The sequence below is a fragment of the Pseudozobellia sp. WGM2 genome (assembly GCF_017810075.1).
GTDB lineage: Bacteria > Bacteroidota > Bacteroidia > Flavobacteriales > Flavobacteriaceae > JADNYK01.
This window is the reverse complement of the sequence record NZ_JADNYK010000005.1, coordinates 1-57,671: the sequence shown is the minus strand read 5'-3', so window position 1 is coordinate 57,671 and position 57,671 is coordinate 1. Positions and strand designations below refer to the sequence as shown.

At 40.5% G+C, this 57,671-nt stretch carries 42 protein-coding genes, 2 tRNA genes and 1 pseudogene (1 of these 45 running past the window's edge); 15 read left to right on the top strand and 30 right to left on the bottom strand.

Annotation, left to right across the window (positions count from 1 at the left end; translation table 11 throughout):
- On the bottom strand, positions 1–351 hold the 5' end (the start) of the coding sequence (locus IV512_RS12915; protein ID WP_209404005.1) for an aminotransferase class V-fold PLP-dependent enzyme. It extends 738 nt beyond the left edge of the window; the window shows 351 of its 1,089 coding nt (coding positions 1–351); it begins with the start codon at positions 349–351; the stop codon falls past the left edge of the window.
- 68 nt (positions 352–419) lie between these two features.
- Between IV512_RS12915 and IV512_RS12910 the strand changes: the two genes are divergently transcribed.
- Positions 420–812, top strand: coding sequence for a 2TM domain-containing protein (locus tag IV512_RS12910; RefSeq protein WP_209404003.1), 393 nt, complete (start codon positions 420–422; stop codon positions 810–812).
- Positions 813–890: 78 nt separating this feature from the next.
- A complete protein-coding gene (locus IV512_RS12905; RefSeq protein WP_209404001.1) occupies positions 891–1,373 on the top strand; it encodes a dihydrofolate reductase in 483 nt (160 codons plus the stop codon).
- A gap of 4 nt (positions 1,374–1,377) precedes the next feature.
- On the opposite strand, the gene murI is transcribed toward IV512_RS12905, so the two are convergent.
- Both murI and pafA read right to left on the bottom strand, forming a co-directional pair.
- On the bottom strand, positions 1,378–2,166 hold the full coding sequence (murI, locus tag IV512_RS12900; RefSeq protein ID WP_209403999.1) for a glutamate racemase: 789 nt from the start codon (positions 2,164–2,166) through the stop codon (positions 1,378–1,380).
- Positions 2,167–2,175: 9 nt separating this feature from the next.
- Positions 2,176–3,834 (bottom strand): alkaline phosphatase PafA, encoded by a 1,659-nt coding sequence (gene pafA / locus IV512_RS12895; RefSeq protein WP_209403997.1) that lies wholly within the window; start codon positions 3,832–3,834, stop codon positions 2,176–2,178.
- Between the two features lie 110 nt (positions 3,835–3,944).
- Between pafA and IV512_RS12890 the strand changes: the two genes are divergently transcribed.
- Both IV512_RS12890 and IV512_RS12885 read left to right on the top strand, forming a co-directional pair.
- Positions 3,945–4,685 (top strand): ABC transporter permease, encoded by a 741-nt coding sequence (locus IV512_RS12890; protein ID WP_100869471.1) that lies wholly within the window; start codon positions 3,945–3,947, stop codon positions 4,683–4,685.
- Positions 4,682–5,449 (top strand): ABC transporter ATP-binding protein, encoded by a 768-nt coding sequence (locus tag IV512_RS12885; RefSeq protein ID WP_100869472.1) that lies wholly within the window; start codon positions 4,682–4,684, stop codon positions 5,447–5,449. Before IV512_RS12890 ends, IV512_RS12885 begins: the two co-directional genes overlap by 4 nt.
- A gap of 22 nt (positions 5,450–5,471) precedes the next feature.
- On the opposite strand, the gene IV512_RS12880 is transcribed toward IV512_RS12885, so the two are convergent.
- From IV512_RS12880 to IV512_RS12870, 3 genes are all read right to left on the bottom strand, one after another.
- Complete coding sequence (locus tag IV512_RS12880) at positions 5,472–6,935, bottom strand: DUF389 domain-containing protein (RefSeq protein WP_209403995.1); 1,464 nt, start codon at positions 6,933–6,935, stop codon at positions 5,472–5,474.
- Position 6,936: 1 nt separating this feature from the next.
- Entirely contained in the window at positions 6,937–8,016 is a 1,080-nt protein-coding gene (locus IV512_RS12875) for a mannose-1-phosphate guanylyltransferase (protein ID WP_209403993.1), read from the bottom strand.
- A gap of 117 nt (positions 8,017–8,133) precedes the next feature.
- Positions 8,134–8,736, bottom strand: a complete 603-nt coding sequence (locus IV512_RS12870; protein ID WP_209403992.1) for a SprT-like domain-containing protein — start codon at positions 8,734–8,736, stop codon at positions 8,134–8,136.
- A 119-nt stretch (positions 8,737–8,855) separates the two neighbouring features.
- Here IV512_RS12870 and eutB point away from each other — a divergent pair, with 119 nt between their 5' ends.
- Entirely contained in the window at positions 8,856–11,174 is a 2,319-nt protein-coding gene (eutB, locus tag IV512_RS12865; protein WP_209403990.1) for an ethanolamine ammonia-lyase subunit EutB, read from the top strand.
- 7 nt (positions 11,175–11,181) lie between these two features.
- Here eutB and IV512_RS12860 read toward each other — a convergent pair whose 3' ends face one another.
- The 6 genes from IV512_RS12860 to porV all read right to left on the bottom strand — a co-directional run bounded on the left by IV512_RS12860 (position 11,182) and on the right by porV (position 17,631).
- Positions 11,182–11,862 (bottom strand): SDR family oxidoreductase, encoded by a 681-nt coding sequence (locus IV512_RS12860; RefSeq protein ID WP_209403988.1) that lies wholly within the window; start codon positions 11,860–11,862, stop codon positions 11,182–11,184.
- The gene (locus IV512_RS12855) at positions 11,862–12,911 is read right to left on the bottom strand and encodes a M28 family peptidase (protein ID WP_209403986.1); all 1,050 of its coding nucleotides are present in this window, start codon (positions 12,909–12,911) and stop codon (positions 11,862–11,864) included. The genes IV512_RS12860 and IV512_RS12855 overlap by 1 nt, the downstream gene beginning before the upstream one ends.
- Before the next feature lie 90 nt (positions 12,912–13,001).
- A complete protein-coding gene (locus tag IV512_RS12850) occupies positions 13,002–14,651 on the bottom strand; it encodes a pyruvate dehydrogenase complex dihydrolipoamide acetyltransferase (protein WP_209403983.1) in 1,650 nt (549 codons plus the stop codon).
- An 8-nt stretch (positions 14,652–14,659) separates the two neighbouring features.
- The gene (gene pdhA, locus IV512_RS12845; protein WP_100869480.1) at positions 14,660–15,655 is read right to left on the bottom strand and encodes a pyruvate dehydrogenase (acetyl-transferring) E1 component subunit alpha; all 996 of its coding nucleotides are present in this window, start codon (positions 15,653–15,655) and stop codon (positions 14,660–14,662) included.
- A gap of 269 nt (positions 15,656–15,924) precedes the next feature.
- Complete coding sequence (gene cdd / locus IV512_RS12840; RefSeq protein ID WP_209403981.1) at positions 15,925–16,407, bottom strand: cytidine deaminase; 483 nt, start codon at positions 16,405–16,407, stop codon at positions 15,925–15,927.
- A gap of 72 nt (positions 16,408–16,479) precedes the next feature.
- Positions 16,480–17,631: a type IX secretion system outer membrane channel protein PorV gene (gene porV, locus IV512_RS12835; protein ID WP_209403979.1), complete on the bottom strand. Its 1,152-nt coding sequence runs from the start codon at positions 17,629–17,631 to the stop codon at positions 16,480–16,482.
- 459 nt (positions 17,632–18,090) lie between these two features.
- On the opposite strand from porV, the pseudogene gldJ reads away from it, so the two are divergent.
- Positions 18,091–19,757 (top strand): annotated as a pseudogene (gene gldJ / locus IV512_RS12830) (gliding motility lipoprotein GldJ).
- A 70-nt stretch (positions 19,758–19,827) separates the two neighbouring features.
- Positions 19,828–21,105, top strand: coding sequence for a UDP-N-acetylmuramoyl-tripeptide--D-alanyl-D-alanine ligase (murF, locus tag IV512_RS12825; protein ID WP_209403977.1), 1,278 nt, complete (start codon positions 19,828–19,830; stop codon positions 21,103–21,105).
- Between the two features lie 9 nt (positions 21,106–21,114).
- Here murF and IV512_RS12820 read toward each other — a convergent pair.
- Positions 21,115–21,189 (bottom strand) — tRNA-Val (locus IV512_RS12820).
- 252 nt (positions 21,190–21,441) lie between these two features.
- On the opposite strand from IV512_RS12820, the gene IV512_RS12815 reads away from it, so the two are divergent.
- On the top strand, positions 21,442–22,497 hold the full coding sequence (locus IV512_RS12815; RefSeq protein ID WP_209403975.1) for a 6-bladed beta-propeller: 1,056 nt from the start codon (positions 21,442–21,444) through the stop codon (positions 22,495–22,497).
- Positions 22,498–22,562: 65 nt separating this feature from the next.
- Here the strand turns inward: IV512_RS12815 and IV512_RS12810 are convergent.
- The 7 genes from IV512_RS12810 to IV512_RS12780 form a co-directional block, all read right to left on the bottom strand.
- A tRNA-Val gene (locus IV512_RS12810) sits at positions 22,563–22,637 on the bottom strand.
- Between the two features lie 60 nt (positions 22,638–22,697).
- The gene (locus tag IV512_RS12805) at positions 22,698–23,909 is read right to left on the bottom strand and encodes a folylpolyglutamate synthase/dihydrofolate synthase family protein (protein ID WP_209403973.1); all 1,212 of its coding nucleotides are present in this window, start codon (positions 23,907–23,909) and stop codon (positions 22,698–22,700) included.
- Positions 23,906–24,853 (bottom strand): energy transducer TonB, encoded by a 948-nt coding sequence (locus tag IV512_RS12800; protein ID WP_209403971.1) that lies wholly within the window; start codon positions 24,851–24,853, stop codon positions 23,906–23,908. Before IV512_RS12800 ends, IV512_RS12805 begins: the two co-directional genes overlap by 4 nt.
- Positions 24,853–25,239 (bottom strand): biopolymer transporter ExbD, encoded by a 387-nt coding sequence (locus tag IV512_RS12795; protein ID WP_100869501.1) that lies wholly within the window; start codon positions 25,237–25,239, stop codon positions 24,853–24,855. Before IV512_RS12795 ends, IV512_RS12800 begins: the two co-directional genes overlap by 1 nt.
- A 9-nt stretch (positions 25,240–25,248) precedes the next feature.
- Positions 25,249–25,941, bottom strand: coding sequence for a MotA/TolQ/ExbB proton channel family protein (locus IV512_RS12790; protein ID WP_209403969.1), 693 nt, complete (start codon positions 25,939–25,941; stop codon positions 25,249–25,251).
- A gap of 52 nt (positions 25,942–25,993) precedes the next feature.
- The gene (gene nhaD, locus IV512_RS12785) at positions 25,994–27,361 is read right to left on the bottom strand and encodes a sodium:proton antiporter NhaD (protein WP_209403967.1); all 1,368 of its coding nucleotides are present in this window, start codon (positions 27,359–27,361) and stop codon (positions 25,994–25,996) included.
- 13 nt (positions 27,362–27,374) lie between these two features.
- The gene (locus IV512_RS12780) at positions 27,375–28,607 is read right to left on the bottom strand and encodes a Glu/Leu/Phe/Val dehydrogenase (RefSeq protein ID WP_209403965.1); all 1,233 of its coding nucleotides are present in this window, start codon (positions 28,605–28,607) and stop codon (positions 27,375–27,377) included.
- A gap of 270 nt (positions 28,608–28,877) precedes the next feature.
- Here IV512_RS12780 and IV512_RS12775 point away from each other — a divergent pair, with 270 nt between their 5' ends.
- From IV512_RS12775 to IV512_RS12760, 4 genes are all read left to right on the top strand, one after another.
- Entirely contained in the window at positions 28,878–30,020 is a 1,143-nt protein-coding gene (locus IV512_RS12775; protein ID WP_209403963.1) for an acyl-CoA dehydrogenase family protein, read from the top strand.
- Positions 30,021–30,343: 323 nt separating this feature from the next.
- Entirely contained in the window at positions 30,344–34,852 is a 4,509-nt protein-coding gene (gene gltB, locus IV512_RS12770; protein ID WP_209403961.1) for a glutamate synthase large subunit, read from the top strand.
- A gap of 9 nt (positions 34,853–34,861) precedes the next feature.
- The gene (locus IV512_RS12765) at positions 34,862–36,328 is read left to right on the top strand and encodes a glutamate synthase subunit beta (protein ID WP_209403959.1); all 1,467 of its coding nucleotides are present in this window, start codon (positions 34,862–34,864) and stop codon (positions 36,326–36,328) included.
- A gap of 107 nt (positions 36,329–36,435) precedes the next feature.
- Positions 36,436–37,278 (top strand): DMT family transporter, encoded by an 843-nt coding sequence (locus IV512_RS12760; RefSeq protein ID WP_209403957.1) that lies wholly within the window; start codon positions 36,436–36,438, stop codon positions 37,276–37,278.
- Between the two features lie 57 nt (positions 37,279–37,335).
- Here the strand turns inward: IV512_RS12760 and IV512_RS12755 are convergent, their stop codons facing one another.
- From IV512_RS12755 to IV512_RS12735, 5 genes are all read right to left on the bottom strand, one after another.
- Complete coding sequence (locus IV512_RS12755; RefSeq protein ID WP_209403955.1) at positions 37,336–38,868, bottom strand: sulfatase-like hydrolase/transferase; 1,533 nt, start codon at positions 38,866–38,868, stop codon at positions 37,336–37,338.
- A 53-nt stretch (positions 38,869–38,921) separates the two neighbouring features.
- The gene (locus IV512_RS12750; RefSeq protein WP_209403953.1) at positions 38,922–40,517 is read right to left on the bottom strand and encodes a sulfatase; all 1,596 of its coding nucleotides are present in this window, start codon (positions 40,515–40,517) and stop codon (positions 38,922–38,924) included.
- Between the two features lie 27 nt (positions 40,518–40,544).
- Complete coding sequence (locus IV512_RS12745; RefSeq protein WP_209403951.1) at positions 40,545–41,663, bottom strand: hypothetical protein; 1,119 nt, start codon at positions 41,661–41,663, stop codon at positions 40,545–40,547.
- Positions 41,664–41,678: 15 nt separating this feature from the next.
- The gene (locus tag IV512_RS12740) at positions 41,679–42,524 is read right to left on the bottom strand and encodes a sugar phosphate isomerase/epimerase (RefSeq protein ID WP_209403949.1); all 846 of its coding nucleotides are present in this window, start codon (positions 42,522–42,524) and stop codon (positions 41,679–41,681) included.
- 179 nt (positions 42,525–42,703) lie between these two features.
- Positions 42,704–43,588: an AraC family transcriptional regulator gene (locus IV512_RS12735; RefSeq protein WP_209403946.1), complete on the bottom strand. Its 885-nt coding sequence runs from the start codon at positions 43,586–43,588 to the stop codon at positions 42,704–42,706.
- 314 nt (positions 43,589–43,902) lie between these two features.
- Between IV512_RS12735 and IV512_RS12730 the strand changes: the two genes are divergently transcribed.
- The 3 genes from IV512_RS12730 to IV512_RS12720 all read left to right on the top strand — a co-directional run bounded on the left by IV512_RS12730 (position 43,903) and on the right by IV512_RS12720 (position 51,943).
- Positions 43,903–47,076, top strand: coding sequence for a PVC-type heme-binding CxxCH protein (locus IV512_RS12730; RefSeq protein WP_209403944.1), 3,174 nt, complete (start codon positions 43,903–43,905; stop codon positions 47,074–47,076).
- A 195-nt stretch (positions 47,077–47,271) separates the two neighbouring features.
- Entirely contained in the window at positions 47,272–50,415 is a 3,144-nt protein-coding gene (locus IV512_RS12725) for a TonB-dependent receptor (protein WP_209403943.1), read from the top strand.
- Positions 50,416–50,434: 19 nt separating this feature from the next.
- Positions 50,435–51,943, top strand: a complete 1,509-nt coding sequence (locus IV512_RS12720; RefSeq protein ID WP_209403942.1) for a RagB/SusD family nutrient uptake outer membrane protein — start codon at positions 50,435–50,437, stop codon at positions 51,941–51,943.
- 264 nt (positions 51,944–52,207) lie between these two features.
- Here IV512_RS12720 and IV512_RS12715 read toward each other — a convergent pair whose 3' ends face one another.
- The 5 genes from IV512_RS12715 to IV512_RS12695 are packed head-to-tail and all read right to left on the bottom strand — an operon-like array spanning position 52,208 to position 57,440.
- Positions 52,208–53,623 (bottom strand): sodium:solute symporter, encoded by a 1,416-nt coding sequence (locus IV512_RS12715; protein ID WP_209403941.1) that lies wholly within the window; start codon positions 53,621–53,623, stop codon positions 52,208–52,210.
- Complete coding sequence (locus IV512_RS12710; protein WP_209403940.1) at positions 53,613–53,834, bottom strand: hypothetical protein; 222 nt, start codon at positions 53,832–53,834, stop codon at positions 53,613–53,615. Before IV512_RS12710 ends, IV512_RS12715 begins: the two co-directional genes overlap by 11 nt.
- Before the next feature lie 11 nt (positions 53,835–53,845).
- Positions 53,846–54,616 carry a 3-ketoacyl-ACP reductase gene (locus IV512_RS12705; protein WP_209403939.1) on the bottom strand — a complete coding sequence of 257 codons (771 nt, stop codon included), beginning with the start codon at positions 54,614–54,616 and terminating at the stop codon, positions 53,846–53,848.
- Positions 54,613–56,055, bottom strand: a complete 1,443-nt coding sequence (locus tag IV512_RS12700) for a hypothetical protein (protein ID WP_209403938.1) — start codon at positions 56,053–56,055, stop codon at positions 54,613–54,615. Before IV512_RS12700 ends, IV512_RS12705 begins: the two co-directional genes overlap by 4 nt.
- Complete coding sequence (locus IV512_RS12695) at positions 56,055–57,440, bottom strand: glycoside hydrolase family 88 protein (protein WP_209403937.1); 1,386 nt, start codon at positions 57,438–57,440, stop codon at positions 56,055–56,057. Before IV512_RS12695 ends, IV512_RS12700 begins: the two co-directional genes overlap by 1 nt.
- Positions 57,441–57,671 lie beyond the last annotated feature (231 nt).

Sequence of the window (57,671 nt, the reverse complement as noted above, 5' to 3'; positions counted from 1 at the left end):
ATGGTGTTTACGACATTCAAAAGGCCAATTGACCGATGGGTAATCATTCTCGACCAAAAGAACATTTTGATTTTCTTCAAGTCCTTCTAACATCATATTCAAGCCCAAGCTGAAATTCTGCACCAATGCGGTATTGTCTTCGGCACACTTGAAGAATTTAGCAACGGTAGCTCTAACCTGGGGTAACAATTCTTGCACAGACTTAATTTTCATTAGGCTGCCCCCAATTAAGTAATCTAGGTCATGCTCTTGACGCCATGTCATCAACTGTTCACTCAAAAGACCAGTAGAGGCCGTATTGGCATAAAGGTATTGGCTCAGTACGGGAAAATGTTTTCGTGTGTTTTCCATAGTTCTATTCGGTAAATGGCAATTGACGTATCTTTGTTACAAGCACCTTTTCAAAGATAGCCATTCACATGTTTGCAAAGAATAAAAATAAATCGGAGGTCGAACTGGAACAGCATGTTCTGCTCGAGAATGCACAAACTAGAATTAAACAGAAAAAACGGCTTTACGCTCACTTTGTGATCTTTCTTATAGGTAGTGTTTTTTTGATTTTCATCAATAAAATACTCAACTATTGGGCAACTTACGATTGGTTCATTTGGGCCATTACTTTTTGGGGGTTTCTTTTTGCCATTCATGTATTCAATGTCTTTATAACCCAAAAGTTCATGGGCGCCCAATGGGAACGCAGTCAGCGTGAGAAACTAGTGGCCAAACAGAAGAGGCGTATCGCAGAACTGCAAAAAGAAATAGAAACGGATTTCCCATTATCTAAGGTGAACAAAAAAGAGATCGAACCTTAATCGTTACAAAAAATTGGTCTATTTTTTGTTCTCAGATATATCAACTTAAAAACAGTATTAGTAGTGAATACCATTTGTATGATAGCTGCCGCAGCCGAAGATAATGCATTAGGCAAAGACAACGACTTGCTTTGGCACCTACCCGACGATTTTAAACGTTTTAAAAAGCTGACAACGGGCCATCCGATGATTATGGGAAGAAAAACCTATGAAAGCTTCCCCAAACCGTTGCCGAACCGGAAGCATATTGTAATCACAAGAGATACATCATACACTATTGCCCATGAAAATTGTGTAGTGGTTCATTCGATGGAAGAGGCCTTAGGGCTAACTCAAGACCATTCGTTAACTTATATTATCGGCGGAGGTGAAATTTATAATATCGGAGAATCTTTTTCCAACAAAATAGAGCTTACCCGGATTCATGGAACCTTTGAGGAAGCCGATACTTTTTTTCCTGAGTTGAATACTGCGGATTGGGAATTGGTACAAGAGGAATTTCACCCTGAGGATGAGCGACATAAATATGCCTTCACTTACTTAACTTACCAGAGAAAATAAGTGGTCAGAAACTTTTCGTTTCTACTGAAAAATCAACTCCGACATCTTTTAGGAAACTTTTCATGATTTGCGAATCACCATTGGTGTAAAATTGATGCTTACCTGGCAAATTCGAGGTATTAAGCATATCATTTTTTTGCAGTATGGCTTTGGTCTGACGTGCAACCGCCTGCCCTGAATCAATTATTTGTACCGTATCGGGTAGCATTTTTTTTAATACTGGAATCAAGTACGGATAATGCGTACAGCCTAAAACCAAATAATCGATACCTTGATCCAGCATGGGCCTTAGATATTGTCGCAAAAGAACCTCAACCTCCTCAGAACCTGTTTTACCCTGTTCGATCAGAGGCACAAGACCGGTACCTTCTCGTTCAATAATTGTAATACCCCGAGCGTGATTTTCAGATGTGCTATGAAACAACTTACTGGTCAACGTACCTTTGGTAGCCAATACCCCCACAGTTTTTGAACGTGATTGTAACGCCGCAGGTTTAATGGCCGGCTCTATGCCAATAAAAGGAACTTCAAAATTTGCCCTTAAAAAATCAATAGCATTGGTAGTCGCAGTATTACAGGCTACCACGATAATTTTACACCCCTTTTCTAGAAGCACTTGGGTATTCTTAATACTTAATTGAAGTATTTCCTTTTCGGATTTCTCACCGTAGGGAGCATTCTTGCTATCGGCCAGGTATATTGTATTCTCGTTAGGCATAAGTTGATGAATTTCCTTCCAAATTGAAGTTCCTCCAACGCCTGAATCAAAAATACCTACCGGACTGCCTTTCATATTTATAAGTTAATCAATAGCCTGCGAAACTGGAGTTCCAGTAGCGCCGTTCGGAAAAGATATACCCAACAAAACGGCCAAAGTCGGTGCGATATCGGCGATTTCAGTTCTTTCAACAGTACTACCCTTTTTCACCCCTTTACCGTACAATAGAAAAGGTACATGTGTGTCATAAATTTGTGGCGATCCGTGGGTAGAGCCCGTTTTAGAATAGCTAATGGTACCGGGCTTCAAAACAACCAGAACATCACCGGAGCGTTTTTGATTATACCCGTTCTGTAAAATATAGGGAATGCCATGTGTATAATTGTTCTGCCACATTTGATAGGCGGTATAGGTACGATCTACACCCGTATAATTCATTAATTCTTTGGCTATGGTTTCTTGAACTTCTTGCGTATTCAGCTCAAGGTTTTTTATGACATCGTGATTTAGAAAGTATTGATAATTAGAAAATTCTTTAATAATCTCTGTTGTACCAAATGTAAACTCCAAGAACTGATTGAACTCGGTATCCATTTCATTCCACTCAAGATACTCCGCTGGTATCTTCTGGTCTTTTAAGTACGCTGGCACTTCAATCGCTGCATGGTCTGCAGTCAAAAAGACGGTGTACTCATTTTTTCCTACTTTATTATCCAGCTCTTTGAACAATCGGGCCAAATCTTCATCTAACCGTAAATATGTATCTTGAACTTCCTTAGAGTTTACTCCGTATTTATGACCTACATAATCGGTGCTTGAATAACTCACCGCCAAGAAATCGGTAATTGCATCGGCCCCCAGGTTTTCATTATCTACTGCTTCGATTGCAAAATCGGTAGTTAGACTGTTACCGAAAGGTGTCGCTTTTAAAAGATTATATCCTCCATTTTCGTCCCAGAGTTTAGGCAGGTCATGTGGAAATACCGGAGAAGTTTCGCCTTCAAAAAGTCCTTCATAATTATTATTGTCTGTGCCACTCTCTACATAGTCTTTCATCTTTTTGAGCGTATCCCATGGCTTTTTATATTTCGCCAATTTATTCGACGAGTTTAAATCTTGCACCCATTTTGGTAGCTGATCCATATAATACGAACTTGTAATCCATTTTCCGGCATCGAACCAATATGCTGCATTAGCTGTATGCCCGCCCGGCAAAACCGCCCCTCTATCTTTTAAGGCGATTGCGATGGTCTTGCCCCGCATCTGTGTATGCAAACGTAATTCATCTGTAATTGTGGTAACGGTCATTCGGTGCGGCGACATTTGCCCGGCATCGGTTGACGTGCCTACAGAAGTGTATGAATCATCAGAAGCACAGTAAACACTTGCGTCAGATACTTTATCATACCAATTGTTACCGATAATTCCGTGAGTTGCAGGTGTTGTGCCCGTATAGACCGAAGCATGACCGGGCCCTGTACTCGTGGGTGCATAATTGTAATGATTGTTTTTGCAATTAAAACCTTCTTCGACCAATCGCTTAAAACCATCATTGCCATAATGATTCCAAAAACGGGTAAGGTAGTCATAACGCATTTGGTCTACCACAATACCTACCACTAACTTCGGGGCCGTTTTTAAAGGTGCGGTCTCCATTTTATCCTTACGTTGAGCGGAACTCTCAAAAGTTGAAAAAATAAAACAAAATGCTAATGAAAATAGGGTGAAATAGGTCTTGGTCATAGTTTGATTTTAATAGGGGCAAAAGTAAATAAATTCCTCCTTTAAACTTTAAATAGAAGTTAAATCAATTCCTTATTGTTATTTTTACCTTCAGAAACGATTTTGTGTCTATGAACTACGTTGCATCGATTGGCAGCTATGCCATAATGATAAAAGAGGTCTTCAAAAAGCCCACAAAATGGCGTATCATGAAATCGCTGATTCTGAAAGAGATAGATGAGTTGATTTTCGGCTCTTTAGGTATCATCATATTTATCTCTTTTTTTATTGGAGCTGTTGTTGCCATTCAGACCGCGGTGAACCTTACCAGTGAAATTATTCCCAAGAATTTGGTGGGTTTTGCCACAAGACAATCGATTATTCTAGAATTTGCACCCACATTCTGCTCGATTATAATGGCCGGCAAAGTAGGTTCTTACATTACATCGAGTATCGGCACTATGCGAGTTACCGAACAAATCGATGCCCTTGAAGTTATGGGGGTCAATGCTCTTAATTATCTTGTTTTTCCAAAAATTGTGGCGTTGTTGCTTTACCCTTTCATTATCGTAGTTTCTATGTTCGTAGGTATATTTGGCGGTTGGTTGGCAGCCACTTATGGTGGCCATACCACAAGTGCCGATTTTGTAGAGGGTATTACGCTTGATTTTATACCGTTTCATGTTACATATGCATTTATAAAAACTCTTGTATTTTCGTTTATTCTAGCCACCATACCTTCTTTTCATGGGTTTTACATGAAAGGTGGCGCATTAGATGTGGGTAAGGCCAGCACTACATCTTTCGTGTGGACCAGTATTGTAATCGTTCTTATTAACGGTCTATTGACACAACTCTTATTAGTAACATGATAGAAGTAAACGATATACATAAATCATTTGGAGAAGCCCACGTGCTAAAGGGTCTTTCAACTACTTTTAGCAAGGGAAAGACCAACTTGATTATCGGGCAGAGCGGATCCGGGAAAACAGTATTCTTAAAATGCCTGTTGGGACTCTTTACCCCTGAGGAAGGCACGATCAGTTACGACGGAAAGGCCTATTCAAACTTATCGCCCGACGAAAGGCGTAATTTACGGCAAGAAATGGGTATGGTGTTTCAAGGAAGCGCCCTGTTCGATTCTATGACCGTTGAGGGAAACGTTAGGTTTCCTCTAGAAATGTTTACCAAACAAGCTAAATCTGAAATGCAAGATCGCGTTGATTTTGTTTTAAAAAGGGTGAATTTGGTAGAAGCCCATCATAAATTTCCATCAGAGATTTCCGGGGGTATGCAAAAGCGGGTCGCTATAGCAAGGGCTATAGTTATGAACCCCAAATACCTTTTCTGCGACGAGCCCAACTCTGGCCTCGATCCAAAAACAGCGATTCTCATCGACAACCTTATTCAAGAGATTACTGAAGAGTATGACATTACCACGGTCATCAATACCCACGATATGAACTCGGTAATGGAAATCGGGAAAAAAATAATTTTCTTGAAAGATGGTCTAAAAGCTTGGGAAGGCACCAATAAAGAAATCTTTAAGACCGATAACGAAGCTGTTACCGACTTTGTCTATTCTTCAGATTTATTTAAAAAGGTGCGACAGATGTATATCGAAGAGCGTAATTAAATCGATTTCTTTATCTTACCGTTTACCTTAATCGAACAGTAGTATCTTTTAGCCTCACTTTTAACCACTGTAAAATCTTTTTATTTTCCTCGGCTCTTTTCGCTGAAGAAATATCATTTTTCCATGTAGGCTCGAAGATAGAAAGTGTATCGATTTTATTGAAATCGGTCCGCACTGCTTTACTGTATTCAAGTGAAACCAGATTCTCGTAACTAGCTCTGGCCTCTGCACTAATATCTAAAAAAGGTATCTGCTTGATTTCAGAACGTTTTAATCGACCAACTTCTGCTTCAAGCAAAGCAATGCGCTCATCTTTGCTAGAAATTTGGTTCTTCTGAGATTCGTACAATTCGTTGATATAGCGTAGTTGATCAACTTGTTCATTTTGCCCGCCTTGAATAATATGCAGTTCTGTATTGCTCAGTCGACCATAATCATCATCTTCTTTTAACATGATGTTCCATGAATTTATCACATTATCCGGTATGACTTCGTTACCCATACAGACAATCTCGATCAATGGTTTATTACCCTCATCATACTCGATATTCGTGAAATTATCTAAAAAACGGCCACCACTTGAGAACTGATATTTACCGATTGTAGCATTTACAAATTCATTCGCCTGTTTTTTGAACATTGACTCTTGAAAAACATTATAAAAAGTATATCCTGCGGGAATCATTACCAAGAGTGCCACTATTGATGCTATTCGAGCAATACGTCTTCTTTTAGCGGAATTGGCATAACGCACCATTGGAAACTTCAGCAACTTAATGGTCAAAAATGTTGCCAAGGCAATAAATATCGTATTGATAATAAAAAGGTACATGGCCCCGAACGCATAACCGAAATTACCTATAGCAATACCAAAACCCACGGTACATAGAGGTGGCATTAATGCTGTCGCTATCGCCACACCAAATATAACACTGGCTATCGTTCCCTTTTTTGCCCGAGCGATAACCAATGCCAAACCACCAAAAAATGCAATTAAAACGTCTCGAATATCCGGTGCTGTTCGCGCCAAAAGCTCGGAAGACTCATCTTGAATGGGAAAAAACTCAAAAAACAAATAGGCGGTTAGTACACTCAAAACCACCATCACCCCAAAATTCTTTATCGAACGTCGAAGCGTATCGATATCATTTATGGCCAACGACATACCCAAACCAAGAATCGGCCCCATTAATGGTGATATTAACATCGCACCGATAACCACCGCCGTCGAATTGGCATTGAGACCAATCGAGGCAATGAAAATCGAGCAAATCAAAATCCATGAGGTGTGGCCCTTAAAAGGAATATCGGCGATAATAGCTTCTTTAGTCGCTTCTTGATCGGTGTTGGTACGTATATCCAACAACTCACGGGTAAATTTCCGCAAGCTTTCCCAAAGTCCTTTAGCATCTTTTCTAACCGCTTCCTTACTCTCCTTAGGTTCCTCAGTAGGCGTTATGTTATCTTGATTCAGATTTTCCTTCATATTACGCGTATGTATCGCCGAACTTATCTTTTACCTTTCCTAAAACCTTTTTGATATCTTGTTCTTTTGACTTTGGATAAATGAGCAGCACCTCCTCTTTATCAACAATGATATAATCTTTCAATCCATCGACCACCACCACTTTATCTTTGGGTGAGCGAATCATATTACCGGACGCATCTTCCGATAAGACCTGACTATTGACAATTGCATTGTTCGAATCGTCTTTATCTAGTTTATCGTATAGCGACCCCCATGTACCCAAATCGTTCCAATCGAAAGTAGCGGGCAGAACGTAAATCGATTTTGAATTTTCCAAAATGGCATAATCTATGGAAATATTTTCCGCTTTCGGATAGTTCTCTCTTATAAACTCAGTTTCTTCGCCCGTGTTGTAACAAGACATACCCGACTCAAAAAGGGAATGTTGTTCGGGCTGGTAATTTTTAAAGGCATTTACGATAGTTTTTACACTCCACATAAATATACCGGCATTCCAAAGAAAGTTGCCTTGGGCCAAAAACTCTTTGGCGGTTTCATAATCAGGCTTCTCCCTAAACTGATCCACTTTTTTCAATCCCTCTCCACTATTCTTATCAAATTCTATATATCCGAATCCGGTGTTGGGGAATGAGGGTTTAATACCTAAAGTACAAAGCACTTCTTCTTGCTCACACTTTCTAAAACATTGGGTCACATCTTCGGCAAAAGCGTCTTCATCTTCAATCCAATGATCGCTTGGTGCCACGATCATCACGCCATCAGGATTCATTTTTTGAATTTTCATGGCAGCATACAAAATACATGGTGCAGTATTGCGCATAGCAGGCTCTAAAACCACTTGACTCTGCTCGACCATAGGCAACTGCTCTAACACCAAATCATTATACCGTTCATTGGTAAGAATTAAAATATTCTCTGTCGGTACGAACTTATTCAGTCGCTTAAAAGTCTTTTGGATCAAGGTATCGCCTGTACCCAACATATCATGAAATTGCTTAGGGTATGAAGAAGTACTTATTGGCCAGAACCGAGATCCAACACCACCGGCCATTAAAACCGCATAATAATTTTTGTTCATTTTAATTTAATTTTGGGTCACATTCGAATCACTTGCGCACCCTGTTATAATTTACACTCAACTTTAATAATTTGTTACACCACGGCTCACCTATTTCTATTTTATTAAAGCAATTATTCAAGACTCTACCAACTCTACCTCAGCATTAGGCTGAAACAGATACATTCTTCCTGTGGCAACTTCGATGCACTCGTAACGCTTGACACGTCTATTGCCTTTTTTGAACAACTTCCCGTTATACAGTCTAAAAACACTTCCTAAAGGTAATTCAAAAACGTAGGATTTATCTGATTGTTGCACATCAAATTGTTGCAAAGCTATCGACAGCCTTGCGTCGGTACTACTACTAGCCTTCGGGTTTTTAAAGTGTTTGGCCAGTAAGGGCAAAAGCTGCGATGGAAATATTTCAGGCCTAATGAACGGCAGCATCAGATATTGAAAGGTTCGTTTCCATTCAACCCCATGTGGTTTTATAGAACGACCATACTTTTCAAATGCCACTAAATGTGCAATTTCATGTACCAATGTTATCAAAAAACGGTACTTGTTCAAAGAGGCATTTACCGTGATTTGATGTCGCCCATCGGGCATTCTTCGATAGTCTCCGTGACGGGTTACCCGTTCGTTTACAATCTTAAGATGCACACTCGTTTTCTCAATCAAGTCGAAACAAGAATCTACAGCCCGTTCTGGCAAGTATTTGTTTAATATTTCACGCACTATAACAAAAATACAGGAAGTACATTAATTAATGGTTATGCAAATAAAAGGCTTACCAAAAAATCTTTAACTTGTAGGTGCAAGGCATTACATCAAAAGTTTAATTTTAGTTATGACCTATGGACAATATCAGTAGAAAAGATTTTCTTAATACCATGGGGCTGCTCGGGGCCTCTGCAGTACTCTGGCCACAAACAAGCTTAGCAAATAAATCGCATAAAACACCTTTTGGCAATGGAATCACCATCGGAGAAATCAACGATAATGATACTGTTTTCTCATACATCAAACGCATCAAAGGTAAACACGACACCAGTCTTTACAGACAAATAATTGGTGCTGCAAACGATTTTAAAGAAGGTGACCTTAGCTTGGGTGTAGCCGCAAATGATGAAACTTCACGCTTACGGGCACGACAACTTTTAACTAACACAAAAGCAGCCGATATTAATAAAAACTCAATCTATAGTGATGCTATTTATAAGCTAATTCAAGAAACTACTGCTGAAAATAGTAAAACTAACGATTGGTCTATGGGTCAATTGAAAAACTTCATATTGAACCGACCCGAAAAATCGATTAAAGAAATTATGCCTTCTTTGACCAGTGATTGTATTGGCTGTCTCGTTAAACTGATGAGTAACGAAGAACTTATTCAAGTCGGCCAAAAAGTTTTTAACCCTTTGGCCAATAGTAAAATAGGCAGCAAAGGGTACATGAGTGCTAGGGTTCAACCGAACTCCCCTACCGACAACATCGAAGATATTATCTGGCAAGTCTTTGATGCTTGGTCATATGGTGTAGGTGATTTAGTTTTGGGCACCAATCCCGTTTCAAGTGAGGTCGAGTCGGTAGCAAAAATAGAAAAAGTACTTTTCGAGATACTTACCGTTTTTAATTTACAGAACATTATGCCCAACTGTGTTCTTTCACATATAGATGTTCAAGCTGAAGTAGAAAAAATACAACCCGGCACTACGGGTATTTGGTTTCAGAGTTTAGCAGGTACTGTGGAGGCCAATCATACCTTTGACCTGAGCATTGAAAAGATGAAAAAACATATAAGTAACCGCACAGGCATGTATGGTCTTTATGCAGAAACTGGCCAAGGAGCAGATTTCACGAACGGTCACGGGGCGGGTTTTGATATGGTGCTGCACGAATCTAGAAAGTATGGTTTTCTAAGAGCTTTGAACTTCGAGATTGCAGAAAAAAAGTCTACCAAAAATATACCTTGGGTTCATGTTAATGACGTTGCAGGTTTTATAGGGCCTGAAGTATTCAAGACCAAAGAACAACTTGTTCGCTGTTGTCTAGAAGACACCGTAATGGGCAAATTACACGGTCTAACCATCGGTCTCGATATTTGTTCGACGCTTCATATGGATGTTAGCCTAGACGACCTCAATTGGTGCATTGACCAAATTATGCCAGCCAACCCAGCCTATCTAATGGCACTACCTACCAAAAATGACCCGATGTTAAGTTATTTGACCACTTCTTTCAGTGACCACGTTCGTATTCGCGAAAAATTCGGATACAAAGTCAATGATGAGATGTGGAATTTTTTCAAAAAATTGGAAGTCATTGATCCTAACGGTAGACCTACAGAACATTTTGGAGACCCGCTTTGGGTGTATTATAAATACCGTCAGGCTCAGGGCGACAAAAGAAGCAGAGGTGTTATTTATAAAGAAGGAAAGGCAGCAATGAACAACATTCGCAAAAGGGGAGTTCCACTTGCCGAAGGCCACGGAGAAAAAATTTACGATCTAGAACCACAACTTGAAAAGGAGGTCAAATGGCTGTATGAAGATGCAAAGATCAGTTTATGGACAGAGATGAGCGACGATTTTGTAAAAACAATACCTACTGCATTACCCATAATCACCAATTCAACCGATAGAAAAGATTACGTCTACCATCCAGAATCAGGAGAGTCGTTAGCCAATGATGCCAAAATACGATTACAAAAACTTCGTGAAAGTTGGTCTCAGAACATACCTGATATTCAGTTTATTATTTCTGATGGATTGAACCCTCGGGCACTGATGGACGAAGGACACCTCTTACCTTATTTGACCGAATTGAAAATGACTTTAACCAATAAGGGATATGCAGTGAATCACGAAAATATCGTAATTAAACACGGGCGGGTTCGAGCGGGTTATGCCTGCGGTGAATTATTGTTCGGTAATAACCAAAAGAGTTCAGAGAACAAGGCTATAGTGCACATTATTGGGGAACGACCAGGTTCGGGCCATCACAATTTCTCAGCCTATATTACGGCCGCTACCATGCAACGCTGGTCTCAAAATAGTTATGTAGACCACAATATTACCAAAGTGGTTTCTGGTATTTCCGATACGGCGCTAACCCCTAAGTTGGCCGCTATACAAACCATGACCATTCTTGATCGAATGTTTACCGTAATCTAAGCAATTGTCATGGGGTACTGTTACTAACCTGTAACATTTTGCCATTGTAGAGTTTATGCCCCTTCAAGGCAAAATCTTTAATATAATTTGCCATCTCAAGAGCAGTGGTCGGAGCTTTATACCCTGGAAACGCTTCTTCAAGCATTTCGGTCTGAACAGCACCCAAAGCCAACACATTGAACGAAGGACCTGTCTCCTTAAATTCTTCGGCCAAAAGCTCTGTCAATGTTATTACCGCCCCCTTACTTGAACTGTAAGCCGAAAGACCAGGAAATTTCATACTGCCCTGCACACCTCCCATAGAACTAACAGTTACCACATGACCCTCTTTAGGCATATATGGCAATACTGTTTTAGTCATCTCGGCGACACCAAAAACATTCACTTTGTAAACATCTTCGAACTCTTTACTCGAAGTTTCAAGAAAGGGTTTATTAAGTAGACTCCCTGCGTTGTTAATTAGAATATCGACACTTTTCCAATTGTTACTCAAAAAATTGTCAAGCTTTTGAAAATCATTCGAACTAGACAAATCAAAGGGAAAGCTTTTAATATTTTCATGCCCTAGCTTCTCAATAGGCGCATTATTTCTAGAAAGGGCTAAAACCTTGCAATCATTATCAGCGAACAGTTGAGCCAACTCATAGCCAATACCTCTGCTCGACCCCGTTATTATAACATTTGCCATTAATTGTATTTTATCTCTTTAGTTGCCGCATTGGTGATACCCATAATAACAGGAATACTTTTATTAATCAGGCTGGCCATGTGTTCAAAATTCATCTCTGAAACTTCATCACCTACTTTGTGATAGTGATTGAAATTGGTGAAATCAAAAGTGCAAAAAGTCTGGGAAGGCACGCCGAAAGCCTCATGAAAAGGATAATTATCGGAGCGCTTGAACAAATTAAACTCCTTAGCTTTTGGTAAAAAACCCGCAAACTTTTCTGATGAGTAACTATTGGCTATCTCGGCCAAATTCGATTCTTCATATCCGGTCAAATAGGTTAAATGGTCTTTACCTTGTAACGGTACACCGACCATTTCGAAATTCAACATTGCGTATAGGTTTAAATTTTCATTCTTAAGTTTTTGTGCTAAATGCTTAGATCCGAGCAAACCTTTTTCTTCCGCACTGAACAATGCAAAAATAAGGCTGCGCTTATTGGTCTTAGCCCCACCAAAATATCTGGCCAATTCAAGAACTGTGGTCGTGCCCGTAGCGTTATCATTAGCACCATTAGCTATTTTGTCTCCATTTTCTTCTTCTATTAAACCGATATGATCATAATGCGCCCCTATGATGATAAACTCATTTTTCAAGTTTGGGTCATTACCTTCAATAAACCCCACCATATTATAAGCGGGCTGGTCAAAATTAGAGAGCATATCTCGATAATCTTCGAAATATGGAGCGACTCCATTTTCTTTGAAAACATTCTCGATAAAATCAGCGGCCTTGGCTATACCTTCACTACCTGTATCACGCCCCTGTAACTCGTCTGAAGCCAAAAAATTCATGATAGCCTCAACTTTAGCGACACTCGTAAATTGAGTTTGCGGTGAAGCCATAGACATTTCTATACCCTCTAAATCGCTCGGCTTTTGGGGTACAACCATTAAGCTACGGTCAAATTTCACAGCACTTTCACTTTCTAAAGTTACCGACTCGTCAATTTTAGTGGTACCACAGGCCATTGCCAAAAGACCGACAGTAATAATTATGCTATTTCTCATGGGGTATTATTTAGTTTGGGTACAATTTAGAAATAAAAAAAGGCATCCCGAAATAATCGGAATGCCTTGATATAATATAATCAGAGATACTTAAGCCAACATCGTGACCGGGTTCTCTAGATATGCTCTTAAAGTAAGTAAAAATTGAGCACCTGTAGCACCGTCTACTGTTCTGTGGTCGCAGGCCAATGTTACTTTCATGGTATTACCAACTACAATCTGACCGTCTTTCACTACTGGTTTTTGCACAATGGCGCCAACTGATAAAATTGCTGAATTCGGTTGGTTAATAATAGAGGTGAACTCAACAATACCGAACATACCTAAATTCGAAACCGTAAAAGTACTACCTTCCATTTCGGCAGGAGTCAACTTTTTGTTTCGTGCCCTACCTGCCAAGTCTTTGACCGATGCGCCAATTTGGGTCAGGTTCATTTGGTCGGTAAATTTTAATACAGGAACTACGAGACCTTCATCAACGGCAACTGCCACACCTACATGAACATGCTGATTGTATCGAGTGGTATCACCGTTCCAGGTAGTGTTCACTTGCGGATGTTTTTTCAAAGCCATCGCGCATGCTTTTACTACCATATCGTTAAACGAGACCTTGGTATCGGGCAATTCATTAATTTGTTTTCTAGAGGCCATGGCATTGCCCATATCGACCTCAATGGTCAAATAATAATGAGGTGCCGTAAACTTAGATTCTGAAAGGCGCTTGGCTATAACCTTGCGCATTTGAGAATTCTTCACCTCTTCACTGCCCTCTTCACCAACAGGCAGAATTACCGGAGCTGCAGCCTTGGCCGGTGCAGCACTATCGGCACTTTTTGGTGCTTCCCTCTTTTCTGAAGGCGTATAATTCTCGATATCTTTTTTGACAATTCTACCATTATCACCTGTACCGGAAACCGAGGATAAATCTATACCCTTGTCAGCCGCAATTTTCTTGGCCAATGGAGATGCAAATATCCGCTTGCCGTCATTTGCCGCAGGCGAACTTTCATCAACCTTCTCCTTCTTATCGTCTGGGGCTTCTTTTTTAGGCTCTTCTGATGAAGTTTTCTTCTTGCCGGAAGAAGACTTACTATTCAAAACAGCATCGACATCGGTTCCTTTCGGGCCGATTACAGCAAGAACCGCATCAACAGGTGATGACTCCCCTTCTTTTATACCGATGTGTAATAAAGTTCCGGAATAGAACGATTCAAACTCCATCGTAGCCTTATCGGTTTCGATTTCGGCAAGAATATCTCCTTCTTCGACCTCGTCACCAACGCTTTTCAACCAAGCAGCTACCGTACCCTCTTCCATGGTATCGCTCAATCGGGGCATCTTAATGATTTCAACTCCCTCAGGAACTTCAGCTTCCCCAGAATCATCTGAAGATTCACCTTCGGCTTCGCTCGATGTTTCCTCTTCTTTTTCTTCAGAATCAGAATCATCTTCTTCCGTTGATGATTTACTTTCGCCGTTCAGCAAGCTTGATATGTCTTCACCCTCTTCACCAATAATAGCTAAAAGGGAGTCTACGGGAGCACCATCACCTTCCTCAATACCGATATGAAGTAAAGTACCTTCGTAAAAAGATTCAAACTCCATCGTAGCCTTATCGGTTTCGATTTCTGCTAATATATCTCCTTCTTCAACTTTATCGCCAACACTCTTTAGCCATTTTGCCACGGTACCTTCTTCCATGGTATCGCTCAATCGGGGCATGCTTATTATCTCTGCCATTTACCTAATTATTTATGTTGTACAAACGGAAAATCCTCTTGCTCATAGACCATATCGTACAATTGCTGTACAGGTGGGTACTCTGACTCATCTGCAAATTTTTCGCACTCGGCCACGCGCTTTTTCACATCGTCATCAATCTTCTTGATTTCCTCGTCGGTCGCGTAGTTATTTTCTTTTATGACGTCAAGAACTTGGGTAATCGGGTCTATCTTTTGATATTCCTTTACTTCTTCCTTGGTTCTATAATGTTGTGCATCAGACATTGAATGCCCTCTATAACGGTAAGTCTTCATCTCTAAAAATGTTGGCCCACCACCACTTCGAGCTCTTTCGATCGCTTTACTCATTTCTTGAGCTACAGTCTCGGGGTTCATTCCATCAACAGGTCCGCAAGGCATTTCGTAGCCTAAACCTAATTTCCAGATTTCAGTAGAGTGTGATGTTCTAGCCACAGAAGTACCCATCGCATAGCCATTATTCTCACAAATAAATACCACCGGAAGTTGCCACAGCATAGCCAAGTTCATAGCCTCATGAAAAGAACCTTGTCTTACGGCACCGTCACCCATATAACAAAGGGTTACGTTATCCCTTCCAAAGTACTTATCTCCGAAAGCCATACCGGCTCCTAGAGGAATCTGGCCACCAACTATACCGTGCCCGCCATGAAAACGATGTTCTTTTGAAAATATGTGCATAGAGCCTCCCATACCTTTAGAGGTACCGGTTACTTTGCCGTAAAGCTCAGCCATAACCGCTTTGGGATCTACGCCCATACCTATTGGCTGTACGTGGTTTCTATATGCGGTTATCATACGGTCTTTGGTGAGATCCATGGCATGCAAAGCACCTGCCAACACAGCCTCTTGACCATTATATAAGTGCAAAAAACCTCTAACCTTTTGTTGAATGTATACTTGGGCCAGTTTGTCTTCGAACTTGCGCCAAAACAACATATCTTCATACCACTTGAGATATACTTCTTTGGTAATTTTTTTCATTGATGCTATTTAATTAGGATTCCTATACATCTTGAAGGTTCGACTGAGAACCGGACCAAACAAGAAGAGCAAAAATACATATTAAATTATTAGCTGAAAAAAATTGAGGTAAAAGGTTACATAGATTTTAAATACAAAGTAAAAACTTCCATTCTTCTGTCTTTCGTAAATGGAAATTTAAAATTCAAACAGTGACTAACTACATGTAATGATAGTCTATATAAACATCATTGCAACGGTGAAAAAACTATCTTGAAAGATTGTTCAGGCTACAAATAAGAGCTATCGAAACCCAATGGCAGTATATCTGAAATGGAGTTACATTCATATACAGGTCCGCTCTCCCCCATTAAAAGAACCTTAATAGGTGATTTTTGCTTCACCTCATATTCTGACATCGCTTGCCGACAATTTCCGCATGGTGCAGCGGGAGTTTGAACTTGATAGTTTTTGGAAGTTGCGGTAATCGCCACAGACTTGATGGCCACCCCAGGATATTTGGCTCCAGCATAAAATATGGCCACCCTTTCGGCACATAAACCCGAAGGGTAAGATGCATTCTCTTGATTGTTCCCGATTATAACTTCATCATTCTCTAACAATACGGCAGCACCTACTTGAAATTTAGAATAAGGCGCATAAGCATTTCTACGAGCTTCCACAGCCTGTTGCATGAGAGACTTACTATCGTCCGAGAGTTCATCAAAACCATCAAAAATAGTTAACTCAAACTCGATTTTCTCCTTTTTCATAAATGAATCACAAGGGTTTAAAATACAAAAACCTGCGCAATGCAGGTCTTTGCTTATATTTTAAAATATAGTTTAGTCGTTATAGTACTCATCCCCTAAATTGAAAGTCAGAGAGAAACGCAAGGTATTCTCTACAGGGTTCACAATTTGTGAAGTAGAGAACAAATATGACAAGTCTATTTGCGCCGATTTGAACTTAAAGCCGGCACCAAGCGTGAAATACTTTCTAAAACCTTTTACATCGCTCTCATTAAAATACCCTGTACGAAACATGAATGAATCTTGATATACATATTCGGCACCTAAGGCCCAAGTCATTTCTTTTAGTTCTTCACTAAAACCATCGGGAGCATCACCAAAAGATTTGAACACTCCGCTCAAAAATCCGATATCTTGATATTCATCGTTATCCGCAGCATCTAAATCACCATCTCCGTCAAAATCTTGTGGAGTCGGCACCAATAGCTTGTTAAATTCCGTTGTTAACCCAATGGTATTATCTTGATCTATAATAAAGTCAAAGCCAAGACCTAATCTTAAGTTAGCCGGAATAAAGTTCTGTTGTCCGTTCTCGTCGTAAGCAATTTTTCCGCCTAAATTAGAAATATTGAAACCACCTCTCCACCGCCCATCAAAACTATTATAGGCTATTTCACGTGAACGATAAAAACCGGCAACATCAACAGCAAATGTACTGCCTGGCTTAGAATCAACATTTGCATCTGACTGAAACTTGAGGTTGGATCTGATATATCGCCCACCTACGGCCATCGAAAAAGTAGGGCTCAACTTAAGAGAGTATGAACCATCGAGCGAAAATTCGTTAGGCTTAACAATCGTGCCCGCATCATCAAAAGATTGACGAAGCTCAATTTCACCTAATGTAAAATAACGTAGACCGACCGCGAAAGCACTTTGCTCGGTAATTTTATTGAAATAACTAGCGTTTAACAAACCGATACCCGAAACTGTGTTACTCAAGTATGGGGTATAACCTAGCCCAACACCCATTTGACGTTCGGCAAAAGCAAACTTGGCAGGGTTCCATTGTTGAGAAAAAGCGTCGGTAGATGTCGCAACACCCATATCACCCATACCGGCGGCCCTTGCATCAGCGGCGATATTAAGAAAAGGAACCGCAGTTGTAATCACTCGATCACTGGCCTCTTGCGCCGATAATTCACAAATGAATAACAGCAAAAAAAGAATTGATAATTTTTTCATCTTTAAAGGTCTAATTTTAAGTCGGTCAAATATTGTTAATCGAGGGTGAATGTAAAAATATATTGGTTGTATTACATGTAAACGGTCTTTTAACGATAATCTTATATCAAAATCTTTATTTTTTTTGATTTTAGTGTGATTCACATCAATTAGAACCGTATTGGCACATTTATAGCTATTTTCGCTTTTTCAAAAGGGTCGATCGATGCTTTAATTACCTGGCAAAAGAAATGCCCGTCCCTATACTATAACCCCATTTGTTCCGTTATGGTTTTTAGTAGCACCTTTCACTAGCAATCGAAGGGCGTGCCGAATGAGCTAAAATATTTTATTAGGCTATAAAATATTATGAGCAAATCATCGTTTTATATGCCGAAAGCGAGGCTAATAATTAATCAAAATACAAATTTCCAACTACGTTTTATAAGTAGGCGGACCATTTGAACTCAAGTCCTAATTATGAAAAAACAGTTTATCAAAGTTGTACTTTCTTGTGCAGTGGTTGCAGGAGGTTTTACGGTCACCAGCTGTAAAAATTCCGGATCATCCAAAGACGTGTCGCGAGCCACAGGATGGAAAATAAACTCCAAAGAAGGTGGTTTTCAATACAATACCGACTTTAAAGAGCAAGAAACCGCTCCTGGTCTAGTATTCGTTGAAGGAGGAACTTTTACAAAGGGTAAAGTTCAGGACGATGTTATGCACGATTGGAACAACACCCCTACCTCACAACACGTACAGTCTTTTTATATGGACGAGACCGAGGTGACCAATGTCATGTACTTAGAATATCTTGATTATTTGAAAAGTGTTTATCCTCCAGAAAATCCGAAATATACCAATATTTATAAAGGTGCATTGCCCGACACTTTAGTATGGAGAAACAGATTAGGCTTTAACGAAACCATGACGAACAACTACTTACGCCATCCGGCTTACGCTGAGTATCCGGTTGTAGGGGTCAATTGGGTTCAAGCTACGCAATTCGCAGAATGGCGAACCGATCGTGTAAACGAAGTGATGTTAGAGCGAGAAGGTTATTTGGCAAAAGACGCTAAGTACCAGGCTGCAACTGGTGAAGTTGCCGGCACATTCAGTACCGAAGCTTATTTGAACAGGCCAGAATCTGTTTACAACGGTCAAATCGACTCTTTACAGGGCAAGCAAAAGAAAGACAGTGTAAATACCTATGCTAAAAGGAGCAGTGGTGTTATCATGCCCGAGTATAGACTACCTACGGAAACTGAATGGGAATACGCCGCTCAAGCGAACCAAGGAACTAGAGAATACAATAACTATAGAGGTAGAAAAAATACCCATGGGAAGGAGATTACACCCGTAACGGACAACGTGTAGGTAGAGGTGATCAATTGGCAAACTTCAAACAAGGAAAAGGTGATTATGGTGGAATCGCAGGATGGTCAGACGATGGTGCCGATATTACAGCTCAGGTAATGTCTTATAAGCCTAACGATCTAGGTCTTTACGACATGGCCGGTAACGTGGCCGAGTGGGTTGCAGATGTGTATCGCCCAATAGTTGACGATGAAGTCAGTGATTTCAACTACTACCGTGGCAACATCTATATGAAAACAGCTATAGGTGAAGATGGTAAAGTAAACGTACTTAGAGATTCGATTGTTTATGATACACTTCCTACAGGTAAAATTGTTGCCGTAAACCTTCCAGGTGAGATTGCAATGGTGCCAATAGGTGAAGAAGAAACCTATTTAAGAACGAACTTCTCTTCTAGTGACAATAGAGGTTATAGAGATGGCGATCCAGGCTCTTCTAGGTTCTTCGACAGGTTTAGCGATGAAGATGAGGAAGATGCCAACCTAAAAATGTACAATGCTCCAAAACACAAAGTAGAACGTGACTCGGTAGGTGATTTAGTTCGTCAATATGACAAGTCGAACAATAGAACCAGTTTGATCAACGATGAGGTTCGTGTTTATAAAGGTGGTTCTTGGCGAGATAGAGCATATTGGTTAGATCCTGCACAAAGAAGGTATATGCCTCAGTATATGGCTACCGATAATATCGGATTCCGATGTGCAATGTCAAGGGTAGGTTCAAAATCTAAAACCAAGAACAAAACTCCAAGAGGCAAGAAGGTAAGATAAACTTCGCCTAACATAAAATTGTAAAAAGTCTCGGTTATTATGCCGAGACTTTTTTTATATTTTTACTTCTATGGAAATAGCGCAATTGCATCAACATTTTTTAGAATATCCTGTAGTCTGCACAGACACCAGAAAAATCACCAATAACTGCATTTTCTTCGCTTTAAAAGGAGATAATTTTAATGGGAATTCCTATGCCTCGGAAGCTTTAAACAAAGGCGCTTCTTTGGCCGTTATAGATGAAAAAGAGTATGCTCTATCAGACAGATATATTTTAGTTGAAGATGTGCTAAGGTCATTACAACAACTGGCGACTTTCCATAGAAATTATTCAAAAGCCAAAATCATCTCACTTACCGGAAGTAATGGTAAAACGACTACTAAAGAGTTAATTAATGCCGTACTCTCTAAAAAATATAACACTATAGCAACCAAAGGCAACCTGAACAACCATATCGGCGTGCCTTTGACACTACTTTCCATTCAACCGGACACTGAGCTGGCCGTAGTCGAAATGGGTGCAAACCACTTGAAGGAAATTGAATTTCTATGCAGTTTGGCACAACCTGATTTCGGTTATATCACCAACTTCGGCAAGGCTCATCTAGAAGGCTTCGGAAGCGAACAAGGTATTATAAAAGGTAAGAGTGAACTTTACGATTACCTTATATATAATGGCAAGCCAATCTTCATAAATGCAGACGACCCTGTACAAGTTGATAAATTAGGAGATTACATAAAGAAATATGGTTTCAGTACCGAGAACCATGAATACTACCAAATAGAATTTTTAGATGCCAATCCCTTCGTAAGATTAAAAGCAGAAGATATCGAAATAGAATCTCAGCTTATCGGAAGCTATAATTTCACCAATTGTGCGGCTGCAGTTCTTATGGGTAAATACTTTAATATACCGTTGGCCGATATTAAATCAGCGATTGAAAATTATGTACCCGATAACAATCGATCTCAGATTATAGAGAAGAACGGCCATCGCATAATTTTAGATGCCTATAATGCCAACCCAACAAGTATGAAGGCGGCCTTGGAGAATTTTAATCAAATGAACGGCAAGAATAAGGTTGCTTTTTTGGGCGATATGTTTGAATTGGGTGAAACGGCAGCTGAAGAGCATCAGAGTATTGCGAACTTAGTTTCAAACCTAAATATTCAACATACTTTTCTAACGGGCGAGAACTTTGCTCGCTCGAATGGTTCGATAGAAAAATTTGAATCGTTCGATCTATTATCAGCTTTTTTGAAAGAAAACCCCCTGCAAGAAGAAAGCCTTGTTCTCATCAAAGGTTCTAGAGGCATGGCTTTGGAAAGAATTCTAGATTTAATCTAGAAACAGTAGTGGGTTATACTGGATTCGAACCAGTGACCTCTGCCCTGTCAAGGCAGCGCTCTAAACCAACTGAGCTAATAACCCATTAAAAAGCTGGGCAAAGGTAAAACTTATTTCCGATTTGAGAAACTCAAAAAGGAAAGACCGCTCTCCCATTCCTGTATTTTCTTCAATTAATACTTAGGGCCACCTATAACTCTGAGACTTACCAAATTGAAGATTTTCAACCAATACTTCTGAAAATACCGTAATTTTAGAAGCACTTCATAAAATGGATTGTTGAACAGAACTATTGTTTATAAATAGTCACCCTAATTATTTGGAATAAGCTTTAAAATGGAAAAAAATTATAATAGAAGAGATTTCATAAAGAAAACTACAATAGCAGCAAGCGCAAGTATGGTAATACCTAGTACAACTTTTGGCATCATTAAAAATAGTGAACCCAGCCTTACTGTAGGCCACGGTGATTTCATTTACAGGGTCGATCAAAAATGGGGAGTTCAAGACCCATCAAAAATACCGGTGAACGATTGTCATGAAATGGTGATGGATAGTAATGGCCGTATTTTGATGACCACAACAGGATCCAATAATGATAATATTATAATCTATGATAAGTCTGGAAAAGTACTTGATTCTTGGGGAACTGAATTTCCAGGTGCGCATGGCCTTTCGATTGCCGGGGAGGGTAAAGATCAGTTTCTTTTCATAACCGACCCCGACACACATAAAGTAACCAAGACGACCATTGATGGTAAGATTATTATGCAACTGGGCAGACCTAAAGAGGTCGGGGACTACACCAGCGATGAGCAATTTAAACCTACGGAAACAGCTATTATGCCTAATGGCGATTTTTATATAGCCGATGGATATGGGGAGAATTTCATCATTCATTATGATGCCAAAGGAAACTATTTAGGCCACTTCGGTGGCAAAGGCGAGGGCGACTCGTCATTTAATTGCTGTCACGGCATTACATTAGACTCTAGAGACAAGAATAACCCTACCCTGTTGATTACTTCACGTGCAAGCCAAGAATTCAAAAGATTTACTTTGAAAGGCGATTATATAGAAACGATCAAGCTTCCTGGCTGTTCTATTTGCAGACCTGTAATTCATGGCGAGAACATTTACTTTGCTGTAATAATTACTAAGTCTTGGGACAGTTATGATGGCATGTTAGCAGTTCTTGACAAGAACAATAAAATAGTATCATTACCTGGTGGAAATGCTCCGACATACACCAATGGAATCTTGAAAGAGCCAACGTATGATGGCAAGACATTTAAAAACCCCCATGATGTTCTAGTGGATAATGATGGCAACCTATATGTGCCACAATGGAACTCTGGAAAAACCTACCCCATTAAACTTAATAGAGTTTAAAAATAAATTAAATACGTAGAGTATAAAAACAAAAAAACCGAACAAAATTGTTCGGTTTTTTTCGGTGGGCAATGAGGGATTCGAACCCCCGACCCCCTCGGTGTAAACGAGGTGCTCTGAACCAACTGAGCTAATTGCCCGAAAAGGTGTGCAAATATAGAATTCTTTTATCTTCTCCCAAAGAAAAAAATAAATAAATTTTAAAGGATTTCCGCTACTGTAAAATTGCTTCCTCCAACGAACACAAAATCAATAGGTTTAGAATTATCCAAGGCTGAATGATACGCTTCAAGCACTGAAGAAAAAGCTTTTCCTTTTAACTCAAATCCTTCTGCTGCTTCTTTTAAAACCTGAGCATCTAGGCCCCGTTCTAAATTAGGTCTACAAAAGTAATAGGTAGCCTCTTTAGGGAACAATGGCAGAATATCATCTAAGTTTTTCCCCTTGACGAACCCTAAAACGACATGTAAGCTTTGATAATCCTGTTTTAGTATTTGCTCTATCACCAAAGATAATCCCTCTTTGTTGTGTGCAGTATCACAGATAACTTTTGGCTCAGCCATCAATTGCTGCCACCTCCCCATTAAGCCTGTATTCTCCACAACCTTGTTCAAACCTGATTGTATGTGGTTTTCTTCAACATCGAAGCCTTTCAAGCTCAATATCGTGGTTAAGACACCCTTAATATTCTTATTTTGGTAAGCCCCTAAAAGAGAGGTTTGATATTCTTCAATCTTCTTTTGGTCTGCAAATACTAACGGAGCATTCTTCTCCCCCGCTATAGATTCAAAAACGGGTGCTATCTCTTTCTGATATTCACTAATAACAATAGGAACATTTTCTTTAATAATTCCGGCTTTTTCGTAAGCAATCATCTCAAGAGTGTCACCAAGCATATCAGTATGGTCCATGCCGATGTTCGTAATCAGTGATACTTCAGGGGTTATAATGTTGGTAGAATCTAAGCGACCGCCCAACCCAACTTCTACAATTGCAATATCAACACTTTCATCTGCAAAATATGCAAAAGCCATACCTACCGTCATCTCAAAAAAAGACAGATGATTTTCATCGAAAAAAGAATGGTTATCTTGAATAAAGTTAACTACAAAATGTTCAGGAACAGGTAGACCGTTTATTCTAATACGCTCGCGAAAGTCTTTTAAATGAGGTGAAGTATAGAGGCCTACCTTATAACCCGCCTCTTGAAGAATAGAAGCCAGCATGTGACTGCTAGAGCCTTTTCCGTTGGTACCAGCTACATGAATACCCTTAAATTTTTTATGCGGATTGTCTAGATGGTCGGTGAATTTAATTATACCATCTAATTTGGCTTTATATGCCTTGGCACCTTGTTGTTGATACATTGGAAGCTGTTTAAACATCCAATCTAAAGTTTCCTTATAGGTCACTCTCCCAATTTGAAGTTTACCACGACAAAACCGACTTGCTGGTTAGGTGCATTGGAATCTAAATTCCACTTATGCTTAAAGGCAGTTTTCTTTGCAGGGTCAAGTAAACAAGGGCTATTATTGGTAGTACCCTTTACGCCTGGGGTTGCCGAAACCACATTGCCATTTCGATCGACTATAATTTTGACGACTACCCTACCTTCTTCATTACACTCTTGCTTTACCTGCCCTTTACTCACCAAAGAACGTCCGTTCAGTCCGTAGCCACCTGTACCACTTCCAGAACCTGGGCTACCATAATAACTAGTAGCATAGGGATCACCATCAGGTTGACCTTTGTCACCTGCACGGTTATCATCACCTTCGCTACCGGAAGCGTTGCCATCAGATTTACTGATTCCGCCTATGAGCTCATCAAGCTTTTTCTTTTTGGCCTCTTGCTCTTTGCGTGCCTTTTCTTGCGCCTGTTTCTTCTCACGAGCTATTCTCTCAGCTTCGGCCTTTTTTCTCTCCTCAGCATCCTGCGCTTTCTTTTTAGCAATTCGCTCTGCTTCTTCCGCTTTGCGCTTCGCTTCTTGCGCTTTCTTTATTTTAATCGATTCTTCATTTTCTTGAGTCAACACCTTTTCCGCAGGGGCTTCTTCTGCAACTTCTTCCTCTGGAACCTCTTCAGCAACTTCCTCAACAACTTCTTCTTCCACTACCTCTTCTTGCTCTGTGGGTTCAACAGGGGGAGTATCTAAAGGTTCGGAACGAATTTTCTCTTTTGGCTGAACATTACCGCTACCAAAATCAGTAGTACCGAAGTTAACGGAGATACCGTTTTCTTCGGGCGGATCCATGTAGGTAAGCCCTATATAGAACAATACAAGGAGAAGCACACTTAGCAGAAAGGTTGTAAGTGTGAAAGATTTTTTCTTGTGTCTCGTGTCTAAAAATGACATTAATTGGGCCGCACGGCCAAGATTACCTTATAATTATTTCGGTTGGCAATATCCATAACGTTTACAGCCTCTTTAATGGCAACGTTTTCTTCAGCCCTTAAAATAATAGTAGGTTTATCCTGTCCTTCAAGTGCTTTTTTTAGTTCAATTTCAATGTATTCTCCGTTAATCCGTTCGTTATTGACAAAGTATTGTAAATTTTTATCAATACTAACGGATACATTTTGTGTGTTCGTCGACTTACCTTTTGCTTTAGGCAATAACAGGTCAAGTGCATTCGGCGAGTTCGCCGTCAGCATGAAGAATATCAATAAGAGAAATACGATATCCGTCATTGACGACATACTAAAATCAGGACTGACCTTGTTTCTACCTTTTAATTTCATTTGATAAAATTATAGAGGTTCGTTCAACAAATCTAAGAACTCTACGGCATTGGCTTCCATCTTGTGTACCACCTTATCGGTACGGTTCACCAAATGGTTATAGCCTATATAGGCTATAATACCTACAATAAGACCGGCAACTGTTGTTGTCATAGCCGTATAGATACCAGAAGCCAAAGAACCCATTTCGGCCTGGCCACCACTGGTAGCCATTTCATGGAATGCTAAAATCATACCAATTACGGTACCCAAGAAACCTATCATAGGTGCCGCACCAGCCACCGTGGCCAAAATACTAACGTTCTTCTCTAACTTATAAACCTCTAACGTACCCGCATTTTCAATAGCAGTATTGATATCGTCTAAAGGTTTACCGATTCTTGAAACTCCCTTTTCGGTCAACCGAGCGACCGGCGAATCGGTCTGTGCGCAAAGCAACTTTGCCGCATCTAACTTACCGTTTGTTACATGATCCCTAATCTGGTTCATGAAGTTTTTATCGATTTTGGAAGCAGCCTTAATGGCGAACAATCGCTCAAAATAGATATAAAGGGCCACGAACAATAACACGAACAGAACCGTGATGATAAGCACACTTCCCGTTCCTCCGTTAAAAATCAAATCAATTACCGAAAGCGTCTTCTCTTCTGACACAGCATCACCGATTGCGGGATCCTGTGCCATATCTTGAAATAACATCATATGAATTCTTAGGTATTACAGTTGCCTCTATAACGGTATTTTATCGATTAAATTATGCGTGTAGCACAAAATTTCTAATTAATACAAAAGCGACGGCACCACTAATAAAACCAATGAATGCGAGCCATGCGATTTTTTTAAGGTACCAGAAAAAATCGATTTTTTCCATTCCCATGGCCACAACTCCTGCCGCAGAACCGATAATCAACATACTACCACCGGTACCTGCTGAGTATGCTATAAAATGCCAAACAGGATCATCTACCGGTACAGAGAACATACCCATACTTGCTGCGACCAATGGCACATTATCAATGACTGCAGAACCTATACCTAATATAAGCACCACTAAATCAGATACCAACTCACCTTTAGATTCAGTACCCATCATCGGCAAATTACTCTCTAAACTTTCAGCAAAGTGAAACAGCATACCCAAAGACTCTAAAGCTGCTACGGCCAATAATATACCTAAGAAAAACAAGATACTTGGCAATTCAATTTTAGACAATGAAGCATGTACAGGAGAATGGTGACCGGTAGTGTCGTGCCCCTCACCATCGACAGCTGAAATACTGAACTTAGAATTACTATATATTTCAGCAAAAGTGGCGACCACTGCCAATGATAACATCATACCTACGTAAGGAGGCAAATGCGTAATCGTCTTGAAGAAAGGCACAAATACAATTGCCCCTAGCCCCAAATACAGCATAGTTGAACCAAATCTAGATTTTGGCTCGTCCATTGCATCCACGTCGGAAACAATATTACCGCTAAAAGCTTTGAACCTACTAGCCACAAATACAGGAACTACCATGCAAATAATAGAAGGTATCAACACATGCTCTACCAATAGGGGCGCGGTCACTTTATTTCCTATCCACAACATAGTAGTAGTAACATCACCTATCGGAGACCATGCACCACCTGCATTGGCCGCAATAATTACAAGACCTGTAAACCACAATCTTGTATCACGCTCTTTAATAACCTTTTGTAAAATGGTAACCAAAACAATGGTAGCTGTTAGGTTATCGATAATAGCCGATAGAATAAAGGCTAAGACCGCAAATAACCATAATAACTTTCTTTTACTCTTTGTTTTAATGTACCCTTTAATGGTAGCAAAACCATCAAAATAATCGATGATTTCAACAATGGTCATCGCACCCAGCAAAAAGACCAGTATCTCTGCGGTCTTTCCTAAATGGTGTAATAAGATTTCATCTATATGTGTAGGTTCGAGTTCTTTGAGTGCCGTGTTGACCTCAAAAACATCCATATGTGACAATGCAATTATTGCCCATAATATAGCCATCATGGCCAATGCCGGAATCAGCTTGTCGATTTTTATGTTATGCTCCATGGTTATCGCCAGATAACCCACTACAAATACAATGATAATAATTGTCTCCATTCTCTATTTTGGTTTATATTAGTTGTTTTAGTGCAATCTCAAAGGCCTTTCGGCTTATATTTTTTGGTGATGAATTTTGGCTAAAGATATTCAAAATTGCCTTCTTAATCGTAAGGCTGGTATCGTTAAAAATCATCTCATCATCCATCGCTACCCTTTTTTCCATGAAGTAGGCAAATACACGGGCCATACCACAATTCGAAATAAAATCAGGGATTAAACTGACTTTGCCATCGGCATACTCCATAATAGGTCCAAAGAAAATTTCTTTATCGGCAAACGGCACATTGGCACCGCATGAAATAACCTCTAGCCCAGATTCGATCATACGACTTATTTGCTCTTTTTGAATTAAACGAGAAGCTGCGCAGGGCGCAAATATCTCGGTAGGCAATTTCCATATTCTTTCATTAATCTCTTCAAATGAAATCAATTGATCGGCATCTGCCACCAAGGTGTTTCCTTTTTTATTCAAAAACAAGGTCCTAATTTCTTCAAAACTGAAGCCTTCTTCTTTTACAACACCTCCAGCTCTATCGATTATACCGACAACTTTAGCCCCCATTTGCGCCAAGTAATAGGCCGCAGCGGCACCAACATTTCCGAAACCCTGCACGACCGCTCGTTTACCTTCAACATCACCTCCATAAACATCATAATAATGGCGAACGGCTTCGGCTACACCAAAACCGGTTATCATATCGGCAACCGTATACTTTCTTGAAGTATCGGGCGAGTAACTTAAATGCTCAAGTGGCTTAATTACACCAAGGCGCAATTGGCCGATTCGATTGATCTTATCGGCTTCGGTCGGCTTGAAGTGCCCGTTGAAAACCCCTTCTTGAGGATGCCATACCCCGGCATCTTCGGTTATGGGAATAACTTCATGAATTTCATCTACGTTCAGGTCGCCCCCTGTTCCGTAGTAACTTTTCAACAAAGGTGACACGGCGTGATACCAGCGCTCTAGCACTCCCTTTTTTCTCGGGTCGTTAGGGTCAAAATTTATTCCAGATTTCGCCCCACCTATTGGTGGTCCCGAAACGGTAAATTTTACTTCCATGGTTTTTGCCAAAGAGAGCACCTCGTTCATATCAAGTCCTTCCCTCATTCTTGTTCCTCCACCGGCTGCTCCGCCACGCAGCGAGTTAATGACCGTCCACCCTTCAGCATCCGTTTCAGAGTCTTTCCAATTAAAGACAATTTCGGGAGCTTTGTTTTCGTAAGTATGCAGTAATTCTTTCATTGAATTGATTTAAAATTAATAAGACAGCTACTGTGATTCTTGTTAGAAAAGTTTTGTTTTTTACCCCTCACGGGGTTAGTGCTGTCTCATAATTTTATTTTTTAATCAATTTTTTACGGATGTCCGACAAATATAAAAATTTGCAATCGGTTTCAACCCATTTCTAATCAACAGTTAAAAAAAATGTATCTTTCAGAACCGTACCGCAATACGAGCCCAACCACCCACCACACAACTTATTTCTTAACCCCTTAAAAAACAATAAGAAGCATGGATTTTTCACTTTCCGAAGAACACATAATGATTCAACAAGCCGCCCGTGATTTTGCGAACAACGAGCTACTACCAGGAGTCATTGAAAGAGACGAAAACCAAACTTTTCCGCATGAGCAGATCAAAAAACTAGGAGAACTCGGTTTTCTAGGCATGATGACCGACACCCAATATAATGGAAGCGGCATGGATACGCTTTCATATGTTATTGCCATGGAAGAACTCTCGAAAGTCGATGCTTCGGCTTCGGTAGTTGTTTCGGTAAACAACTCGTTGGTCTGCTGGGGCCTTGAAGCATTCGGCAATGAAGAACAAAAACAAAAATATTTGAGCCGACTCGCTTCTGGTGAGGTTATCGGCGCCTTTTGCCTATCTGAGCCTGAAGCAGGAAGCGATGCCACATCTCAAAAAACCACCGCTATCGACAAGGGAGACCATTACATCTTAAACGGAACCAAAAACTGGATCACCAATGGTGGCACTGCAGATATATATTTAGTAATTGCCCAGACCAATAGAGAAAAGGGCCACAAAGGCATCAATGCGCTTATTGTCGAAAAAGGGATGGACGGATTCGAGATAGGGCCCAAAGAAAACAAATTGGGTATTAGGGGAAGTGACACCCACTCCCTTAATTTTAATGATGTTAAAGTACCCAAAGAGAACCGCATCGGCGAAGATGGTTTCGGCTTCAAGTTCGCCATGAAAACTCTGTCGGGAGGCAGAATAGGCATTGCGGCACAAGCTTTAGGAATAGCTGCCGGAGCCTATGAACTCGCTTTAAAATACGCAAAAGAGCGAAAAGCTTTTGGCACTGAGATTGCAAATCACCAAGCCATCGCCTTCAAATTAGCCGATATGCATACGCAAATAGAAGCAGCAAGAAACCTCGTTTACAAGTCGGCGTGGGAAAAAGACAATGGAAAAAACTACGATCTCTCAAGCGCAATGGCCAAACTATACGCCTCTAAGGTCGCCATGGAAACTACCGTTGAAGCAGTTCAAATACATGGTGGAAATGGTTTCGTAAAAGACTACCATGTCGAAAGACTAATGCGAGATGCAAAAATTACGCAGATATACGAAGGCACTTCCGAGATTCAAAAAATCGTAATTTCTAGAAGTATTTTGCAAAATTGAAAGCTTAAAAAGCACCTCCTAAAAATGCACCCCTAAAAATTCAGGGGTACGTTTGGTTGATTTTGGTATTTTTGTTTCACACCCCTTCTCAAATTATATTTTTTGTTATAAATATGCCTTGATAGAAGATTACACCCCGCAAAAACCTTATAAAGTTTGAACTATAAACTAAATTTGTCATTCTGATAATTTTTAGGGCCTCATAATCCATATTTAAACATATTTTAACATTTTATTAAAAACGCTGAATTTTTATCCGATTGTCTCGGAAACACTATAAATAATGCATCAAAAAAGTTATTTTTGAGGAAATACGATAATATATGACGTTGAAGAAACAAGGGTTGTACCTACCGGAATTTGAACATGACAACTGCGGAGCGGGATTCATCTGTAGTCTCAAGGGCAAAAAGTCAAACGATATCATTCACAAAGCGTTGGAGATATTGCATAAACTAGAACACCGTGGAGCGGTAAGTGCCGATGGAAAAACAGGTGATGGAGCGGGAATACTTATTGATATACCCCATAACTTCTTTAAAGATGTTTGTGAGTTTGATCTTCCAGAACCGGGAGAGTATGCAGTGAGCAACGTTTTCTTACCGCAAAAAGACAACCAACGAGATTTTTGTATTTCTGAATTTGAGAAAAACATAAAAAAACAGGGCCTTAATCTTCTTGGCTGGAGAGATGTACCTGTTAACCGTTCAATACCTGGGCGAATTGCTATGGAAACAGAGCCATTCGTCAAGCAAGTATTTATCGGCAAAGAAAATGATGAGCAAGATGAATTCAATTTCAACTTGAAACTTTATGTTGCCCGAAAAGTAACCGAGCATTCTATCATAAAGTCAAAACTTTCAGAAAGTAAGTTTTTCTACCTTCCAAGTTTATCAACCAATATTATCATATTTAAAGGTCTTTTGATGCCGAAAGACATCAGTCTTTATTATAAAGATTTGATGGATCCACGTGTAGTTACCCGATTATCTTTGGTACACCAGCGGTTCTCGACCAACACCTTCCCAACTTGGGATCTAGCACAACCCTTTAGGTATATGTGCCATAATGGTGAAATCAACACCTTACGTGGTAACGTGACCCGCATGCGTTCTCGTGAAGAATTATTGAAAAGTGATCTTTTTGGTGATGACATCAAAGAGATACTACCTATAATACTACCCGGCAAATCTGACTCGGCAACTATGGATATGGTTGTAGAGCTTCTATTGATGACCGGGCGTTCATTACCTGAGGTAATGATGATTTTAGTACCGGAGGCCTGGGAGAAAAACCCAGACATGTCGGAAGCCAAAAGAGCTTTCTACGAATATCACTCTTGTATGATGGAACCTTGGGACGGACCAGCTTCTATTCCATTTACCGATGGAAATTATATTGGTGCCGTACTTGACCGTAACGGTCTAAGACCATCTCGATACTCAGTAACTAAAGATGGTTACGTAGTAATGTCTTCTGAAACAGGGGTGGTTGATATCGCTCCGGAAAATGTTGAGTTTCACGGTCGATTGGAACCAGGCAAGATGTTCTTGGTGAACATGGAAGAAGGTCGTATTATCAACGATGAAGAGATCAAAGAAAACATAGCTAAAAAGCTTCCGTATCAAGAATGGTTAGATAAAAATCTCGTTCATTTAAAGGATATCCCTTATAATGATTGTCCATTGTTTTTAGGAGAAACCTCCCTAGAAAAACGGAAATCAGTTTTTGGTTATACCCTAGAAGACATTAATACCATTATTCTCCCCATGGGGAAAAATGCCAAGGAACCAATCGGCTCGATGGGTTCAGATACGCCTATAGCAGTACTTTCACAGCGCCCTCAGTTGATATATAATTATTTTAAGCAACTGTTCGCTCAGGTGACGAACCCACCTCTTGACGGTATACGGGAAGAGCTGATCACCGATATCAGTTTAACTTTAGGTAGCGACCACAACATATTCGACTTTTCTGAACTTCATTGTAGAAAGTTGAAAATTCAGAATCCGGTGATATCCAAAGAAGATTTGGATAAAATCAAAAATTACGATGCAAGTCCTGATTACAAAGTAGTTTCAATATCGACCTTGTATGATATAGAAAAAGGTCTAAACGGACTTGAAGATGCACTGGAGTCAATTTTAAACCAGGCTTCAAAAGCAGTAGACCAAGGCGCGAACATTCTTATTCTTTCCGATAGAAATGTTAATGAGAAAGAAGCTCCGGTTCCCGCCCTTTTGGCATGTTCCTTTGTGAATAGTGGTCTTCAGCGCTTAGGCAAAAGAAATAAAATGAGCATCATCATCGAATCGGCAGAGCCAAGAGAAGTACATCACTTCTGTTTACTTTTCGGTTTCGGTGCCAGTGCCATCAACCCTTATTTGGTAAATGAAATTATCGGAGAGCAAATCGAAGAACACGATATTACCGAATATACCTTTGAAGAGGCCGTCAAAAATTATAACAAGGCAATCGGTAAGGGTATTTTAAAAGTAATGAACAAAATCGGTATCTCGACCTTGAACTCCTATAGAGGCTCACAATTGTTCGAATGTATCGGCATCAATACCAAAGTAGTAGAAAAATACTTTCCGAACACCCCAACCCGTATTCAAGGTATCGGTCTTTACGAAATTGAAAAAGAGGTCGCCAAAAGGCATAAGAAGGCATTTTCCAAGAAAGAAGTGGCGGCTTCACTCGACCTAGAAATTGGTGGAGAGTACCGTTGGAGAAGAGAAGGCGAAAAGCACATGTTCAATCCACTTTCAGTTGCCAAACTTCAAAAAGCGGTTCGAGGTAACGAACCAGAAACTTATAAAGAGTTCTCACAGATGGTCAATGAGCAGTCAAAAAGTCTCATGACTATTCGTGGATTGTTCGAATTCTCTAACTATGACCCAATACCTTTGGAGGAAGTAGAGTCATGGACAGAAATTGTAAAACGATTCAAGACAGGCGCTATGTCGTATGGGTCTATCAGTAAAGAAGCTCATGAAAACTTGGCCATTGCCATGAACCGTATCGGTGGAAAAAGTAATTCTGGCGAAGGTGGTGAAGACGCCGAACGTTTTTATAAAAATGCAACGGGTGACTGGCGAAACAGTGCTATCAAGCAAGTTGCTTCTGGCCGTTTCGGGGTAACTTCCGACTACTTGACCAATGCCCAAGAAATCCAAATTAAAATGGCACAGGGCGCCAAACCTGGCGAAGGTGGTCAATTACCTGGGCCCAAGGTGAATCCGTCTATTGCAAAGACCAGAAATTCAACCCCGTATGTAGGTTTAATTTCTCCACCACCCCATCACGATATTTATTCTATTGAAGATTTATCTCAATTGATATACGATTTAAAATCGGCGAACCGTGAAGCAAGGGTGAATGTAAAATTGGTTTCAGAAGTAGGTGTCGGCACAGTAGCTGCCGGTGTTTCTAAAGCAAAAGCCGATGTTGTTCTAATTTCTGGTTTCGATGGCGGTACTGGTGCATCGCCCCTTACCTCTTTAAAACATGCAGGACTACCTTGGGAACTTGGTATCGCCGAAGCTCAACAGACCTTGGTCATGAACGATCTTCGTAACCGTATCGTACTAGAATGCGACGGACAGTTAAAAACGGGCCGTGATGTTGCCATAGCTTGTTTGCTAGGTGCCGAAGAATTCGGTTTTGCAACGGCACCGCTCGTAGCTTCAGGTTGTATTATGATGCGCGTTTGCCACCTCAACACTTGCCCTGTAGGTATTGCTACTCAAAACCCTGAACTTAGAAAGAAATTCACGGGTAAACCAGAACACGTAGTTAACTACATGTATTTTGTAGCGCAAGAATTGAGGGAAATAATGGCTCAGTTAGGTTTCCGTACGGTCAATGAGATGGTAGGCCAAGTTCAAAAACTGGACAGAAAAAAGGCTATAGACCATTACAAGGCTGCCGGAATTGACCTGACCCCGATCCTTTATCAAGTAGACGTTCCTGCAGGAACCAAGTTCTACAACACCCAGACTCAAGATCACGATATCAAAAATTCAATTGAGTTTGACATTATCGCCAAGGCCAACCCGTCGTTGTTCCGTAAAGAGAAATTAACACTTGATTTCCCGATTACGAATACCGATAGAGCCGTAGGTGCCATTATAAGCAATGAAATTTCTAAAGTTTATGGTGCGCAAGGTTTACCGATAAACACTCTAAAATTGAACTTTACAGGCTCGGCAGGCCAAAGTTTTGGTGCATTTGCCACTAGAGGTTTGACCATGACAGTTAATGGTAATACCAACGATTATTTGGGTAAAGGGCTTTCAGGTGCCAAACTCGTGATAAAAGTGCCAGATGGTTCGACCATTGTGCCTGAAGAAAATGTTATTACCGGTAACGTAACACTTTACGGTGCGACAGCGGGTAGAGCTTATATCAACGGCAAGGCTGGCGAACGTTTCTGTGTGCGAAATTCAGGGGCTAAAGCAGTTGTTGAAGGTATTGGTGACCATGGCTGTGAATATATGACCGGTGGTGTAGCTGTTATTCTTGGTGAAGTCGGAAGGAATTTCGGTGCGGGAATGAGTGGTGGTATCGCCTACATTTTCGACGAGAAAAAGACCTTTAGAAAAAAGTGTAACAATGAAGCACTTAATCTATTGGATGTAACTGAGGACAATGACATCAAGCAACTTAAAGATTTGATTGAAAGTCACTACAACTCGACCTTGAGTCCGTTGGCACAAAGAATACTTGAAAAATGGGAAACCTGTCTTCCACAGTTCGTGAAAGTATTACCAGAGGAGTACAAGCAAGCATTGATTCGCTTGGAAAAAGAAAAATTAGAAACGATATAAAATCGAGAAATGGGAAAGATTACAGGATTTTTGGAATTCGATAGAAAAATAGAAGCCTACGCTCCCGTTGAGGAACGTATCAAGCATTATAAAGAGTTTACACAACCCCTTGAGGAAAAAGAGCTGAAAAACCAAGGTGCCAGATGTATGGATTGCGGTATCCCTTTTTGCCACAGTGGCTGCCCATTGGGTAACCTTATACCTGATTTTAACGATGCGGTCTATAAAGCCAAATGGGACAAAGCTTCTGAAATACTGCACTCGACGAACAACTTTCCGGAATTTACCGGTAGGCTATGCCCCGCACCTTGCGAAGAAGCTTGTGTACTAGGCATCAATGAAGACCCGGTTACCATAGAAAATATAGAAAAGAATATTGCTGAAACCGCTTTTGAAAAGGGTTGGATAGTAGCTCGCCCACCGGAAACCCGAACGGGCAAAAAAGTGGCCGTAGTAGGCTCGGGGCCTTCTGGTCTCGCTGCAGCGCAGCAGTTGAACAGAGCAGGGCATACCGTTACCGTTTTCGAACGTGATGAAAAGCCAGGCGGATTACTTCGATACGGCATTCCTGATTTTAAGATGGAGAAGAGCATTATCGACCGAAGGCTAAGGGTTTTAGAAGACGAGGGCATTGAGTTTAAATGTGGTGTTCATGTCGGAAAGGATATTAAAGGCGAGGAACTAAAAAATGACTTTGATGCTATCGTTCTTTGCGGAGGCGCTACCGTTAGAAGAAATCTACCTATTGAAGGAGCTGACCTAAAAGGGGTTGTTCAAGCCATGGATTTTTTACCGCAAAACAACCGTAGGGTAGATGGCGTAAAAGATTTTGAAAACGAAATTATGGCTACCGGTAAAGATGTAGTTGTTATCGGTGGAGGTGATACCGGTTCCGATTGTATCGGCACATCTATTAGACATGGCGCTACATCAGTCTCAAACTTTGAGATTATGCCTATGGCAACTGCTGACCGCCCAAAAGGTCAGCCATGGCCGTTTTGGCCCATGAGGTTAAGAACTAGTTCTTCGCACAAAGAAGGTGCTGAGCGCTTTTTTAGTATCTCGACCAAGAGGTTCGTGGGTGATGAAGATGGTAACTTAACAGGGTTGATAACCTCAGAGGTAGAATGGGTTAGAGAACCGGGTAAAGCCATGGTTTTAAAAGAGGTCGAAGGAACCGAAAAAGAATGGAAATGTGAATTGGCTCTTCTAGCGTTAGGTTTTACCGGTTCTGAGATGACCATTGCAGAGCAGTTAGGTTTAGAAGCCGACGCCAGAAGTAATATCAAGGCCACTGAGAGCGATTATAAGACAAACGTTCCTGGGGTATTTGCAGCCGGTGATCAGCGTAGAGGTCAATCACTTATTGTATGGGCCATATCTGAAGGTCGCCAAGCCGCTTATCACGTAGATACTTATTTAATGGGAGAATCTGAACTTCCTCTCAAGGGTGAAGGAGATTTACCAAGGGTTTAGTCGGTTAAAGGTTTTACCTAAGATTCAGACATCCAACCCAATCACATGGGTTGGATGTTTTTTTTGCATTTTATGGATTATACTAATTCTCTTTTCCCAGCTTTTTTATGATACTACGAAAAGTTTTGGTCTATATGACTTTGGGCGCTCTTGCCTTTACGTTAATGAACACCATGGTAAAGCAATTGATAGGTTACAATGTATATCAAATTGTTTTCTTTAGAGGCTTAGGTTCCTTTATCATTACAATGATTCTTATCTATCGCCTAAAACTTCAAATTTTTGGTAATGAAAAAAAGTTGCTGATCATAAGAGCGATTACGGGCACCTCATCTATGACCTTATTTTTCGCATCGATGAAGTATCTCTCAGCAGCTACCGCAGTTTCATTAAGGTACCTCGCCCCTATTTTTTCGGCAATTTTTGCCATTTATTTTCTAAAGGAAAAAATCAGGCTTCCGCAGTGGTTGTTCTTTCTGATTTCCTTTACCGGAGTTTTAATACTCAAAGGATTCGATACCAATGTAAGCAACATTGGTTTGGCCCTAATTATGGGGGCTGCTATTTTGAGTGGACTCGTTTACATTTCGATAAGTAAAATCGGGCAAAAAGACCATCCGTTAATAATTATCAATTATTTCATGTTCACGGCAACAGCTTTTGGCGGACTTATGGCGATACCCTATTGGCAAACACCTGAAGGAATGGATTGGGCCTTACTTCTAATCTTGGGCATTTTCGGTTTCGTTGGACAATTTTTCATGACCAAGGCCTTTCAGATTGCGGCCAATAATCTGGTTGCACCTTTGAAATATCTTGAAGTATTATTTACAGGAATCATAGGTTTTCTGTGGTTAGGCGAAATTTATACGGCATGGAGTTTTCTAGGCATGCTTTTGATTGTCACCGGTTTGGTGTCTAACGTAATCTACAAGTCAAGAAAATCGTAAAAGTTTCATTGCATTTAGCACAAAAGAATATGAACATAGCTCAAATGCTATTTACATTTATAGTTGAATTTGAGCTAGGGATAAGGGGTCATTATATTTTTTCTGAAGCTTTAACAAATCAGTGAAAAGTGATTCTACCTTTTTAGCATACTCAGGTTTGTCGGCCAGATTATTCATTTCATTGGGGTCATTTTCCATATCAAATAAAAGAACTTTCCCAATCTTCGGATAGATCAAGAGTTTGAATCCGTCTTTTCGAATCATACGCTGTAGGTTCATATACGCCCCATAAACCCCATCTTCATAATGGCTTTCCGTTTTTTGACCTTCTACAATATCCAGAAAGCTGTTAAACTGCACATAATCGGGCTTGTCAACATTTGCCAATTCTAAAGTAGTTGCCATAATATCCTGCAAATAAACATCTTGATTTAGAACTTTACCTTCCGGTATTCCCGGACCAACCACCATCATTGGAATTCGTACACTGTGATCGAACATACTTTGTTTGCCAATAAGACCATGATGCCCCACCGAAAGGCCGTGATCGGCCCCAAAAAATATATAGGTGTTATTCATCTTACCGCTAGCCTCCAGAGCATCTAAAATTTTGCCAATTTGCTCATCCATATGACTCACGAGAGCATAATACTCTTGACGGTGAACTTTTACGGCATATTCCGTTCGAGGAAAAGGCGCCAAAGCTTCATCTCTCAGCCCTGGTGGATTACCCATATCATCTTTAAAGGGGTATTCAGGCAAGAAATTTTCAGGCACTTTTATATCTTCTAAAGGATACATGTCTAAAAATCGTTGCGGAGCCTGTCTTGGATCATGTGTGGCATTAAAGGCCAAATACATAAAGAAAGGATTTTCCTTTTGCTTCGCCATTTCTAAAAAATCAAGAGCATCGTTACGCACTACTTCGCTCCAGTGGGTGTCGTCTTCCCAAAAACCACCTTGTAATGTATCGGTAGGCGACCACTCCGTATCATCCGGACCCGTTGGGCGACCATAACCAATAGGCATATAATCGTTCCAATCTTTCATATCGCCCGATTCTTTTTTCCATTTTTTAATTGCGGCACCCAGCTCCCCCCTTCTATCACCGGGCATACCGGGGCGAATATGTCTTGCGTCATTAAATATTTCGTCGGCAGGGGCTTCAACATGCCACTTACCGCTCATATAGGTATCATAACCCTGCTTCTCTAACAGCCTGCTCCAGGTTTTGTGTAAGGCCGTAGTATCACCTTTTGCCCATTTTTCACTTTTCTCTTGGGCATTCCAAATGAACTGACCAGAAATTATCATGGCACGAGAAGCGACACAGATAGCTCCGTTCCAGCCGCCCATATTATAGGCATGTGTAAAAGAAGTGCCCTTCTTCACCAAACGATCTAGGTTCGGCGTATACACCTCATCAAAACCAAGTGCACTGATACTCTCAAAAGTTTGATCATCGGAAAAAAGAAATACGAAGTTGGGACGGTCCGGTGGCGTTTCTGAGTTACTACTGGCTTTCGGCTTAGTTTGACAAGCAACCATAAAGATTACCAATAGAAGAGAAAGTAGAGATATAGGCTTCATAAACAAATTTTCAAAAAATAGAGTAAGATTGGTGAGATTAAAAATAACGAAACCTAGTCTTCTGTCACTTTACTGCCCCACCAATTTTCATTGGGTTTAAAATCAGGAGATAAAAATTCTTTTCGTTGAGCTTCTAATGCAGGCCATTTTTCCTCCACAATATGTTGATGTCGCCTTGCGGAGGCCTTGGCATCATAAGTTTCATCAGTACTGGGAAATTTGGCGCCAACTTCATTGAGCCATTTCATCAACTTTTCGCTCAACTGACCAGCTATTAGGCGATTTGTTTCAATCACGTTAGATTCTTCCCCCATATCTGCAGACAAATCGTAAAGTTCTTCACTACCATCTTCCCAATAGTGAATGAGCTTCCAATCACCTTCCCTAATTATAGAAGATGGGTTACCGCCTTGATTACCATAATGTGGATAATGCCAGTATAAAGGGCGTACCACGTTCATCTGTCCACCTTCAAGAATTGGCCTTAAACTAACCCCATCTACATGCTGTTCGGGCAAAGCTTTAACTTCAGCTAAGTCTAATAGAGTCGGATAAAAATCAGTTCCCGTTACGGGAAAGTCACTTTCAATATTGCTGTTTTTCATCCATGGAACTTTAATAAAATAAGGTTCACGAATACCACCTTCCCATTGATAGCCTTTTCCCCCTCGAAGGGGCAGGTTCGAAGTTGAAAATGCATCTCCAGAAGCCACTCCCCCATTATCGGAGGTAAAGACAACTATGGTATTTTCTTCCAATCCCGATTTTTTAAGAGCATCAAGTACGAGACCTACGGCATCATCCATACTTTCGACAAGACCCGCATAAACAGGGTTGTCCTGAACCTGTCGAATAGGTAGAACCCGCTCCATTTTATAGCCTTCTTTCGCTATACCTTGACGTTCAGCCTTATCTCGATACTTCTTCCATTTTTCTTGAGTGGTCTGTATCGGCCCATGTACGGCATAAAAAGATAGGAAGGCGAAAAAAGTACTGTCTTTATGTTGTTCTATGAAACTTGCCGTCTCTTCTGCCAATCGCATGGTCAGGTTTTCGCCGTCTTTTCTGTTTTCCAACTTCGGATTGTTCCAAGGGGAAAAATAGCCGCCCATCGGGCTTCCTTTATCCCAACCCCCTTTATTGATATCAAAACCATGATTTTCGGGATAAGAGCCTTCACTGCCTAAATGCCATTTACCGGAAAAGAAAGTCTTATACCCCTTGGCTCGAAAAGTCTCCGCCATAGAAATATTAGATTTTGGCAAATTATGTACATAGGGGGCCGGCAGCAACTTATCATGTCTATCATGCTTATGCCAATCAGTGCCTGAAGCGGCCCCGATCCAGTCGGTAATACCGTGTCTTGCAGTAAACTTACCCGTCATGATACTTGCACGCGAAGGGCTGCATACCCTACTTGAGGCATAACCTTGAGTGAAAATCGTTCCCTCTACACCAATGCGGTCAATATTCGGGGTTTCGTAATAAGTACTACCAGTAATACTCAAATCATGAAGCCCTAGATCATCGGCAAGAATGAAGACAATATTCGGTTTTTTCCGAGGGGCGGAATCTTGATTTTGTTTATCATGACAGCCAATGAGCAGCACTAAAACCAGAAGTAGAAATATCGTTTTATGCTCTCTCATCTTAGCCAAACTCAAGCACTATTTAGATTATTGAAAACTCTCTACGGTCAACTGCTTTTCAGGCCAGTATTCATCTTTTCTAAACTCAAATTTAGTTGGGTTGTAGTCACCAACCAGTGCTACGTTCGCCTTTTCGGGCACCTTCATATCCATAGCCCAAAAAACGCCGTTGACCAACAATCGTCTAGTACCTTCTACCAACATATCATTTGCGGCGCCGACGGTCGTAGTAAATGCCTTTCCTTTGCTACCGTTAGGCAATTGGTAACTTTTGACCCAAACTACAGGCATCATAGGGTCGTTCAATTTTAAGCCATCTTTATTCGTAGTCGCTGGCTCATCATCCGTCGGCTTCATTCCGAAGAAAACATCTTCTTCATCATATTCGCCCTTTCTGTTCATTACTTTACCTAAGATTACGGGTTGTGAATCTCCCACCAACGGTAGCCTTACACCATACACATCGCTTGCTCCCCAAACATCACCATCTTCGATTCCGTTCAAAATGCCCGTTTCTTTAGCCGCATCGACCACAATACCTTGGGTACTCTGGTGTTTATGATGCCCGTGATGGTTGATCCATTTTTCACCTAAGACCAAACGACCAAAACCGCCTTCCCATTCTTTTAAATCGCCTTCATAATAGTTACCGTAGTGCGAAAAGCTAGAGGTAGAATCTTTAGCGAAATTGAACGCATGTGTTGCCGTTCGAATACCCATGACCGGTTTGCCTGATTTCAGATAGTCATCAATATATGTCATCTGCTCATCTGGAAGCGCTCTGAAACGCGTGAAGATGATCATCATATCAGCAGAATCTAAAGCTTCAAGCCCAGGAATATTCTTGCCATAATTAGAATTGATTATGCCGGGCCTAGATTCTTCTTGAGCGAAAAGTACGGTACAGTTAAAGCCGTGATGCTCCGATAATATTTTTGCCAATTGGGGTAAAGCTTCTTCTGAACGATATTCTTCATCACCAGAAATTAAAACAATATTCTTTGAATTTTCACCTCCTTTGAAGGTGATCCATTGTTTTGGTACATCGGTTGTTTCAACAACTGCTACTTCTTCTTTCCCTGATTTCTTTTCTTCTTTGCAAGCAATGAACAAAAAGCAAATAAGAAGTGGTATTAAATTTTTCATTTGAATAATTCTGGTTTAATAATCGGCTTTCATTCCTTCTTTTATAAATTCGATGCCCTTTGTATATATTTCTTTTGATGGGGAGTAATCGCGCCAAACATTTATAGCATTGGCAAATTCAGGTATTATGGTACTGAACGCTTCAATGGTCAACCATCCATCATAATTTATGTCCCGAAGTCCCTTAAAAGCAGATTCCCAATTTACCTGACCGCTACCCGGTGTACCACGATCATTTTCACTAATATGTACATGCTTTAGATAGGGAGCTATGGTCTTTATGGCGCTTTCTTGACTTTTCTCCTCAATATTACTATGATGTGTATCGTACATAGCACCTAGATTGGGGTGATCGACCAACTCGACCATACCTTTAATATCTGCCATGGTATTATAGAGGTAGCATTCGAACCTATTTACGGCCTCGGGAGCCAAAATAATATTCGACTTCTGAGCATATTCCGCGGCCTTTCTCAACATTTCGGCACTTCTAGAGCGTTCATCGGCAGTAGGCGGTTGACGTGTAAAAAAGGCAAAAGTAGAATGAAAGGGGCCGCAAATTACCTCAACATTAGAAGCCGCACTTACATCGATAGACCATTTTAATCTTTCTAAACCGGCCTCTCTTATTTTCTTATCAGGGCTAGAAATATTTTCTTCGGGAGATAAGGAAGCTACCCCGGTTACCCCCATATCGATATTAGAAAAATGGTTACCAAGCTTTGTATAATGCTTCACATTGCCTTCGCCAAGAAATAATTCTATGCCATCGTAACCGGTTTCTTTTAACGTATCTATAATATCAAAATGCTGCTCTGTCACATGGTTTGTCCAGAGCAACATATTCATTCCTATTTTCATAAATAAATTTTATTGAAAAATTCGGAACTCTGTTTCAAAGAGCTTCCGAAGTCGATTATCTTTACATTTTGAAAGTCGTTTTAACACGAATTGTATGACCTCCAACTTTACAAATCTAAAACTTAAGTTGCTTTTAAAGTTCCTCTATTTTGTCAAAGTTCTCTATTTTTTTTACTGATTTAGTCGTCATTCGATTGAATATCAAAAAACTTTTGACGGTATTCATGAGGGCTCAGTTCAGTTATAGACTTAAACTGTCTATTGAAATTCGATAGGGCATTAAAACCACATTCATAACTGATCTGAGAAATATTGAAATTGTCTTCTAATAACAATTTTCGTGCATGACCGATTCTGATTTCATTTACAAATCGTGTAAAGGTCTTATTAGCTCTAGGTTTAAAATACCTGCAAAAGCTAGAGGTTGTCATATTAAGCATTTCCGCCACTTCATCAAGAGCTATCTTGTTTTTAAAATTGCTCATAACGTAGTCATATACCAAGCTCATTTTTTCAGAATCGCCCCCTTTGAAAGAATTGATATAACTTGGGCTGGTCAACAATGAAAACTCTTTACTATTTGCAAGTAAATCTAGTATTTCAAGTAGTTTAATAATTCTTTTAAAGCCTCTCTCGTCTGCTATTTGTATTAAGAGTTCACAAACTTTCGAAGGTACATCGCCATAAAACTCTATACCTCTATGTGAATGCTCTATCAATTTGTTGATAATAAAAAACTCTTCTCGTTCCAGTAGATTTCTACTTATCAAATCATGGTCAAAATAAATCACTAGACCCCTAGTTGTCAAATTACTTTTAGGTTCAAAATAGGAATCCTCGCTACGCCATAAATGTGGAAGATTAGGGCCCGTAAGCACTAAATCTCCTTCCTTAAAATTATGCACATGGTCACCGACAAAACGAGTTCCTTCTCCCTTGGCTATATATGAAATTTGAAACTCCGGATGAAAATGCCATATAGGATTAAAGTGAGGCCCAGTCAAATCTTTGAAGATAAAAGTCTCTTTAGAAGTAAGTGTTTTTTCAATGCTGGGAGTACTCATAAATTTCGATATAAATTCAAATTTTGATAAATATATGACAAAAAAGTACCAACCTTTAGCAAAAAACAGGAAATATATGATAGAAATTCACCTTAATTTAGCATAATTAAATTAGGAATACGTGAATACAGATCTCAAAAATTACGAATTATTCAAAAAGTTTGAATTTATTCGTGGTTTCTAATCGATTCTTTATTTCAAAGAGAGAATGCTAAATAAAACCCGATCCATTTGATTAGAAATATTCAGAAATAGCCTACTTTGAACGATATAGCAAACAATCAATTCTAACCCTATACCACCTCTTTTAAACTATGAAAATCTTTAAAAGATTCGCTACCCCGCAAATTCTATCATTTTTAATTATTGCAATCTTGTGCCTTACCGGATGTGATAAAGAAAAAGAAAATCGTCTACAGATCAATTCAAACTCGCACATCGTCTTAGTGGGTAACAATCTTTGCTCAAGAATGATCAATTTCGGGCACTTCGAGACCGAGATGCAACTTCGCTACCCAAATGACTCTCTTTTTATTCGAAACATGTGTGATGGTGGAAATACGCCAGGCTTTAGACCCCATTCTTCCAGAAAATCTCCATGGGCATTTCCTGGGGCAGAAAAATTTCATCAAAACGAGCTTGCCAATAATTCAGGAAGTATTGGTCATTTTCCTACTGAAGATGAATGGCTCACAGAACTAAAGGCAGATATTATAATCGCTTTTTTCGGATATAGTGAGTCTTTCAATGGTTCCGAAGGACTTGAAAATTACAAAAAGGAATTACGTGCCTTCATAGCGCATACTAAAAATCAAAAATACAATGGTGCAAACGCGCCTCAATTAGCATTGGTCTCACCTATAGCTTTTGAGAATCTATCTGACCAGATGGATTTGCCTGATGGTACACAAGAAAACAAAAATCTAGAAATGTATACCGAGGCCATGAGAGAAGTAGCCGCTCAAGACAGTGTACTTTTTGTGAATGCGTTCGAGCCCAGCAAAGCCTGGATGGAAGCGGAAGAAGAAAATATTACTGCTGACGGATTTCAGTTAAACGATTTGGGGTACAAAAAATTAGCTGATTTGTTAGCTGACCAAATCTTTCAAGAAGATGACGCCTCTAATACAGATAGAATATTGGTGAACGAAGCTGTCAATGAAAAAAACTGGTTCTGGCACAACGACTTTAAAATACCAAATGGGGTTCATGCATACGGGAGACGTTATGACCCTTTCGGGCCTGACAATTACCCCTACGAAATTGAAAAGATTCGTCAGATGACCGCCATAAGGGATACAGCTATTTGGCAAGCCCTTCAAGGAAAAAAGATGGATTTGGCCATGGCCGATTCAAAGACAAGAGACCTACCTGCGGTCAAAACCAATTATAAAGAAAGTGAAAAAAATGGCACTCCCGAATATCTCTACGGTGATGAAGCCCTTTCAAAAATTGATGTAGCCCCCGGTTACAAAATTGAACTCTTCGCCTCTGAGCAAGAATTTCCAGATTTGGCAAATCCCGTGCAAGTTTCCTTCGATAACAAAGGCCGATTATGGGTCGGGGTAATGCCCAGTTACCCACACTATAAGCCGGGGGATTCAAAACCTAATGACAAACTCTTGATCTTAGAAGATACAGATGGTGATAACAAAGCCGATAAGCAAACCGTATTCGCAGATGGGCTACACCTCACCATCGGTTTTGAGTTTGCTCCGGAAGGGGTTTATGTTTCTCAAGGAACCAATCTTGTACTTTTAAAAGATACGGACGGCGATGATAAGGCCGATAAAACAGAAGTAATTCTCAGCGGATTTGACGACCATGATACCCACCATGCAATTAGCGCGTTTACAACCGACCCCTCAGGAGCCATTTATATGGGTGAAGGTGTCTTTTTGCATACCAATGTCGAAACCGCCTATGGCACCGTTCGTGCCACTAATGGAGGATTCTACCGCTATAGTCCGCAAAAACATCATCTAGAAAGAACGGCTCAATTGTCGATTCCGAACCCGTGGGGTATTGCTTTCGATGACTGGGGCCAATACTTTTTTGCCCATACTTCAGGGCCTGATATGACGTGGATGATGCCAGGTTCTATTTTTCCAAGATATGGCCAAGCTTCACCACGACCGGAAAATTTAATCGAAGACAAACATAGGGTAAGGCCAACCTCTGGGCTCGAGTTTGTTTCAAGCAGACATTTTCCCGATAATATTCAAGGTGACCTATTAATTAATAATACTATAGGCTTTCTGGGTACCAAGCAACATACTATGGTCGATGACCCTAAGACTGCGGGGTACCTTAGTAATCATAGACAAGATTTAGTCTTTTCCGATGACAAAAATTTTAGACCGGTAGATATGGAGTTCGCTCCTGACGGCTCATTATATTTAATCGACTGGAGCAATGTACTCATTGGTCATATGCAACACAATGCAAGGGACCCCCTTAGAGATCATGCCCACGGTAGAATTTATCGCATCACCTATCCATCACGTCCGTTAGTGGAGCCTGCAATGGTTGATGGTGCCAGTATCGATGAATTACTTGATAACCTTAAACTTCCTGAATATCGTACAAGATACCGTACAAGAAGAGAACTAAGGGCTAGAGATAAAGGTGCTGTTCTTGAAAAATTAGAAACTTGGGTCAACAATCTAGACAAAGAAAACTCAGAATATGAACACCATATGCTAGAAGCCCTTTGGGTTACCTGGGCCTTAAATGATATCGATGTGGATATTCTCAAACAGGTTTTGAATGCTGAAGACTTTAAGGCAAGGGCCGCCGCAGTAGGAGTATTGAGATTTAGTGGAGATCAAGTAGACGAAAAAGCCGACTTGCTTATGCAAGCCGCAAAAGACGACAATGCAAGAGTAAGATTGGCAACTTTAGTAGCTGCCTCTTGGATGGATAAGGAAATTGGTATTCCTATCGTAACCGAAGCGGGCAAAAAAGGTCTGGACAAGTGGATGCAAAAACCTTATGAAGCTGCTCTGGCCCATCTTAACAACCATAATTTGGGTGAAGAACCTAAAGAAACTATCGAAACCAGCCTAAAAGGGCGTGACCTTGAATTGCTACTTGCAGGGCAAGAAATTTATGAAAGAGAGGGATTTTGTTCTACCTGCCACCAACCCGATGGAAAGGGCCTTGAGAGCTCTGGCTTCCCTCCTCTTGCAGGTTCTAGTTGGGTAACCGGAGATGAAGAACGTTTGATCAAGTTAACACTGAAAGGTATGATGGGGCCTATTGAAGTAAACGGGAAAAAATATCCGGGTCAAGTACCGATGACTCCTTTTGGTGGTATGCTAAACGATGAGGAAATGGCTTCCGTTTTGACCTTCGTCAGAAATGCTTTCGAAAATGATGCCGCCCCTATTTCCCCTGAAAAAGTAAAAGAAATTAGAGCTGAAATCAAAGATAAAGAAGGCTTCTATTCTTCAGAAGAACTACTTAAAGAGCATCCTTTTAAATAATAGTCAAGTCTAAATAGCATTGTTGATATTATCAACAATGCTATTTTACCTGCAAACTCTTAACAACTTCTCACTTTAAGGACAAAAAAATAGAACTATTTGCAATGTAAGAGGTGGATTCGCAATTAGTACGAATTTACCTTTGGGATAGATTTGAATAGAACTCTATATCAACTAAATCAATCCTAACACATTATGAATATTTCAGCTTTACACAAAAAGCGTTACTGGAGTTTTGCATTTTTTGCATTCTGTATTCTTTACGGAAACCCCTCCTTCGGTAATGAGCTAACTACAGAAAAAAAACCTGTAAACAACAAGAATCATTTTCAAGATTTGACCGTTACAGGTACAATTCTTGACAATAACAATCAGCCCCTGCCAGGAGCAAGTATTGTTGAAAAAGGCACCTCTAACGGAACCCAATCAGATTTTGACGGGAATTTTGAATTAGAGGTCAGCGATGAAAATACCACCTTGGTCATTTCATACATCGGCTTTGCAAGTCAAGAAGTGAATCTTGCAGGGCAAACTTCAATCAACGTATCGTTAAAAGAAGATGCCGCCAACTTAGATGAAGTGGTGGTTATAGGTTACGGTACACAGAAGAAAAGTGATCTGACCGGTGCTGTGGGCTCGGTTAAGGCAGAGGAACTGGCTGAACGTCCGGCCGCTTCTTTGAATCAAGCCATGGCCGGTAAAGTTGCCGGTGTCAATATCACCTCGGGATCAGGTAGACCAGGCGGTAGAACAACGGTACGGATTCGTGGGAACACCTCGGTAAGTATCGCCAATACTCCCTTATATGTAATCGACGGAGTAATTTTAAATGCTGTTAATCTACCCAATGGCAGTACACCCATCGACTACATGAACCCCAATGACATTGAATCTATCGAGGTTTTAAAGGATGCTTCCGCAACTGCTATTTATGGCGCCCGTGGGGCGAACGGTGTTATTTTGGTAACCACAAAAAGAGGTACCTCATCGGGTACCACTCGACTCAACTACGATGTAGATTTTAGTTTGGGTACATTACCCAAAAAACTAGATCTTTTAAATTCGGAAGAGTTTCTACGTGTTGAAGAAATAGCGTACGCGAACGCTGAAAAATACGATCCTGCCGGATGGGCGGGAGGAGCATACACCGATCCAACGACCAAAAGAACCGACCCTAGGCTCTTTGATTCGGAGGGCAACCCCCTTTATGACACCGATTGGCAAGATGAGGCCATAAGGGCTTCCTTCACCCAAAATCACCAATTATCATTTACTGGCGGAACACAAAAAGGAAATTACGGATTGTTCATGGGTTTTCGTGATGAAGAAGGCCTTATCGTAGAATCATGGTTAAAGCGCTACTCCGGAAGATTTACTCTAGACACCGAGGTTACCGATTGGTTAAAAGTAGGAGGTAGCTTAAGTTATAACGATCAAAATGAAAAACAAGTAGATCAACTTGGCGGCGGTGGCATCACCACTATGCGCCAGGTATTCGAAGCGTTACCGATTATACCGGTACGCTACGAAGATGGCACTTGGGGTTCCAATATCGATTACCCCGGTATGGAAGGTGGCGGAAGCCCTGTAGCAGTTGCGAACGACCGACGTTATTTCTTAAAGACCCAAACCGTTTTAGGGAATTTCTATAGCAACATCTCATTCAACAAAAATCTACAACTGCGCACAACAATTGGCACAAATATCATTAACCAGCGTAATGACTATTATGGTGGTCGTGATTTAAGATATATTGCCCGACCAGATGGTGCTGCTTCTGTAAGCAACAATAGGTTTAATTCATGGCAGTTCGAAAATTATTTGACCTATAACAAAGAATTCAATGCCGATAATTCGCTAACAGCTATGTTGGGTCTCTCTTGGCAGCACATTGACGAGTTCAGGGCTACTGCATCGACCCGTGGGTTTGCAGACGACTTTTATGGCTTCAACAATCTTGGGGCCGGGTCTAATCCACAGACCCCAACCTCAAGCAGAATTGCCTACGGACTTAACTCCTACTTCGGGCGAGTTAATTACAACTACAAGAGCAAATATCTTTTAACTTTAACAGGCAGGGCCGATGGGTCATCGAAATTCGGTCCGGAAAATCAATTTGCTTTCTTTCCTTCTGCGGCATTGGCATGGCGCGTCTCGGGAGAAGATTTTCTATCGCAGAACGAAACCATATCAAATCTCAAAATACGGGCAAGTTATGGTGCCACAGGTAATTCAGAAATACCTGCCTACCGTGCATTGGCCGGCTTATCTAATGGTACTGTAATTTTCAATGGCGATCGCGCATCTTATTCGATACCTCAACGAATGGCCAACCCCGATTTAAAATGGGAAAAGACCGAGCAAGTAGACGCCGGGCTTGAACTGGGGCTTTTTCAAAATAGAATTGCTCTAGAACTAGATTTTTACCGAAAACTGACCACCGATATGCTTCTTGATGCTCCGGTACCCTCTTCAAGCGGCTTCTCGAATGTGTTTAGAAATGTAGGCAGTCTCGAAAATAAGGGTATTGAAATCAACTTAAACACAATTAATGTAGACAATGAACTTTTTGGTTGGAGCAGTAACTTTAACATCTCTATAAACAAAAACGAGGTCGTAGCCTTATCAGGTGGTTCTGATATATTCTTGGGATCAACATTAATTCGCGAGGGGGAAGCCCTTGGTACTTTCTTTGGATATATTGATGAAGGAACTTGGAATACCGACGAGGCCGACCAAGCTGCGATTTACGATAGACTACCCGGTGACATTAAATATCGTGATCTTAATGATGACGGAGCGATTAATAGTGATGACCGGGCGATTATCGGAAAAGGTATTCCTGATGGTTTCGGAACCTTTTCAAATACCTTTAGATATGGTAACCTTGAACTTTTGGTCGATTTGCAATTTCAATATGGCAATAGTGTAATGTACCGTGACGAACATTCCGCTGAAGATCGCCAAACCATTGCCAACAGTTTTGCAACTGTATTAAATGCTTGGACACCCGACAATCAAGATACCGACATTGCACAGATAAGACCGATTGCAGCGGGGTATGATACCAACAACGATTCTGGAAAATTAAAGGATGCATCTTTTTTAAGGGGAAGAAACCTCATGCTATCCTATGTGTTCAAACCAGAATTGGTAGAACGTTTGCATCTAAATAGACTAAGACTTTACACCTCGGTGCAGAACTTTTTTGTGGCAACCAAATATCCAGGTTATGACCCGGAAAGTTCTAATGGTGGCGGACCATTTGACCAAGGTTTTTCCTTATACGATTATCCGAGACCTCGAACTTTTATGGTAGGATTAAATGTTGGACTATAACAATATAAAAGATAAAAAAATGAAAATCTATAGCAACTTTATAAGAACTATAGCCGTCATAACCGCAGTATCAAGCATAACGGCCTGTAGTGACTTTTTAGAAGAAGAAGACGAGTCGAACTTCACGACCGACACCTATTTCACCAAAGCGGAACATGCCGAAAGTGCCGTGAATGGTATCTACGAACCTCTAGTTCCCATTACCAGCAGTGGTTTTGGTGGGGGAACTTGGTTGATGCTCGAATTTGCCACAGGTCTGGCGAATACGGCCCTAGGGCAAGCCACAAACATTTATTTGGTAAAAGATTTAATCAATAATTCGGATAACGGTTATGGAAATAGCTTTTGGAACGAATATTACACCGGCATATCAAGGGCGAACCTGGCTATTGAAAAAATTCCGGATATTAATATGGATGAAGCCGAGAAACAGAATTACTTGGCCGAAGCTAAATTCTTCAGGGCATACTATTACTTTGGTCTGGTTCGAATGTTCGGGAATATTCCGATTATAACCAGTTCCGTTGATTTGAGTTCGGAGCAATTATATCCGGAACAAGCTTCTACCGAAGCAGTTTATGACTTGATTTTAAGTGACCTAACTGAAGCGGAAAACTCAACCCTACCTTGGAGAGATGAATCTGGCCGGGTCTCGTTAGGGGCTGTCAAAACCCTTTTGGCAGATGTATATTTGACAATGGCGGGCTACCCACTTCAGCAAACCGAAAAATATTCGCTTGCTGCCGCAAAGGCCAAGGAGGTAATCGATTCGGGAGAGTTCTCACTTTTTGACACTTATGATGAGCTTCATGATCCAGCCACCAAGAATACGGGAGAATACATCTTTATGACCCAATTTGCGGCCAATATTCAATCGGGCAATTGGCAACCTGCAATTTTGCCCTATAATTTAGGTATATCGGCCTATTCGGCCCAGACTGGGGGTATTTTCTCAACAAACGAATTCGCAGATTCATATGAAGAAGGTGACAAACGAGCTGAAGAAAAGCAGTTTTACTTTAGAAGTTACTCACTCGAGGCCGATCGAAGCGATAGTACAAACTTGGGCGCTCCATATCTCTTTAAACATTTTGATATTGCCGCCAATGAAGAATCTGCACAATCTGATTTAAACTGGAGTCTATATCGTTATGCCGATGTTCTTTTAATGTATGCGGAAGCCGACAACGAAGCAGAGTCTGGCCCAACCGCCGCTGCATATGAGGCTGTCAACCTAATCAGGCAACGTGCAGAACTAGCAGATTTGGCCGGATTAATGCAAGATGACTTTAGAGAGGCTGTTCGCATTGAAAGAGTGCATGAGCTAAGTTTCGAAAACAAAACTTGGTATGATATGGCCAGATGGAGAAAAGCATACAATCCTGAAACTAATGAATTAGAAGACTTTGTAGGCCATACATACACCTACTTACCGAACAAGGCACTGTCAGAAAGAGAGTTGCTGTTTCCTATACCGACCTCTGAAATGCAGAATAATCCAAACCTAGTACAAAATTCTGGGTACTAAATTCTACTGAATTTAGAAAAATACTCTTGTTGAGTAGTAGTTAGTTAGTAGTGATGATAACCCTTGGTGATGACCAAGGGTTATTTCGTTCTAAAAATCAGTCTCCTACAGAATAGAGGAGTTTGTTTTTGAAAGGTTTTTTAACTCGTAATCTGGGTTAAATCATCAATTTTTCCGAGCTTCGCCCCATCTTTACTACTCGTTATAATATAAGTATTGAATGTTGCTGTAGGTGCTGTTCGATTTTTCCTGTCGACCGATTAATTAAGAATCTATAGCTGTAACTTTATTCTTTTTAATCAAAACAACCTCTATAAAGGCGGAAATCGCTAAGGTTATGAATAAAATGATTTCTGTCTGAAGCATAAGAATTTGCCCGGGAAACACCCCAAGCTTAGAAAGTATAAAAGTCAAAAGAGCAAACAACGTAGCTATCGGCATCAACAAGGTCAGTTTTTTGGCACTGAGTATACCCACTAAAATCATGGGTGCCATCATAGCCGTACCCGTAAAACTCGTTCGAGCCAAAAGAACTAGATGTTCGGTACTGACTATGGAAAAAATTAAGGCTAACAACCCAAAAACTACTATGAATATTCTACTCAACGAAACAGCCTTACTATCTTCTATGCTCAATAAGGAGCGTAGTTCAGAACCTAAGGCAAATATTTGAGAATCGGAGGTTGAAATTGCTGCCGCCACCAATCCAATAAGTCCGAGCGCAGCGATACCGGAAGCTTGGTCGTATAAAAGTACATGACCGATGAAATCTTGGGTCGAAGCTTCAGGGTAAAGTACAGCACCGTACATACCCATAAACATAGTCGGCAAAATGATAAGAATAGCCACTACCCCTAGACCTATAGCCATTTTTCTTAGTGAAGCACTATTTTTCATGATGACGACCCGAGTTGATATCTGTGGTTGGGTGAATGGCAAGCTTATTATTGCAATAGCTGAAATAATAAAGAACTGTACCGAAAACAATCCCTTGGGTCCTGGTACAGATAGTAGCTTTTCGTTAACAGAAGCTACTTTATCGAACATCGATTCTATGCTTCCGAAATGTGCGATGCAGTTATAACCAACCACCCAAATGGTAAAAAACAACAAAAGGCCTTGTAAGGTATCATTGTACATAATGGCTCTCAATCCACCCGTTTCGCTATAAATTATCATTACGGCGACAATAATCAAGCTCCATGACCATACTGGGATGGCATCAGGAAAAGCGGCATTTAGAAATATCGAAATTCCGCTAATCTGAACAGCTATATAGGGTATTAAAAAAACGACTGCTCCACCAAAAGCTACATAACCTGCTAATTTTGAGCCGTAGGTCGAAACCATTAAACCTGACATTCCCTTAAAATCAAGTTTACGGGCCTTTCGCCGTAAAATTTCCCCTACCCTAATCAGTCCGTACACCATCATCGTATCGGAAACCGCGAGAAAAATCCATGCCCCGATTCCATGTGTTCTAAAAAAATCGGGCATTCCTATTACCGTAAATGCACTGAACAAAGTAGCGGCTGTGGTAAACAATCCAATTACAAATCCAATATTACCTCCACCGAGTAAATAATTCGAAGTAGTTTTATCTTTAACCCTGGTTCGTTTCAGCAAAAAGATAAGTATGGCCAAATAGATAACTGCGGCTATAATAAATTTAGTCAGCATGAGTACCCTCTTTATTTACAAGTGAGACTAAATACGCCAGAACAACAAAGATTATACTTATCAAAAAACCTACCCACATGGTATAGGGTACACCTATAAAAAACGGACCAGTAGTATTTGTAGGGAGTGCTAAAGGGGTGAACGTAGCTATAAAAGTCAGTAGGGCCAGACTATCAAGAATAAGTAATATCGGTTTGACTTGTTTTTTCATAAATGGATTTCTTATAAAGTGGGTATTGACATTCCCCCGTCAATCATAATGACCTGACCAGTCGCATAAGGAATTTTATTTTCAATCAAGGCCTGCACGGCTCTACCAACATCCTCGGGTTTACCGAGACGCCTTTGAAGTATCAAGCCCTCTTCTGCTCTCTTTTGGTAGCTTTCGAGCACCTGAGCGGTCATATCAGTCTCTATTATACCCGGGCGAACTTCATAAACTGGCAAATTATACTCGCCCAAACGTGCAGCAAAAAGTTTGGTCATCATACCCATACCTGCTTTAGAAACACAATATTCGCCTCTCATAACCGAAGCAGTAGTAGCACTGACAGAAGATATATTGATAATGCAGCCTTTAAACCCAACATCTTTTTGTTTATTCTCAATCATCAAGTTTGCGAATTTCTGAGTGAGAAAGAAGGGGCCTCTAAGATTAATATCCATTACACGATCGTAACTCACGGGTTTCATTTCAAGTACATCTACCCGCTCCTTAGGGGCTACCCCTGCATTATTCACGAGAACGTGTAGCTCTTCAAAATGACTTAGAGCCTCTTTGATTATTAGGTTACGGTCAGATTCAGATGAAACATCGCCACGGCAGTACACTATTTGAGTACCATGGATCTTAAGCGCTTTCATCTCCTCCATTACGCTTTCTTCAGAACGCACCCCATTAATAGCAAGGTTGCATCCGGCTTTTGCCAATTCTACGGCTATACCATAGCCGATACCCCGTGAGCCACCTGTTATCAAAACATTTTTGTTCATAACCGGACTTTCTTTTTGAATTCTTTGAGTTTGGCCGCTTCTGGCATTTCCTTATAGTACGAATCCAAGGGGAAACACCCTGAAAGCATACCTGTTCGAGGCGCCGTTGTACAATCTGAAAATGTTCGGCAGATATTACCTCGTACTAGCTTATTTCCGTTTAAAATATCTTCTGGCATGTTTGGGTAACTCAAAACCATTCTACCTAACCCCACAAAATCGGCCATACCTTTATCAATTACTGCCTCCCCTACATGAGGTAACCATTCTTGCAAATACGAATATGCCGAGCCTATAATTACCAAATTGGGAAATTTTTTCTTGATTTCGGAAGTGATATAAATTTGACGTGAGACGCCAATAAGCGGATCTTCGGGAGGAAGATAACCATCGGAAGGTGGGAAAATCGCTGGTCGTATCACATGAGGATTATAATAAGGGCTACCGGCAGTAATACAGACAAGTTCAATTCCCAATTCCTCAAATTGCTCCAGTAATTCAAAAACTTCGTTTAAGTCAATTCCTGTTCCCGTTCCATCTCCACCAAAAGCTTCATTGTACCGACCTTGAAAAGAACTGGGTACACCTACATTCTCTTCTCCTTTTTCAAATGGAACAAAATCAAAGGCACTGAGCCTTACCCCTACAGGTATCTTACTGGTAGCGTTTATTCCTTCAACAATGGCCCTAAGAAAATTAAGCCGATTCTTAAGAGGACCTCCGTATTTTCCCGTTCTATTTTTGGCACTTAGAAATTCATGACCTAAATATCCGTGACAATGCTTAATATCGACAAATTGAAAACCGGCTTCTTTGGCAAGGCCAGCAGCTTTCACAAAATCATTTACCAATTCATCAATGTCAGAATCGGTCATTGCCTGATGCGTTTTCGCTAAATTAAATTTCTCATCAAGCACGCTGTGCTTATAAAGAGTATGTGGCTTTCTCGACCGATCTACATCAGGCACTGAAAAACGTCCGGAATGTGTTAATTGAAGTCCTATCAACAAATCGGAAGAACTACCATACTTTTCTTCATGACCTTTTCTTAAATCAGTATAAAGTTCTTTGAATGCTGGAAAGTTTTTCTCGTTCATTAACAACTGATTGGGATTCGCACGCCCATCGTGCCGAACCGCCACTGCTTCGCAACCCCAAAGCAATTTTGCACCACTTGTAGCAAAATTTTGCCACCTACGTTTGGTATGCTCTGTCGGAAGACCGTCTATTGTACCATCCCAACCTTCCATAGGAAGAATGCAAAACCTATTGCCAATCTCGAAACCTGATTTTAAAGTTAAGGGGGTGCCCAGACTAGACTTGCCCACTTTACTGAGATTTGTTTTAAATGGAAGTCTAGTTCCTATTTTATCTAAATGGTCAGTAAAATCAGATGGTGTTTTTAACTGTGCTACCCGCGTAATTTTTTGTTTTGCCATTATTCGGATATAATATCTTTGAAAAACGTGTAATATGAGTTGTCTTTTATAATCTGTTGAAGGTAGTGGGCGAGTTCCCGAGCATGATAATCTCCCCACATACAGGCCTCTCCATTGGGTATTCTACTATTCTCAGGAACATAATCCCAACCATTGGGGCGATGGTATATCGTGTGCAATATCAATCCTTGATGAGAAGTATCGGAACTCAAATAAGGGGTATCAAATAAGGTATTGGCCGTAGTAAGACCTGCAGACCAGTACTTTTTACCATCCGAATCATTTTTCCCTCTCAAATAGTTACCCAATCTCAATAAACCTTGGGCCCCAATTGCTGCAGCCGAACTATCAATAGGCTCATAATCATTAAAAGGATCAGATTTACTGTTCTTCCAATTATCTAGATGCACCAAACCCGGGGCACCTGTATCCCAATAGGGTATACCATCCGAGGCAGTATGTTCAATAAAAAAATCACAAGTTGCTTTTGCCGCCTTCAAAAATGTTTTTTCCAAGTGATTTCTTCCACCAAGTTCATCTAGTTCCGGTAAATTGTCTACACCTTGTAAAAATTCAAGTTGCTCGGCAAACCCCAACATGGCCCAACTCAAGCCACGTGTCCAAGTAGAGAACCCACTATAGCCTTGTTGTGTAGATGGAGAGCGAAAATTACCATCATTGGTATTAAAAATGGCTTCATGCGCTGTTCTACCCCAAATATCATAGCTATCTCTACCTTCACCATAATAAACAGAATATTTAGCTGTGGCGATGGCGTGTTGAAGTCCTCTTTTTAATAAATTGATTTTTACATCGTTTTCGCCAGAGGAATAATGTCGCAACAAATGCCCGACATTAAGTATTCTAACGGTACGTATCGTATCAACAAATAAGGAGTGTGGTCCATTGAAAGAATAGATAAAGCCACCATCCGGAAGGTTAGTCCATCTTTGAGCTTGTACAGAAGCCGAAAGCTTTAAAGCCAAACTACAATATTCCCTTAACCAAGTATCATTATCGATTTTTCCTTCATTAAGTAACCTCAATAAATTACCGTAGGTACTTAAATTATTAAAACCATGGTCATGTACACCAAAATGGCTAACATGTGAAGTCATCTCTTTTTTAATATTATCAATGGCCAAATCAATAAAAAAGGAATCTCCAGTTGCATTGAACTGAAATAACTCTGAGCCATACTGAAAACCTTGAGTCCAGTCCGTCCAACTTCGCGGTTCATAAACACCATTTACAGTAACTACGGGAGAGCCGATGTTACCCTTTAAATGTGAATTCATATTCTTGAGTTTATCGGCAGAATATGACCAAAGGTTATTAATTTTTTCAGTAAGATCTTGGAGTTGTAATCGGTAGTCTATTTGCATTCTTATTATGGGTTGGATAAGATAACTAAAGAGATCTTGAATTAAATTCAATTTACTCTGGTTAAATATAACAAAAAAGCAATGACAATAAAGGTAGATAATAACCGTATACAAAAAAAAAGCCCCTTCACGTAATGTGAAGGGGCTTTTCGAAGTAAGGCGGCGACCTACTCTCCCACTTGGTATAGCAGTACCATCGGCGCTGACGGGCTTAACTTCCCTGTTCGGAAT

What these genes read in the sequence shown, in the direction of transcription:
- IV512_RS12910 (WP_209404003.1), top strand. Translation starts at nt 420, where the DNA reads ATGTTTGCAAAGAATAAAAATAAATCGGAGGTCGAACTGGAACAGCAT.
- IV512_RS12905 (WP_209404001.1), top strand. Translation starts at nt 891, where the DNA reads ATGATAGCTGCCGCAGCCGAAGATAATGCATTAGGCAAAGACAACGAC.
- murI (WP_209403999.1), bottom strand. Translation starts at nt 2,166, where the DNA reads ATGAAAGGCAGTCCGGTAGGTATTTTTGATTCAGGCGTTGGAGGAACT.
- pafA (WP_209403997.1), bottom strand. Translation starts at nt 3,834, where the DNA reads ATGACCAAGACCTATTTCACCCTATTTTCATTAGCATTTTGTTTTATT.
- IV512_RS12890 (WP_100869471.1), top strand. Translation starts at nt 3,945, where the DNA reads ATGAACTACGTTGCATCGATTGGCAGCTATGCCATAATGATAAAAGAG.
- IV512_RS12885 (WP_100869472.1), top strand. Translation starts at nt 4,682, where the DNA reads ATGATAGAAGTAAACGATATACATAAATCATTTGGAGAAGCCCACGTG.
- IV512_RS12880 (WP_209403995.1), bottom strand. Translation starts at nt 6,935, where the DNA reads ATGAAGGAAAATCTGAATCAAGATAACATAACGCCTACTGAGGAACCT.
- IV512_RS12875 (WP_209403993.1), bottom strand. Translation starts at nt 8,016, where the DNA reads ATGAACAAAAATTATTATGCGGTTTTAATGGCCGGTGGTGTTGGATCT.
- eutB (WP_209403990.1), top strand. Translation starts at nt 8,856, where the DNA reads ATGGACAATATCAGTAGAAAAGATTTTCTTAATACCATGGGGCTGCTC.
- IV512_RS12860 (WP_209403988.1), bottom strand. Translation starts at nt 11,862, where the DNA reads ATGGCAAATGTTATAATAACGGGGTCGAGCAGAGGTATTGGCTATGAG.
- IV512_RS12855 (WP_209403986.1), bottom strand. Translation starts at nt 12,911, where the DNA reads ATGAGAAATAGCATAATTATTACTGTCGGTCTTTTGGCAATGGCCTGT.
- IV512_RS12850 (WP_209403983.1), bottom strand. Translation starts at nt 14,651, where the DNA reads ATGGCAGAGATAATAAGCATGCCCCGATTGAGCGATACCATGGAAGAA.
- pdhA (WP_100869480.1), bottom strand. Translation starts at nt 15,655, where the DNA reads ATGAAAAAAATTACCAAAGAAGTATATCTCAAGTGGTATGAAGATATG.
- cdd (WP_209403981.1), bottom strand. Translation starts at nt 16,407, where the DNA reads ATGAAAAAGGAGAAAATCGAGTTTGAGTTAACTATTTTTGATGGTTTT.
- porV (WP_209403979.1), bottom strand. Translation starts at nt 17,631, where the DNA reads ATGAAAAAATTATCAATTCTTTTTTTGCTGTTATTCATTTGTGAATTA.
- murF (WP_209403977.1), top strand. Translation starts at nt 19,828, where the DNA reads ATGGAAATAGCGCAATTGCATCAACATTTTTTAGAATATCCTGTAGTC.
- IV512_RS12815 (WP_209403975.1), top strand. Translation starts at nt 21,442, where the DNA reads ATGGAAAAAAATTATAATAGAAGAGATTTCATAAAGAAAACTACAATA.
- IV512_RS12800 (WP_209403971.1), bottom strand. Translation starts at nt 24,853, where the DNA reads ATGTCATTTTTAGACACGAGACACAAGAAAAAATCTTTCACACTTACA.
- IV512_RS12795 (WP_100869501.1), bottom strand. Translation starts at nt 25,239, where the DNA reads ATGAAATTAAAAGGTAGAAACAAGGTCAGTCCTGATTTTAGTATGTCG.
- IV512_RS12790 (WP_209403969.1), bottom strand. Translation starts at nt 25,941, where the DNA reads ATGATGTTATTTCAAGATATGGCACAGGATCCCGCAATCGGTGATGCT.
- nhaD (WP_209403967.1), bottom strand. Translation starts at nt 27,361, where the DNA reads ATGGAGACAATTATTATCATTGTATTTGTAGTGGGTTATCTGGCGATA.
- IV512_RS12780 (WP_209403965.1), bottom strand. Translation starts at nt 28,607, where the DNA reads ATGAAAGAATTACTGCATACTTACGAAAACAAAGCTCCCGAAATTGTC.
- IV512_RS12775 (WP_209403963.1), top strand. Translation starts at nt 28,878, where the DNA reads ATGGATTTTTCACTTTCCGAAGAACACATAATGATTCAACAAGCCGCC.
- gltB (WP_209403961.1), top strand. Translation starts at nt 30,344, where the DNA reads ATGACGTTGAAGAAACAAGGGTTGTACCTACCGGAATTTGAACATGAC.
- IV512_RS12765 (WP_209403959.1), top strand. Translation starts at nt 34,862, where the DNA reads ATGGGAAAGATTACAGGATTTTTGGAATTCGATAGAAAAATAGAAGCC.
- IV512_RS12760 (WP_209403957.1), top strand. Translation starts at nt 36,436, where the DNA reads ATGATACTACGAAAAGTTTTGGTCTATATGACTTTGGGCGCTCTTGCC.
- IV512_RS12755 (WP_209403955.1), bottom strand. Translation starts at nt 38,868, where the DNA reads ATGAAGCCTATATCTCTACTTTCTCTTCTATTGGTAATCTTTATGGTT.
- IV512_RS12750 (WP_209403953.1), bottom strand. Translation starts at nt 40,517, where the DNA reads ATGAGAGAGCATAAAACGATATTTCTACTTCTGGTTTTAGTGCTGCTC.
- IV512_RS12745 (WP_209403951.1), bottom strand. Translation starts at nt 41,663, where the DNA reads ATGAAAAATTTAATACCACTTCTTATTTGCTTTTTGTTCATTGCTTGC.
- IV512_RS12740 (WP_209403949.1), bottom strand. Translation starts at nt 42,524, where the DNA reads ATGAAAATAGGAATGAATATGTTGCTCTGGACAAACCATGTGACAGAG.
- IV512_RS12735 (WP_209403946.1), bottom strand. Translation starts at nt 43,588, where the DNA reads ATGAGTACTCCCAGCATTGAAAAAACACTTACTTCTAAAGAGACTTTT.
- IV512_RS12730 (WP_209403944.1), top strand. Translation starts at nt 43,903, where the DNA reads ATGAAAATCTTTAAAAGATTCGCTACCCCGCAAATTCTATCATTTTTA.
- IV512_RS12725 (WP_209403943.1), top strand. Translation starts at nt 47,272, where the DNA reads ATGAATATTTCAGCTTTACACAAAAAGCGTTACTGGAGTTTTGCATTT.
- IV512_RS12720 (WP_209403942.1), top strand. Translation starts at nt 50,435, where the DNA reads ATGAAAATCTATAGCAACTTTATAAGAACTATAGCCGTCATAACCGCA.
- IV512_RS12715 (WP_209403941.1), bottom strand. Translation starts at nt 53,623, where the DNA reads ATGCTGACTAAATTTATTATAGCCGCAGTTATCTATTTGGCCATACTT.
- IV512_RS12710 (WP_209403940.1), bottom strand. Translation starts at nt 53,834, where the DNA reads ATGAAAAAACAAGTCAAACCGATATTACTTATTCTTGATAGTCTGGCC.
- IV512_RS12705 (WP_209403939.1), bottom strand. Translation starts at nt 54,616, where the DNA reads ATGAACAAAAATGTTTTGATAACAGGTGGCTCACGGGGTATCGGCTAT.
- IV512_RS12700 (WP_209403938.1), bottom strand. Translation starts at nt 56,055, where the DNA reads ATGGCAAAACAAAAAATTACGCGGGTAGCACAGTTAAAAACACCATCT.
- IV512_RS12695 (WP_209403937.1), bottom strand. Translation starts at nt 57,440, where the DNA reads ATGCAAATAGACTACCGATTACAACTCCAAGATCTTACTGAAAAAATT.